We start from the raw sequence: 57,671 nt of genomic DNA, 5'->3' as shown, positions 1-57,671 counted from the left end.
GAAATACAGACAGCATGAAGTACATGGCAATGCCTATCGTCATCCGCAAAAATATAAGCTGCTCGTTTCGGAGAGGATTGAAGAGCCTTTCATCCGAAAGGATTATAGAAGGTAGTGACACGAAGGGAGAGTTTATTCAGAGCAGCCCGGTGTCCATGTTCGTGTGATCAATGGGCGCCGTCTGAATGATGACGAGATGATCCCTCATTACGTAAAGATAGCCTAAGGACTGGGTGGCAAAGCCACCGCCCGCTATAGGAACGGGATTTGCTTTGTTGTAAATGACGGTGAGATCTATGATGGGTGTCGCACAGATATTTACCGCCTTTCATACATTGTATTGGAAATATCAATAACAGAAAGGAGAATGATTGTGGGTTATTATTGGTATCCATATTTAGGCTATCAGGAAGAATGTCAACAGGTTCCCATTCAGTTTCCGCCGCAGAGTCAGCTCGTACAGCCGGGTCTGGAAACCCTGATGGAACCGAAACCTGTCTTTGACCGGCCGAGCTACATCGGGACTGGCAAGCTTAAGGACAAGGTGGCATTGATTACCGGAGGGGACAGCGGGATCGGAAGAGCTACTGCAGTTGCGTTTGCCAAAGAAGGTGCAGATATCTGCATCGCTTACTACAATGAGCATGAAGATGCACAAATCACAAAGTCCTGTATCGAAGCACAGGGGAGAAGATGCCTTTTAATGGCAGGGGATATCCGGGATGAAATGTTTTGCCGGGAAGCGGTAGCCTGTACGGTTTCCACTTTTGGAGGTCCTGACATTCTGGTGAACAATGCCGGAGTACAGTTTCCACAGGCAAGTATTGAGGATATTCCCGTAAATCAGATGATACTTACTTTTGAAGTGAATTTTTTTGGCCTGTTCATTATGACGAAGACAGCTTTGCCTTATCTGAAATGCGGCAGCTCCATCATTAACACGACATCCATCACCGCTTATCTCGGGGATGATCAGTTGATTGATTATTCCAGCACCAAAGGTGCCATTGTCAGCTTTACCCGTGCCATGGCCCGTTCCCTCGTATCAAAAGGCATTCGGGTCAATGCAGTCGCACCGGGTCCGATCTGGACCCCGCTTCAGCCTGCCAGCTGGCCTGCCTGTGTCATGCCGACATTTGGTTCGGACACCCCGATGAAAAGAGCGGGACAGCCGGTGGAACTGGCGCCGACCTATGTATACCTGGCAAGTGAAGACTCTTCTTACGTTACAGGTCAGGTTCTTCATGTGGATGCCGGACAATCCATGCAGTCCTGAAAAATGTGATAAATGGAGAATAACGTTTGCAAGGGAATGAAAATTTCAATGGATTAGAAACGATAAAGCATTCTGCATTTCACACAGGATGCTTTTTTGTACCTGTTCATTTTCCTTGGTTTTTGATAAGATGGTGGGTAGATTTATTACAGGTTCCTACCTCGCATGGAATTGAAGGAGTATGAAGATTAGGATAGAAAAAGTTTTCTTTTGAAAGGTGATAGGTTTGGCGAAAAGAGACAATCCGGAACATCGGATTAAAAAAGTTGATCCAAATTCGATCGCGGAGGAAATGGGCATAGAAGCGGGAGATGTTCTGCTGACCATAAACAGTGAAGCGATAGAGGATGTATTTGATTATCGATATCTGATCAAAGATGAATACATTGAAGTGGTAATAAGAAAGCAGAACGGCGAAGAATGGCTGCTGGAGATTGAAAAAGATTACGATGATGATCTGGGAATCGAATTTGACAACAGTCTGATGAGTGAGTACCGTTCCTGCCGCAATCAATGCATATTTTGCTTCATTGATCAGATGCCTCCTGGTATGAGGAAGACACTTTATTTCAAGGACGATGATTCCAGGCTGTCCTTTTTGCAGGGAAACTATATCACTTTGACGAATATGCAGGACAAAGACATCGAAAGGATTATCCGGATGCATCTTGCTCCGATCAATATATCGGTACAGACCACCAATCCGGAATTACGCTGTAAAATGCTTCATAATCGGTTTGCAGGAGAAAAGCTCCGGTATCTGGATGAACTTTATGAGGCTCATATTGAGATGAATGGACAAATTGTGTTGTGCAGGAATATCAATGATGGCGGAGAGCTGGACAGAACAATAGATGATCTTTCCAAATATCTTCCCTTTATGCGGAGTGTTTCTGTGGTTCCGGCAGGGATTACAAAGTATCGACAGAATTTATATCCGCTTGAAATGTATAATATACAGGAGTCAGCAGCGGTGATTGATCAGATCGAAAGCAGACAAAAGGAATTTTATGAACAATATGGACTCCATTTTATTCATGCCAGTGACGAATGGTATATTGCCGCAGAAAAGGATTTTCCGGAAGAAGAGCGATATGACGGTTATATCCAACTGGAAAACGGTGTCGGTATGATGAGGCTTTTTATAAATGAATTTCATGAAGCACTGAAACAGGCTCAGGAAGATCGGGAGGAAGGGAAGATACCGGATAATCTTTTCAGGGCTCTCACCATTGCCACGGGAAAGCTTGCCTATCCGACCATACAAGGTTTTGCGGATCAGATCATGAGACTTTTCCCGGGGATAACCATTCATGTGTGCTGTATCCGGAATAAGTTTTTTGGGGAGACCATCACGGTGTCTGGCCTGATTACCGGACAGGATCTCATCGGGCAGTTGCGGGAAAGGAAGGAAAGCGGGGAATCTCTCGGAAAGGTATTGCTGATCCCCTCCAATATGCTGAGGACAGGGGAGCAGACATTTCTGGACGATCTTACAGTCAGTAATGTGGAAAAAGAGCTGGGAATGAAGGTAATTGCATTGGCACCCGAGGGAAAGGAGTTTGTGGATGCAATTCTGAATGGGAAGTATCCGGCGCATGGGGATAACGGCAATGAAGATTCAGCTTATATTCAGGCATACCGGAAAGGTAAAAAATAGCCATAAGGCATGACAAGCAGCGTGGAGAAAAATCCCAATTAATGTATCTTCAGCAGTGGAGTGCTGCCGTCTGTTCTGGATAAGTAAAATAAAATAAGTTTTATATAAATTATCTTGTAAAACGAGTAAAAATATCATAGAATATTTATAGATATAAAACAGAGCAGGAGGGCATAAGATGGTCGGAATAAAGGATGTGGCAAGGCGGGCGGGAGTGTCTGCCTCCACCGTTTCAAATGTATTGAATCATAAAAAGAATGTAGGGAAGGAAACCAGAGAAAAGGTTTTGAAGATCTGCGAAGAACTGTCTTATCACCCAAATGCAGCAGGAAAGGGATTAAAATCCGGTAAATCAAACACAATTCTCTTTGATTTCAGTGATTTTGACAGAAGCTTTTATCTTAAAATCATTCACGGAATCAGTGATTATGCCAATGCAAATGATTTTGATCTTATCATCTGTACGGAAAAAGCCTGTGATAAGTTCATGAACAAATCATTAACCGGTGGCAGCATCATTTTAAACAGAAAAATGCGAAACGAAGATCTGCTCCATTTCGCCAATGCGGATTATCCTATTGTGGTATTGGATCGCATTATAGATTATCCCTATATCAAAAGTGTAGTAGTAAACAATTATGAACCCATGTATGAGTTGATTCAAGAGGTTGTTGACAGAGGCTATCGTAGTTTTGGATACATCGGTGGGCCGGAGGATACAGCAGACAATAAGGAGAGATATCAGGCCTTTTCGGATGTACTTTGTGCAAATCATATATTGTTTCAGCAAAAAAGCTATTTTCATGGTGATTATCGTGAAAAGAGCGGTTACAATGCGGCCAGAATCCTGATGTTCAGCAGGGAACTTCCGGATTGCCTGGTTTGTGCCAATGACAATATGGCGATTGGGGCAATGAAAGCATTTCGGGAAAATGGGATCCATGTCCCGGAGGATATTGCCATAACAGGTTTTGATAACTGTGATTTGGCAGAAGCAATGGATTTGACCACTGTATCCATACCCAATTATGAACGGGGGTATCTGGCTGCACGATATCTGATTGAAAACATTAGAGAACAGCGCGATACAAAACCTGTTAAAATTCCGGCAAATATTATACTTCGCGGAAGTATCCGCACTGCAAGAGACGAGTAAAAAGGTTAGCAATTTAATCAAAGAAAATATTGACAAGTTGAGCAATACATACTATTATGTAGGTGTAACGTTACATATAATTTTATTTTGGGAGGGTGCCTCATGAAATTGAAGGTAAAAAAAATTAGGACTTTACTGGTTCTTGCTCTGATGCTCAGTATGATCCTGACGGGCTGTGGATCTTCCGGCGGACAATCCAGGGCTAACAATAATTCAAGAAACAGTTCTTCAGAGACTATCCCGGAAGCAACAAAAAAATCAAATGAAACCGATAAAGACTTGAAGGCGGCCAAAAAAATCGTCGTATTCCAGTCAAAGGTGGAAATAACGGATCAACTGGAAGCTATGGCAAAGGATTACGAGTCAGAGACGGGTGTTCAGGCCGAGGTATGGGGGACAACAGGTGATGATTATCTGCAGCAGCTGAAGATAAAACTGGGCAATAAACAGGGACCTACTGTGTTTTCTCTTGCTCCGGGAGCAGAATCAGAAGAATTAAAAGCGTATTTGACGGATTTGAGTGATTTATCCTTTATTGAGAAAATTACAGAAAACATGGCAGATGAAAAAGACGGTAAGGTAGTAGGTATTCCCTACACAATGGAAGGTTTCGGTATGGTTTATAACAAATCTCTTGTGGACGCTTCCAAAGTTACAGATTACAATACGTTTGTGGAAATGCTACAGGAACAAAAGAAGGCTGGAATCAATGGCTTTAGTTTATCCCAGGAAAGTTATTTTTTGATAGGACATATCCTGAATACTCCTTTTGCTTTACAGAAAGATCCTAAAGCATATATCGATGAACTGGTCGCAGGAAAAGTCCGGATGAAGGATACTCCTGAGTTTGTGGAATTTGCTGAATTCATGGAGGCGATACGGGAATATACCAGGAATCCTCTGGAAGTGAATTACGATCAGGAAACCGGTGACTTTGCGACCGGAAAGGCTGCATCCATTCATCAGGGGAACTGGTGCTATAACATGTTCAAGGATTATAATCCGGATTTTGAGATGGGTATTATGCCACTTCCAATAGCCGGAAATGATAAGATTGCGGTCAGCGTGCCCACTTGTTGGTATGTGAATTCACAGGCATCTCCGGAAGAAATACAAGCGGGAAAAGATCTTTTAAATTGGCTGTATACAAGTAAAACAGGTGAGAAATATCTGATGGAGGAATTCGGATTTATTCCTGTGGTAACCGGTATGGAAAATCCGCATCTGGACCCTCTGTCTCAGTCCGTATCCGACTATGCTGATTCCGGGGAAATTCTTTCCTGGCCTATGAATCACTGGCCTGCCGGTATTGTTGACGTATATCTGGTACCAGCAACACAGAAGTTTTTTACTACGAAAATGACAGGGGAAGAGTTCCTTGAGGCACTGACCGATGCGTTTGTGCAGGCAGGTAAATAGATAATTTCAGAAAACACACTGGAGTTTAAAAAATTGTACAGAAATTCAGCATTTTGTATGATGGATAAATCAATGCTGAATTTCTGCGGCTTTTCCCGCTTTATGGATGAATGTACCTTGCCAAAACGAATTGTAATAAGCCTGAAGAGGAAACATGCTATAGGAGGTGAAAAGTGGCAACTCCTTCCCGTTTGCGCTTGCAGAAGTTGGAGTCTTCCTGCCACAATAAAAATGAAAAGGAAAAGCGACAAGGCATGGTATGCCTTGTTTGTACTGCCTTTGGTATTTGTATTTACAACAGTGGTTATCATACCCTTTCTGATTGGCATCGGCTATTCTTTTATATCCTGGGATGGGATGCCATTAAATGAAAAAACATTTGTGGGCTTTGAAAATTTTATGAACCTGTTTTCTGATAAGAGATTTATGGAATCCGCCCGACATACATTGACTTTTTCCTTGATCTCGGTACTCCTTATTAATGTGATCGGCCTTGCTTTTGCCTTGTCGGTCACGGGAAAGCTCAGGGTGAAAAATGCGGCGAGATCCATGCTGTTTACTCCCTATCTGATTGGTGGATTAATTCTCGGATATATATGGAAGTTCATTTTCACCGATGTCTTTCAGTCCATTGGCAATCTGACCGGTTTGAATCACTTTTTCTTCAGCTGGCTGCTTCACCCGAAATATGCCCTTGCAGCCATGATTGTTGTAGCGACCTGGCAAATGGCCGGATATATTATGATCATCTATATAAACGGAATTCAATCCTTGCCGGAGGATGTGATTGAAGCTGCAAAAGTAGACGGAGCAGGTTATTGGCAGGCATTGTTTCATATCAAGTTTCCCTTGCTGATGCCTTCCTTCACTATTTGTCTGTTTATGACGCTGTCGAATTGCTTTAAAATATTTGATATTAACTTTTCCCTGACTGGCGGCGGGCCCAACAATGCAACAGAGATGATGGCGATGAATATCTATAATGAGATTTTTTCTCTCAATCATTTTGGTTATGGGCAGGCGAAAGCTATTGTGTTCTTTATCTCAGTTGCCATTATTACCTTGATGCAAGTCTCCTTTACCAAGAAAAGAGAGGTGGAGATGTAAATGAAAAAAGCTATTGGAATGATCGGCGAAATACTTGCCATTGCTTTTTGCTGTATCTGGCTTTTTCCACTTTATATCGTTATCGTGAATTCATTTAAAAACCGTCAGCAGCTTTATGAAAATATGTTGGCGCCTGCACGGAGTTTTTCTTTTGAATACTTTGCAACTGCCATGAGAAAGATGAACCTGTCAGTAGCCTTTGGCAATTCATTGATGGTTACTGTGATTTCTATTGGAATCATAATTATTTTGGCATCAATGACCGCCTGGATGTTGGTCAGGAACAACAACAGATTGAGTAAAACCATGTTTATCATATTTGTCGCTACGATGATCATACCATTTCAGACCATTATGATGCCATTAATGCAAGTGATGGGTTGGATAAGGGATACACTGCATTTGCCAATGTTGAATTCGTTGGGCGGTCTCATTTATATGAATGTAGGATTTGGTGCCAGTATGGCAGTTTTCCTATATCATGGATTCATAAAATCCGTTCCGGTTTCCCTGGAGGAGGCGGCTACTATTGACGGTTGTAATAAATTTAAGGTGTTTTGGCTGATCGTGTTCCCAATTCTAAAGCCTACCACAGTAACAATTGCAATCCTGGATGTGATATGGATTTGGAATGATTATCTACTGCCGTCTTTGGTACTTTCCAATAAAGGACTGCGCACGATTCCATTGTCAACGGCTTCCTTCTTTGGTCAGTTTACCATTGAATGGAACCTGGCAATGGCTGGTTTACTGTTAACGATAATCCCGGTAATCTTGTTCTACCTGGCTGCACAGAAGTACATTATAAAGGGTGTCGCCGCAGGTGCTATAAAATTGTGATGAAAGGAACAGGCGCCTGTTTTTTTATGACAGACGCCCGTTTCAGCATTTTGGTGATATGCTTTTCGCCTTCCTTACAAAAGATTCCTATTTGAGAAGGAGATCCTTCTTTTCAAGAATCGCTTTAGCAGCGGAACAAGCCGGACAATCACAATATTTCGCTCCGGCAGACCGTATCTCCTTTGCGTGATCTGCCATATTCCTGGCGGTGTCCGCTCCAAAGACCTAACTGTATCTTCCAATACTTTTTGATCCACGATTGAGATTCCTTTCTTGGAACCGGGTGGAAAGGAATTTCTGGATGCGATTTTAAATGGTAAGTATTCGGCGCATGGGGAATTCTCATATCTTACTATTCGACACAAAAGCCCATTTTAATACATTAAAATACAATATATATAAAATATATACAGTAAAGAAAAACAATACATAACTAGGAATATATGTTGACTTATAAATTTACTGATGCTAATATATATAACAATATATGCATAAATAAAACAGCAATCCCTATATCCGCAGAAATCTGCAATAAAGGATAATCGCCAAATAAGAGGGGGAGGGGGACGCATCAACAACTGGCGGATGTCTTTTAAATAAAAATAGGAGTGATAGAAAGATGGTTCTCAAAAGAAAGGCACGAAAAGCAATTGCAGTCGGATTGTTTCTGCTGATGCTGATCAGTTCCTTCCCCGCTTTTGCGGCAGGCAGTGTCCGGTCTGCGCCGTTGTCCACAGCGAAGGACCAGCTCCGTAAGGAATCTGCCAAAAAGATGGATCGGAACTGGGTGGATTCCCTTCCGGATGGGGAGTATGGAGAGGCGATTGTTTATTTGAAAAGTCAGACAAACGGGGAAGAGGCGGCCAGGGAAGCCAGGACCAAACTCTCTTCGGCACTGACTCCGAATAAAGCGAAAACCGAAGTAAGAAAAGCAGTCATCAATGCGCTGAAGGATAATGCGGAAGATACGCAGCGCAATCTGGTGAAGTATCTGTCACAGCAGAAAGGCAAAGGAAAAGTAAAGGAGTATAAAGCGTACTATATTGTCAATGTGGTTTATGTAAAGGCAGCGAAGGATGTCCTGGAAGATATTTCGTATTTCAGTGAAGTGGAAAAGATATACGAAAATAAAATCGTCAAGCTGGACAAGCCTGAGATCAACAAATCCAAAATTCAGGCAAATGCAAACGGGGTAGAATGGAATATAGAAAGAATCAAGGCGGATGCGGCATGGGATCTTGGAGTGGATGGAACAGGAGTTGTAGTGGGTACCATCGATTCCGGTGCGACATGGCAGCATCCGGCTCTTCAGGGGAAAATGGAGGGGATATCTTCCGGATGATCCCGGCAGTCCGAATCCGGACGGGAACTGGTTTGACGCGGTTAACGGATCTGCTCTGCCCAATGACGATGCAAGCAGTCCTCATGGGACCCATGTTTTGGGGACCATCCTTGGCCAGGAGCCGGATGGGAGCAATAAGGTGGGAGCAGCGCCGGGAGCAAAGTGGATCGCTGCAAAGGCTTTCTCGCCAATCGGCGGTTATGACGATGATATTTTGGAAGCGGCAGAATGGATGATGGCGCCAGGCGGGGACCCCGAAGCGGCGCCGGATATTATCAACAATTCCTGGGGCGGCGGACCGGGCATGGACGAATGGTTCCGCTCTGTTGTTGTAAACTGGAGAGCCGCCGGAATCCTGCCGGTCTTTTCAGCCGGGAATGAAGAACCGGGAAAGCAGGCACCTCCGGCTTCCGTGAGTTCGCCGGCAAACTATCCGGAAAGCTTTGCCGCAGGAGCTTTGGACAACAACAATAAAAAGGCAGATTTTTCACAAAGAGGGCCGGGGCCTTATGACAATCTGAAACCGGAAGTTTCTGCTCCCGGGGTGAATATCCGTTCCTCCGTACCGGGAGGGTATGAAAGTGGATGGAGCGGAACAAGCATGTCCGCACCGGCAGTTACGGGAACAGCAGCATTGGTCTTGTCCGCCAACCATTCCCTTTCCGTGGAAGACGTGGAAGACCTGTTGAAGGATACGGCAACTCCTCTGGAAGATGCCAACGATTCCGGCCATCCGAACAACGGATATGGTTATGGCCTGGTCGATGCATTTGAAGCAGTATCCAGTGTGGCAGGCGGGGCCGGAACAATAGAAGGAAAGGTATTGGCGGAAGGGCAGGATCTGGAGAATCCCGTTATCGTCCATGAGCAGGAGGTATTTGATGCTTATTTGGGTTCTGATATCGAAATCCAGGCAGAAATTTCCGACGATGTTTCGATTGTGGATACGGAGCTGCTGGTAAAGGGAACCGAAAAATTCTATTGGATCACATTACCGATGACGAGAACAGCAGGAGATCATAAGTCGGGAACCTATACCGGTACGGTTCCTGCTGATGTCATCGAACAGCCCGGGTTTACCTATAAAATCAAGGCAAGGGATTATGACGGCAATGTGGTGGCTACGGAAGGATATCAGGTAAAAGTGAAATTCGGTGTCGTCCCGGATCAGTATGAGACGGATTTTGAAGTTTATCCGACAGGATGGGTGATGGATGGAGACTGGCAATGGGGAGAACCTGCGGAAAGCGTGGGACCGGCCCCGCTGAGCGGAACGAAGCTGATCGGCACCAATCTTGGCGGAAATTATTCCAACAGCGGAGACAGTGTTTTGCTGTCGGTACCACTGGATTTGAGAAATCCTGATTTGACCTTTGCACAATTTCGGGTGAGTCAGTGGTACGACATGGAAAATAATTTTGACAAAGGATTTGTCTATGTAACAAATGACTACGGTGAGACGTGGACCCAGGCAGGGCCAGTCTATACCGGCACCCAGACCGAATGGAAGGAAATCCTGATTGATCTGAATCCCTATATCGGATCAAAGGACCCAGTATTCCTGGCATTTCGGATGACTACGGATGCCAGCGATCAAAGAGCAGGTTGGTATCTGGACGATGCGAAACTGATCGCGACGGACAACATATCGCCCGCCACACCGGCAAACGTGAACGGCAAATTCCGCCTGAACGGGGTAACCCTGAACTGGGATGCGGTATTGGATGCCGATGTTCAGAACTATCGGGTTTACCGCTCCGATGCGGAAGCCGGCGATTATGACCTGTTGGGAGAAACAGACGGCACCTCCTATGGGGATCGGGATGTTGCTCCGGAAACGGCTTATTATTACAAAGTCTCGGCCTGCGACTTTGCGGGGAACGAAAGCGAATTGTCATCTTCGTTGGCAGTAGAAGTGCCGGCCTTTGGAGACCATATCTTCCTGGCCGATTTTAAGGAGGATAACGGAGACTTCACGACAGGCGGCGAGAATAACACCTGGGAATGGGGCGTTCCCACATCCGGTCCGGAAGCCGGATTTTATGGGGAAAAAGTCTGGGCCACCGGCCTTTCCGGCAATTATGTCGGCAACAGCAATTGCTGGATAAAGTCTCCGGAAATCCAACTGCCGGAAGAAAACTGCTTTTTAGCCATTGGGCAGTGGTATGAACTGGAGAATCGATATGATAAGGGTTACATCCAGATCGCCCAACAGGATGGAGAGAACTGGTCGGAGTGGGCAGACATCGCCCCCGGGGACTACCTGACAGGAGACGGAAAGGCATGGGCAGACCTGGAAATTCCGTTGGATTCCTCTTATGCAGGGAAAACAGTGAAAGTCCGGTTCCTGCTGACCAGTGACAGCTCCGTATCCAAAGCCGGCTGGTATCTCGATTATGTTCTGATTGATGCATCGGGAGAGGCGGGAAAGGCAGCCAAAACAGACAAACCAAAAGGAAAGATCAGGGCCGGACTGAATGCGGATTCAATTTCTGCGAAAAAAGAATCCGAAGTGAAGCCATTCCAGCTTGATCTGAAGGCAATGCAAAAGACAAAAGCAGACAAATATAAAACCATACCGGATCAGAAGGTATCCTCCCCTTCTTCCGTAACAGCGGGATTGCCTGTGGACGCTTCCGTGACGGTCCTGGAGACGGGAAGAAGCGTAAAAACGAATCCGGCAGACGGAAGATTTCAGATGAAACATGCCGCCGGCAAGGGAAATGAGAGCTGGACCCTGAAGGCGGAGGCTTATGGATTTTATCCGGCGGAAACAAAGATTCATTTAAACGAAAACCAGACGGTTAAAACAAACTTTGTCCTGGAGGCAATTCCGAAAGGAACCATAACCGGAAGGGTTGTGGACCGATATTCCGGCGATCCCGCAGCAAATGCGACCGTACGGGTGCTGGAGGATCCCAGAGTACCGGTTGCCACTGCGGATGAAAACGGAGAGTTTACCATCCCGGATATTTATGAAGGGGAATATACGCTCAAGGCGGTGGCAGATGGTTTTGAACCCGGAGAGATTCATGTTGCCGTGGTGGGGAAGGAAACCGTCGAAACGGAAATACCTCTGAAGCGGTTTATAGGCTATGAAGAAGAAATCGCGTATGATGACGGAACAGGGGAAAACGCACTGGTATTGAATGCAGCCGGAAACGGACTGGCCATTCGGGTTACCCCGGCACAATTTGGCCTGGTAAAGGGAGCCAATATTTTCTTCTGGGGAAATGACTGGCCGACTCCGGGCGGTTCAAAGATCGGTATCACCCTGTACGATTCGGATGCGGACGGAAACCCCGTTAAGCTGGATGTCCAACCGAAGATCGTGGATGTTGTACGGGGCGAATGGAATAATATCGATTTGTCGGAATTTGGATTTTCAACGGACCGGGATTTCTTCATTGCGACCTGTCAGACGGATGTGGGGACTCTCTCTCCGGGGACGGGTATCGATGAATCCAGCCCATACGCGGAAAGATCCTATCTGTATTCCGGTGACACCTTTACCCCCATCAAAGAGGAAGATGTAACCGGAGGTCTGATGATACGGGCAAGAATGGAATACTCGGTTGGAACTCCTGAAATCAGCAACCTTGAGGATACCAGCTATACCAATGAGGATTCCGTTGTGGTGGAAGGAACCGTAACAGCAGACAGCAAGGTAAACATCTATGGCAATGGGGCCCGGATCGGAGAAGTGAATTCCGAAGGAAAGAAGTTTCATAAAGAAGTTGTCCTGCCGGAAGACGAAACATTGATCACGGCAACCGCCGAATTAAGCGGAAAGGAAACAGAGCCCTCTGCCGGCAAGACCGTCATAAAGGATAAGATCGCTCCGGAGCTTATGGTTATCAGCCCAAAAGATGGCCTGGTTACAAAGGATAGAGTGGTCGATGTTACCGGAACGGTTTCGGATGACCATTTCGGAAAACTGGAAATAAATGACGAGGCCGTTGAAGTTACGAATGGAGCCTTTCATGCGGAAAAAATCGTTCAGCAAGGCGAAAATCTGTTTCATATCCGGGCGTATGATCTGGCAGGAAATCAGACGGAATCCACGGTCCGTGTTGTTGTGAAAAAGGATGCGCCGGTGATAACCGATCTGGAGCCTTCAGAAGATATGTATCTGCCTGGAGGAGGGGAATTGACGGTAAGCTTTCACAGTGAGCCGGGCGGACAGGGAAGATTTCGTATTTTGATTCCCGGCAGTGCTGCCACGCAGTCAAATCGTTCGCTTGCCATGGAAGAAGTGGAAGCCGGGTACTATGTCGGAAAATGGACCGCACCGGATGCCCGCATTAGCGGTCTGGTCGTGGAAGCAGAGTTTATGGACGTGGCCGGAAATACCGTAACCGCTGAGGCAGCAGGAAAGATACAGGTTGGTGTGGACGAAAATGCGATACGGGATCTGAAGCCTTCTGAGGATGTTACCCTGAAGGGAGGAGAACAGCTTACCGTGAGCTTCCGCAGCGGGAAAGGCGGTTCCGCATCTTTTCGGATGGTATTCCCGGGACTCAGCGCGTTGAAACCTGCCGCATCCAACATGAGAGAAGTCACTCCGGGGTATTATGAAGGAGCATGGACAGCCCCGCAGAATACAAAAGCCAATGGGCTGATGGTTGAAGTGACTTATACCGATGCGGATGGAAAGAAGGCAACCGCCACAGCGCCGGGCAGGATCCATGTGGTGGAATCCGGCAAGGAAAAGCTGAATCCGCTCAAGCCCAAAAAACCTGGAAAGTGATAAAAAGCCAACGCAATTTCAAAAAAATATAACAATCCAATGAAATAACCTAATGATACAGATACATGTCATCCCGTCCCTGCAGTTCACAGAGGCGGGATTTTTTTCAGGCGTTTCTAATTTTCGGATCCCTCAAACTGGCTGTTGTACATATTGGCGTAAAAGCCGTTTTTCCTGAGGAGTTCCTCATGTTTTCCCTGCTCAATGATGCGTCCGTGATTCATGACCAGGATCACATCCGCTTCCCGGATGGTGGACAGTCGGTGGGCAACAATGAAACTGGTCCGATCGTGCATCATATAGGCAAAGGCAGACTGAATTTTCATTTCCGTCCGTGTATCGATGCTGCTTGTCGCTTCATCGAGAATCAGCATGGGAGGAAGGCAGAGCAGGACTCTGGCGATACAAAGCAATTGTTTCTGTCCCTGACTGATGCTGGCACCATCTTCTGAAATCACGGTATCATATCTGTCCGGAAGCCGTTGAATGAAGCTGTGGGCATAGGCTGTTTTGGCTGCCTCCACAATTTCCTCCTCCGTCGCATCCGGTTTTCCGTAGGCTATATTTTCTTTTATGGTTCCGGTTTTCAGCCAGGTATCCTGCAGAACCATACCATAGCTGTTTCGCAGGGAAGCTCTCGTAACCTCCTGGATATTCTTTCCGGAAACGATGATGCGGCCGGTATCCACATCATAAAAACGCATCAGAAGATTGATCAGGGTCGTTTTCCCGCTTCCTGTCGGACCGACAATGGCAATGCGCTGCCCTGGCTGTACGTCCAGAGTGAAGTCCCGGATCAGTTCCTGATCGGGTTGGTAGCGGAAGGAGACATTTTCTGCCGTGACATGGCCGTCACTTTTCAGCGCTGCTGCATGCCGGACTTCCGGAATCTGGTCTTTTTCATCAAGGAATTCGAAAACACGGGCTGCGCAGGCAAGCGCATTTTGCAGTTCGGTGACCACCCCGGATATCTCATTGAATGGTTTGGTATACTGATTGGCATAGTTCAGGAAGATGCTCAGCTGTCCGATGGATAAACCTCCGTGGATTGCAGACAGCGCGCCAATCAATCCAACCCCGGCGTAAACGATATTATTGACAAAACGGGTGGCGGGATTGGTGATACTACTGTAAAATACGGACTTCAAAGTAACCTTCTGCAGCTTCTTATTGATGTTGTCAAAGCTTTTCTGACTTCTGTCTTCATAGCCAAAGGCCTGCACCACCTTCTGGCCTTCCACCATTTCATTGATCAATGCAGTCTGCTTTCCCCTCATCCGACTCTGACCCTGAAAATACCGATGGCTGTGTTTGGCAATGAATGCTGCGACAATCAGACTGAGCGGAGTTAAAAGTATCACAACAAGCGTAATGGTTACCTGGATGGACAGCATAAAACCGATGATCCCCAGGATGGTAAGGACTCCTGTGAACAATTGCGTAAACAACATCAGGATGCCATCGGAAAATGTTTCGATGTCTGCAATCATGCGGCTCAGCAAATCCCCGGTGGAATGGGAGTCCAGATAGGAAAGCGGCAGCGACTGGATTTTTGCCATCACCTGGTTTCTCAGGTCCCGGGACAGGCAGTATGTAATATGATTGTTGCAAATGCTGAGGATCCATTGGGAGACGGCGGATACGAAAGCGGTAACAGCAATCTGTAACAGAATGGGAACGATCGCATCAAAATCGACATGATCCGGTCCCAGCATGAAATCAATTGTCCGGCCAGTGAGAATAGGGATATAAAGCTGGGTAGCAACGCTCCCCATCGCAAAAAGGATGCTGAGAATCACAAATCCATTGTAGGGAGAGAGCAAATTGCGGATTTGTTTCAATGGACTCAAGGTATTTTCACTGTCCTCTGCATTTCTGCTCTTTCCGGCTTTTCTTTTATCTTTTATGGGTCTTAACGGCATTCCTGCTTCCCGCCTTTTTTGTATTGACTTTCGTATATTTCCTGGTAAACCCTGCAGGACCGCAGCAACTTCTCATGGGTCCCGATGCCCGCCAGGGAACCATCTTCCAGGACCAGAATCTGATCGGCATACCGGACACTGGAAGCCCTCTGACTCACGATAAAAGTGGTCATTTCCACAGGCAGATTGCGAAGGGCCCTGCGTAAAGCGGCATCGGTCGTATAATCCAGTGCACTGGTGCTGTCGTCAAGAATGAGAATTTTCGGATTTTTCACAAGGGCACGGGCTATGGTGAGACGCTGCTTTTGTCCTCCGGATAAGTTGCGCCCGCCCTGTTCCACAGGTTCGTCCAGTCCTTTGCTTTTTTCCCTGACAAATTCCTCCGCCTGTGCCACATGCAGTGCCTGCCACAGCTCCTCCTCTGTTGCATTTTCCTTTCCCCACAGGAGATTGGATCGGATGGTTCCCTGAAACAGTATGGACTTCTGCAGGGCAATGCCTGTCAGCCGGCGCAATTCTTCTTTTGAATAGTTTCTTACGGATCTGCCAAAGAGCAGGACATCCCCGGATGTCGCGTCATAAAATCTGGGAATCAGATGCACCAGACTGGATTTCCCGCTTCCTGTCCCGCCAATGATGCCGATTGTTTGTCCGCTCTTTGCGCAGAAGCTGATATCCTTCAGACTTTTTCCGGCTGCCAGAGGATAGGTGAGGGATACCTGTTCAAAGCGTACCGCGTTATTCCATCTTTCCTTATCCGTTGGTATACTTTTCTGATCTGACGCATCTGCAGCGCTATTTTTTTGATTTGCCGCATTTGCCGGATGGGCAGTATCCTTTGCTTTTCGCTCCATATGTCCGGACTTTCCCGCAACAGCAAATTCCATGCCGGGCTTTGTATGCAGCACAGAAGAAACCCTTCCTGCACAGGCAGCTGCTTTTGTCATCTGAATAATCAGATCGGCCAGTTTTATGAGTTCAATGAGAATCTGCCCCATATAACTGACCAGGGCGATGACATCTCCCTGCCTGAGGTCGCCGATGCCCACATGAACGGCGCCGGTGTGCAGTACGGCAAGAATCGCCAGGTTAATGATCACATAGGTGATGGGATTCATGAATCCGGAAATGCGGCCGACCTTCTTTTGCAGGGCGGTCAGGATGGAATTTGCCGTTTCAAAGCGGTTAACTTCACTTTGCTCTTTGGTAAAGGCTCGTATGACCCGGACTCCCGTCAGATTTTCCCGTGTGATTCCCAGGACCTGATCCAGCTGTTCCTGGACTTTTTTATAAAGGGGTATGGTAACCAGCATGATGCCAAAAACGGCAACCGCCAGCAGGGGAATGGCCACGACGAATATCATGGCAGCGTCCCGGTTGATCCGGAATGCCATGACCAGGCTGCCAAACACGATAAACGGGCTGCGCAGGAACAGGCGCAGAAAGAGGTTGAGACCGTTCTGCATCTGATTGACGTCGCTGGTCATGCGGGTAATCAGCGTATTTGTGCCAAGACAATCCATTTCCGAAAATCCAAGGGTCTGTATGTGATGAAAAAGAGAGTGGCGTAAGGCAGCGGCATATCCAACTGCAGCTTTGGAAGCAAAATATTGTGCGGTAATGCTACTGATCAGCCCTACGATTCCCAGTAGGACCAATACGGCGCATCGCCGCAGAATAAAATCGGTATCCTGATTGGAAATGCCGATATTGATGATGGAGGCCATGACAAACGGCACCAGCAAATCAAAGAAAGCCTCCAGCATCTTGAACAAAGGCGCCAATATGCTTTCCTTTGCATAACCTTTGAAGTATGACAGCATCTGATGTAACAAAAAAATCCCCCTTTGGAATGTTCCTTCCTTTCATTGATTCCTGTAATCAATGATTCCTGCAATCAATGAGAAATCATTCTTTCCTATCAACTCAACATTTTACGATAAGTCAAGGAATATACAAAGGATAGGGAAGCATTTATTCTGATTTTTTCAGCAAACCTTTTTTCTCCAAGAATTCATGAGCGACAATATTGGCCTTTTTGCCTTCCACATCCACTTCGTAGTTCATCTCTGCCATTTCTTTTGTGGTGATGGCATGCTCCAATTTCTTAAGGACCGGACGAACTTCCGGATATCTGCTGTATAAATCTTTTCTTGTCAGATTGATGGCTTCGTAAGGCGGGAAGAAACCAAGATCGTCTTTCAGCGGCACCAGTTTTACCTTTACCGTCATGGCGTCGGTGGAATAGGCATCGGTTACATCGACTTTGTCAGAATTGATTGCCTGATAACGGATGTTTCCCTCCAGGCCCAGAACATCCTTGAAACGGATTCCAAATTGTTTTTCCATTTTCGGCAGACAGTCTTCCCGTTGGGAAAAGGCAGTGGTACAGCCAAAACGCAGCTGAGGCGCCTGTTCGACCAAATCCGACAGCTTCTCCAGATGATAGGTTTCCGCTGACTTCGGACTGGCACTGATGACATATTCGTTGCTGAATCCCAACGGCTTCGAGACCAGGACATTGTATTTGCTTTTCATCTGTGTTGTTACGTCCTGATATACCTTTTTCGTGTCCGTTTCCAGCGGCAGCTTCAACAGTATCGTGGAAGCAATGCCCGTATAATCCGTAAACATATCAATGTCTCCGCGCTTCAATGCAGCAAAAGCCAGGGGAGAGCCGTTCAGATTGAACCGTTCTTCGACTTTGATACCCGTGTCCGTTTCAATCAGATCCTTATATAAATATCCGAGAATGATGGCTTCCGTAAAATTTTCACTGCCGACGACAATGGTACGATTCTCTTGCTGTACCACAGCAGAAACCCCGGAATAAATGGGGATCACCAGCAAAAGGGCGCATAGTCCGAAAGCGACAATCTTCTTTGTCAGAATTTTTTTTGGTGTCTGCAGAACAATCTGATCGGAAGGCTTTAATCCTTCCGGCGTAACAACTTCTTCCATTTTGGACAGGATGTAATCTACCAGCAGGGCCAGGAGGGAAGCGGGGATCGCACCCAGCAGCACCAGATTGGGATCGTTGGCATTCAGTCCCAGGTTGATGAACCAGCCCAGTCCGCCTGCTCCGGCAAAAGCAGCAATGGTGACCGTACCAACGGCGGTAACGGCAGAAATCCGGATGCCGGCCATAATAAAGGGAGCCGCCATGGGAAGCTGAACCTGGAACAACCGCTGCATGGGAGAAAGTCCGATGCCGTTTGCCACCTCCACTTTTTCGGGATCGATTTCCGTAATCCCGGTATAGGTGTTTTTAATGATCGGAAGCAGGGAATACAGGACAACCATAATAATCGCCGGCTTCTGGCCGATTCCCACAAAGGGGACCATAAAGGCAAGCAATGCGATGCTGGGTATGGATTGAAGAAGATTGGCAATTCCGATGACAATGGCAGCCAGAGGCTTGTTCTTTGTAATAATCAGTGCAAGGGGAATTCCAATGGCCAGGGAAATCAAAACGGCTATGGTAGTCATATTCAGATGGTCGATAAAGAGGTTCAGCAATTCTTCCTTTCGTTCCAGAAACATTGAAAAAAAAGCATTCATATGATTCCACTCCTTGAATTTGAGACACTTGTTGTTTCATACTGTTTACTGAGAGAAGACAAGAGGATGCTTTTGGTAAGATATCCCACCAACTGTTTTTTATGATTGATTACAGGAATTATGCCCGAGATATTATAGTCAATCGTGTTGACGATTTTTTTCAGGGTAGTATCCTCGTATACCGAAACAAAATCGGTGGAGATAAAATCCTTCAGGGAAGAAGTATATTGCTTGAAATTCTGAAGGTCGCTCAGCCATACGATTCCTGCAATCTCGTGTTTATCGGTGACCAGCAGGCTGTCCACGGCATAATGGTTCATGACCTGCAGGGCCTGCAACACCGTACGGTCCCCTGAAATACGGCAGGGATCCGTTTTCATGATATCCCGTGCTTCAATGAACTCCGGATTGCTCCACAACCGGCGGGGACCGACAAAATCTGCCACCTCACTGTTGGCGGGATGCTTCAGTATATTTTCCGGGGTGTCACATTGGGCAATATGCCCGTTCTGAATAATACAGATGCGGTCCGCCAGCAGGATGGCTTCATCCATGTCATGCGTGACAAACAGGATGGTTTTGTTGAGCTTTTTCTGCAGCCGAACGATCTCATCCTGCAGCTCCGCACGTACAACGGGGTCCAGTGCGGAAAAAGGCTCATCCATCAGAATAATGCCGGGATCCGCTGCAAAGGCACGTGCGACTCCAACCCTGTGCTGCTGTCCGCCGGACAACTGGCTGGGATATAAATTCCGGTAATCCGGATCCAGATCCACCATCTCCAACAATTCATTAATACGTGCTTCCTGCTTTTTTTTCGGCACGTTCAGTACCTTCAATATAATGCTGATGTTCTCGGCGACCGTCATATGGGGAAATAAGCCGCCGTCCTGTACCACATAGCCGATTTTCCGCCGCATTTTTGTATCGTTCATTTTGGTGACGGAAACGTCGTCCAGAAGAATGTCTCCCTGATCAATGGTATTGAGCTTATTGATCATTTTCAGCAATGTTGTCTTTCCGCAGCCGCTGGCACCGATCAATACCATAAACTCACCGGTCCGGACTGTCAGGCTGATATTCTGCAATACGGACTTATTTTTGTAGGACTTATATACATTCTCAAACTGAATCAAGATCAAACAACTCCTCTTTGCTTCCGCAATTATTTGTTACGATATTTTCAGGAATCCGTACAGTTCTTCCTTATATAAGCTACCCATATAAGCTACACCTTATTATTTAAGAAATCAAGCAGTTTCCCCCATTTTTATCACAAAAATATATCTGAATTCCCATGTTGGCCGGGAGGAATCGTTGACAGAATATTCCCCCCATGCCATAATACAAGGGAAGGCATACGGATCTTTGAGCCGTGCTATGCATTTTTATCAATAATATGCAAAACTGTACAACAGATACACTATGAATCTATCAATGAGGAGTGTGGATTTCCATGGAGTTACGAAAAGATTTTACCTATTCCCTTGTAGTACCGACGAGTATGGGAGTTCGGATTACCCCTGCCGGGGGACAGCCGGTGCACTGCAGCGACACGTTTACCATGCAGGCGACCAGTGCCGAGACCAATGTGGCCAGCATTTCGTCTTATCTGGGGCTTCCCGTAAAGGTCCTGACGACTTTTGTAAAGGATAGTCCCATTGCTGCGTTCATCAAAAACAATCTTGCAGGCAGACATATGTCCTACGAAGGAATCGATGTTCCGCAGGGCGGGCCATGGGGTTACCGGCATCAGTTCAATATTGCGGACAGCGGCTTTGGATCCCGCGGCCCCAGGGTTCACAACGATCGTGCCGGGGAAGTCGGACTGACGCTGAACAGCAAGGACTTTGACCTGGATCGTCTTTTTGGTCAGGAAGGAGTTCAAATTCTGCATTTGTCCGGTTTGATTGCTGCTCTGTCCCATGAAACCAGTATTTTCTGTCTGGATCTTGCCAAAGCAGCCAAGAAGTATGGCACGCGGATTTCTTTTGATCTCAACTACCGTGCTTCTTTCTGGAAGGACAGGGAAAAGGAGCTGAGGGATATCTTTATGGAGATTGCCGGTCTTTCCGATATTCTGGTAGGCAACGAGGAAGACTTTCAGCTGTGTTTCGGAATGAAAGGACCGGAAGCAGGCGGCAGGAACGTTGCGGCAGAGACAGACAGCTTCAGGGCTATGATTGGCAGCGTCCGGAAGATGTTCCCCAACGCTTCGGTATTTGCCACCACACTGCGTCAGGTGATCAGCACCAACTATCATATGTGGGGTGCCATCATGCTGGAAGGGGAGAACTGGCATGCAGCGGAACCCCGCAAGATTACCGTACTGGACCGGATCGGCGGGGGAGACGCTTTTGTCGGCGGTCTGCTGTATGGAATCCTGAAGGGCTGGGAGCCGGAAAAATGGCTTCAGTTCGGTTGGGCCACCGGTGCCATGGCCACCACCTTCCTGACGGATTATGCACAGCCTGCGGATGAGGAGCAGGTCTGGAGCATTTGGGAAGGAAATGCGAGAGTAAAGAGGTAAAAGCAGGCAGAACGACGGAGCAAAGAGCAGGGATCAAAACAGCACCTCCCGATGATGGGGAAGGTGCTGTTTTGCTTTTCTCCCAAAATGTCATTATATATAGGTCTATCTTGTGGAAGCCCTGACAGGGTGGCATTCGGGAGCCGTTTGTATTTTTGACCTCCGGGGAACCGGATAGCAGTATCTTTCGCCTTTGTAGTTCTCAAGCAGGACCTCGCGGTCATCCTTGCGGAGAACATAGTTATAATTGATGGGAATTTTTCCGCCGCCGTGGGGGGCATCAATTACATATTTCGGTACGGCAAAGCCGGAAATATAGCCGGTGAGCTGATGCATGATGTTGATTCCGGTATCCACATCGGTCCGGAAGTGGGAGATACCCCTGGACAGGTCACACTGATACAGATAATAGGGGCGCACCCGCATATGGACCAGTTTCAGCAGGAGATCCTTCATTACCTCCGCGTTGTCATTGATTCCCCGCAGCAGTACACTCTGGTTACCAAGGGGGATGCCGGCATCTACTATGGCAGTGCACGCCCGTTCCGCATCCGGGGTGATTTCCCGGGGATGATTGAAATGCGTGTTGATCCAGATCGGCTGATATTTTTTCAGCATGGCAAGGAGTTCTTCGGTGATCCGCATGGGCAGAACCACAGGAACCCGCGTGCCGATGCGGATAATATCCACATGAGGGATCGCACGAAGTCCGGCAATAATGGATTCCAGCTTTTTTGTATTCATTGTCAGAGGATCGCCTCCGGAGATCAGGACATCCCGGATTTCCTCATGAGACCGGATGTAGTCCAAAGCCATTTCCAATTCGCTCTCTGTGATCATTCCGTCTTCCTCCCCGACAACTCTGCGGCGGGTGCAATGGCGGCAATACATGGAACAGACATAGGTTGCCAGGAGCAGCACGCGGTCCGGATAGCGGTGAACAATATTGGGAACCGGGCTGCTTTCCACTTCATTCAGGGGATCGTCCAGGTCATCGCTGCAGTAAAACGTTTCCTGAATCGATGGGACACTCTGCATACGGATGGGATCGTTTCTGTCCTCCGGATGTATCAAAGATGCATAGTAGGGGGTGATCGCCATTCGGAACTGTTTCAGGCATGTGGTGATATCTGTTTTTTCCTGTTCGGACAAGTTAAGTACTTCCGACAGCATTTCAGTATTTGTAATCCTGTGGGCAAGCTGCCATTTCCAATTATTCCAGGATTGTACCGGAATGGAATCCTTCCAACTGGTCATGCAATCTCACCCCGTCTCTTGGTTTCCTGTCTTTTCAGAGCAGCTTCCAGGATTCCGTTGATCAGATCAGAATAGGAGACACCGCAGAATTCGGCAAGCATTGGGTAGTCACTGTAACCGGGAGCCAGTCCGGGAAGGGGATTAACCTCAATGAAATGGATTCTCCCGTCGGGCGACATCCGGAAATCCACCCGGGCAAGATCCATACAGCCAAGGACATCGTAGACTTTCCTTGCCATCCCCGTCATTTCCTTTTCCTGGCCTTTTGTCAGATCGGCAGGGCATTGGTATTCCAGATATTCCGTAAAGCTTTGTTTCAGTTTATAATTATAGACATGATAGTTTTCCTGGGTGGGTTTCCGGTATCGGATCTCCATAGGCGGGAACACTCTGGCGTCCCGGCCGTTTCCAAGGATTCCAACCGTAAACTCCCGTCCATCGATGTACTCTTCAGCCAGCATATCCTGTTGGTAAAGGTGGATATTTCTGCCTGCCAGCTCCTGAAGTTCCTTTTTATTTTTTACGATACTGACATCCGAGATTCCTTTGCTGGATCCTTCTGCATTGGGCTTGATGATGACCGGATAATGAAGGGAACCGGTGGAAAGCGATGTTTTGGCGGATAAAACGATACTTTTGGGTGTCCGAACCTTGTAGGAGGATACGATCCGCTTTGTCAGCGCCTTGTCCAGTGCAATGCACAACGTCGTTTCGTCCGATCCGGTAAACGGTATTCCAAAAAAATGAAGCATAGCCGGAACCTGCGCCTCGCGGCCTCTTCCATACAGGCCTTCGGCAATATTGAAAGCAATATCCATTTGCTCATGACGCAGTTTTTCCGGCAATGCTTCATCTGCCTCCAGCAATACCGTTCTGTGACCCTTTTCTTCCAGAGCGGACCGGATCGCATATACCGTATCGATTCTGTCATATTCCGCTTCAGCATCCGGGGTATCCCTCTTCAATCCCTTTTTCAGGTTGTACACGATACCCACTGTTAGGGTACGTCTGGGGAGGGGAACTTCGGAATCCATTTGTTCCATGTTCAATTACCAACCTTTCCTGAAAGATAAGTATTTTGTTCAGCTTAAGTATAGCCAAAAAGAAGAGAATGTCAATATATTTTTGTACGTTGAAAGGTTTCTTTTTATGATGTAGAATATACCTGTCCTGCAATTGATTTTTAAAAAGAGAAAAGAAGTAATGTAGGAAATACTGTTACTGGAGGAAAAGAATATGCCAATCATTGAGTTGCTGAAAGCAGTACTCCTGGGAATTGTGGAAGGAATTACGGAGTGGCTGCCGATCAGCAGTACCGGACATATGATTTTACTGGACGAATTCATTCAATTAAAGACATCCCCTGCATTTAAGGAGATGTTTCTGGTTGTCATCCAGTTGGGAGCCATATTGGCTGTCGTTTTGCTTTATTTCAACAAGCTGAATCCTTTTTCCCGGAGGAAAACCAGTCGTCAGAAGAAGGATACCCTGGCAATCTGGGGCAAGGTAATCGTCGGTGTTTTACCGGCAGCGGTTCTCGGCGTTCTTTTCGATGACTGGCTGGATGAACACCTGTATAACTACATAACGGTTGCCGTTACCCTGATTCTATACGGTATTTTGTTTATCCTTGTGGAAAACCGGAATAAAACCCGGAGACCAACGATGCAGTCCTTTCACAATTTGTCGTATCAGACTGCTTTTCAAATCGGGCTGTTTCAGGTTCTGTCCCTGATCCCGGGAACATCCCGGTCCGGAGCAACCATTCTCGGCGGAATTCTGCTTGGCACTTCCCGTCCATTGGCAGCGGAATATTCCTTCTTTCTCTCCATTCCCGTTATGTTTGGAGCCAGTGCCCTGAAGCTGGTCAAATTCGGACTCCATTTTACCGGCATGGAAGCTGCCCTTCTGATTACCGGCATGATCGTTGCCTTTGTCGTTTCCATTGCAGCCATTAAGTTTCTGCTGAGTTATATCAAGAACAATGATTTCAAGGCTTTTGGATGGTATCGGATTGTGCTGGGGATTCTGGTGATCGGTTACTTTCTCCTGTTCCGCTGAACGGCGCAGGACACTGGTGGGGAGAGAATAATCCCCCCGCAAGAAGGCCGGTGCAAAGACCTTTGATCAGCGGGGAAAGAGGAGGATCAAAAGAAAACCCGCACCTGAAATCTGGTCTGGCAGCGAGGACATCTTACCGTGTTTTTTCCCCGTTTGCGGGGAAGGCGAAGCACCGCTTTGCAATGAGGGCATTTGCGGAAACGATGGGTCCGGATTTCACGTATCCTGCGGAAAAACAGAGAAAACTCCGATTGGATGGGGTTCCAGAATTTCAGGAATATCTCATTTTCCCTTTGTCTTTTGTAAATGTTGCGTGAAAAGGTCCGGAAGATCAGCCAGACCAGAATTGCCCACATCAGGACATCAACAATCCAGGAACGGGTGAACATATTGATGACCAATACTACAAAATAAAGTACAAACAAAGCAATATACAGCTGATCTGCACCATATCTTCCGTACATGAAACGCGATAATTTGTCAGTAAATTTTCCCAATTTTATAGCTCCTTATCCTCATGATTAGCATGGCCCGATATAAATGGGACAACACATTCTTGCCAGGCAAAGCCCGCAACATATCTGGTTGATGGTGCCTTCCGGCATGCCAAACCCCCGGCTTTGCTGCTGATAAACCCTTCCGCCATGCTCGATTTGATTCAGAAGTCTCCGGTATTCCCTGTTGTCCGGATCCATCCGGACAGCGGTTCTTGCATGATCAAGGGCTGTGATGCGATTGCCTGTACCGGAATTTGCAAGCGCACTATAATAATACCATTCCGCAGTCCTGTCTGACATTCCTGCCAGTACATTCAATGCTTCCTCATAATAACCCGCGTTCAGATAACTGATGACCGGATCAAATGCAGATTGCTGTCTGCGCTGCCTGTTTCTGTTATAGGATCCGCCTTCCCCAAACGGACCGAATCCGCCAAACGGACCGAATCCGCCGAACGGATCAAATCCTCCAAATGGGTCGAACCCGCCGAATGGATCCTGCTGGCTTCCGGAAGGATTGGATCCGTTGTTGCCATATGAGCTCTGTCCTCCATAGCTGCTGTTGCCGGATTTTTTCATTTCCTTGATTTGTTCGTAGGCAGCATTGACCTCACTCATTTTTTGGGCAGCTTCCTTGTCCCCCTGATTTAAATCCGGATGGTACTTTTTTGCCAATTTACGATAGGCTTTTGTAATTTCTTCATCCGAAGCATTTGGCGAAACACCAAGCACCTTGTAAGGATCGGATATCATGTTTTCAATCTCTCATTTCTCTTCTTGTTTTTGAATACCAGTCTTGTCCACACTCCGGAATAAAGGATATTTTCAATTAGATTTTGATCCCGGTCCAGGGGAAGACTTTTGTATCGTTCCGTACAGTCTGCCATCATCAGATTGAGAACGGACGAAAAATCCTCTGAAGAATGCATTGTCATGGGATTATAGCGTTCTTTCCGGATATCGGATTCCAGATCCAGACAGGCATCCATAATATAAATAAACCTGCCGAGAGATTTTCCGAATGCCCGTAGTTTTTCAGAGAATTCATCCTGCTTCGGGACAAATACTTCTCCCATTATATCACCAAAACAATTTGCAGGGAGATCCGGATTGATTTCTCCGGAAATTTCCATGTCGGAAAGTTTCCTGAGGTTTTCCTGGATCACTGCGGATTTATCCGGATACCGGGATACCGTCTTTTGAAATTCCTGTTCCAGCAGTCCGGACTCCAGCAGGGACAATACTTTCTTATCGTCCTTCCAGTCATCGAGAAGATCGTAATAGGATAAAACGATGTTCATATCGGCTGCATAGGCTGCCACATCGTTTTGCCAATATTCATGCGGCTTCAGGGGATGTATCATGCATCTTTCGGTTTTCACGGTGGTCTTCGGCTCATACAGGGAGGACAAAAACAGAACCAGAAAGGTCATATCATAATTCAGGGTCATGCGGCTGATCAAACCATGCCGATCTCCCAATGCCTTGCACAAACCACAGTAACAACCGCGATATCGTTTTTTTTCCTCCGGAGTCAGTTTGTCAATATTGGCAACAATATAGCCGAACACGTTATCACCCACTCCATCATTTTTCTATATTGTTCCCATCCTGGCTCAGGGATCACTTTTCTTTCGTATCATGGGGGACTTTCTGCTCCATGGTCTCCAGAACGGAGGACAACTCCTGACAGGCAGCCAGGACCTGCGAATTATCCTTGCTCTTCATTGACTTTTGGGTACGCTTCACAGCATCTTTCAGCTGCGCCCGGTCATTTTTATCCAACTTTTTCATAATGGCAGACGCCCTGTAGATCAATTGCTCTGCTTCATTCAGGGCGTTGACTTCTTCTTTGTGCCTTGTATCTTCGGCGGCGTATTCCTGAGCATCGCGTACTGCCTGATCAATCTCCGCCTGGCTCAGGTTGGAAGAAGCGGTAATGGTAATATCCTGTGCCTTTCCGGTTCCCAGGTCCCTGGCAGATACATTTACAATCCCATTGGCATCAATGCTGAAGGTTACTTCAATCTGAGGCACCCCTCTTGGAGCACGACGGATTCCCTTCAGCTTGAACCGGCCCAGGGTCTTGTTATATTTTGCCATTTCCCTTTCGCCCTGCAAAACGTGGATGTCCACGGAGGTTTGAAAGTTGGCGGCAGTGGTGAAGACCTGACTTTTTTTGATCGGAAGAGTGGTGTTGCGGTCAATGATTTTTGTATAGACCCCGCCAAGTGTTTCAATCCCCAGGGAAAGTGGCGTGATGTCCAGAAGCAGCAGGCTCTTTACATCTCCTGCCAGAACACCGGCCTGCAATGCGGCACCCATTGCAACGCACTCATCCGGATTGATTCCCTTGAACGGCTCCTTCCCCGTGAAATTCCGCACTGCCTTCTGAACAGCGGGAATCCGGCTGGATCCGCCTACCAGCAGAACCTTGCTGACAGCATCCCTGGAAAGGCCCGAATCCTCCATGGCCTGACGGACCGGATTCATGGTCGCATCAACGAGATGGGAAGTTAATTCGTCAAACTTTGCCCGGGTCAGCGTCATGTTCATATGGAGCGGCTCCTTCCCCCTGGCAACGAGGAAGGGAAGGTTGATTGTTGTGGATGTCACGCCGCTTAATTCAATCTTGGCCTTTTCTGCCGCTTCCCGGACACGCTGCAGTGCGGTGGGATCCTTGGAAAGATTGAAACGGTGTTCCCTTTTGAACTCGTTGATCAGATAATCCACTATGCAATTGTCAAAATCATCTCCTCCCAGTTGGTTGTTTCCTGCTGTGGCGAGTACCTCAATTACCCCATTATTGATGTCCAGAATGGAGACATCGAAAGTTCCTCCGCCCAGGTCATAGACCATGACTTTCTGAGACGTTTCCTTGTCCACGCCATATGCCAGTGCGGCTGCCGTAGGCTCATTGATGATACGTTGCACGTTCAGACCTGCAATCTTTCCGGCATCCTTGGTGGCCTGCCGCTGTGCATCCGTAAAATAAGCAGGAACGGTAATGACGGCATCTGTTACTTTCTCGCCCAGATAACTTTCCGCATCGATTTTCAGCTTCTGCAGGATCATCGCGGAGATTTCCTGCGGGGAATATTTTTTGCCATCTATTGCAACATGGTAATCACTGCCCATTTTACGCTTGATTGAGCTGATGGTCCGTTCATGATTGATCACTGCCTGGCGTTTTGCAAGCTGTCCAACCAGTCGTTCGCCGGTTTTGGAAAATGCAACAACGGATGGAGTGGTACGCTCTCCTTCTGCATTTGGAAGGATAATGGATTCATTGCCCTCCATGGTTGCCACACAGGAATTTGTGGTACCCAGATCGATACCAATTAATTTTGCCATTTTGTATTCTCCTTGTTGGTTCTTTCGTTTCTATTCGTTAGTTTTCCTGTTTTTGTATATCATATGAGCCATATTATACTTTGCTATTGTGAACTGTATGTTAACGAAGTCCCGGAGATACGGCTGGGAAGCGGGATTCTTCATGAATTTTCTGTGAATAAAAGGTGAATAAAACATGAATGAAAATCCAAAATTCTGATATTTTTTCGTTGCCAGTCTGCGGATTATGCTTTATAATCAAGGCTGTAGGGATTATGTAGTATGGAGTGCAAAGTATATCAGATCCTGTAGTATGGAAGGATGGAGGAATAGTATGCCTGTCACAGAATTATTGTCCTTTAATGCCCGGAAATACGGGCAGGAAAAATGTCTTACGGAGATCAATATGGATCTTCAGGAGTATCATCATGTCCGCTGGATGGACTATGAACTGATTGAAAACAGCCCTGCGGGGGAATACCGGAGGGAAATGACCTGGAAGGTATTTGATGAGAAAGCGAACCGGTTTGCCAATCTCCTGCTTCAGAGAGGCATCCACAAGGAGGACAAGGCGGCGATTCTTCTGATGAACTGTCTGGAATGGCTTCCGATTTATTTTGGAATATTAAAGGCCGGAGCCGTTGCCGTGCCTTTGAATTTTCGTTATACGGCAGAGGAAATCAAATATTGTCTGGAGCGGTCCGATGCTTCGGTTTTGGTTTTTGGAAGCGAGTTTACCGATCGGATGGAAGCGATACAGGATCAGATCCCGCAGGTCCGCCTGCTGTTTTTTGCAGGGGAGGAGCGACCGCTTTTTGCCGAAAGCTATGATCGTCTGACTGCCAATTGCTGTTCGGAGGATCCCGGGATTCCCATTGCGGACGAAGAGGAAGCTGCCATCTATTTTTCATCCGGCACCACCGGTTTTCCCAAAGCGATTCTCCATACTCATGGAAATCTGCTGTCGGCTTGCTATACGGAACAAAAGCATCATGGGCAAACCCATGGGGATAACTTTTTATGCATTCCGCCACTGTATCACACCGGCGCCAAAATGCACTGGTTTGGAAGCCTGCTGACAGGGAGCAGGGCGGTATTGCTGCGCGGATTGAAACCGGAATGGATTCTGAGAACCATTTCAGAAGAAGCAGTCACGATAGTCTGGCTGCTGGTTCCCTGGGCACAGGATATTCTGGATGCCATAGAGCAGGGAGAAGTAAACCTTTCGGATTATGATCTTTCCCATTGGCGTTTGATGCATATCGGCGCGCAGCCGGTTCCTCCCAGCCTGATTCGCCGCTGGAAAAAATATTTCCCGAATCATCAGTATGATACCAATTATGGGCTGAGCGAATCCGTCGGACCCGGATGCATTCATCTCGGTGTGGAAAACATAAAAAAAGTCGGTGCCATCGGAAAACCGGGATACCGTTGGAATGCAAGGATTGTTGATGAAAATGGGGATTCCGCTGCAGACGGGGCAGTGGGGGAGCTGGAGGTGAAAGGGCCAGGCGTCATGAAATGCTATTATAAGGACCCGGAAGCAACTGCTGCGGTTCTCCGGGACGGATGGCTCCGGACAGGAGATATGGCCAGGAGGGATGAAGACGGGTTTATCTATCTGGTCGACCGCAAAAAAGATGTGATTATCAGCGGGGGAGAAAACCTGTATCCGATACAGATCGAAAATTTTCTCCGTTCCCACAGGGGAATCCGGGATGTGGCTGTCATCGGGCTGCCGGATTCCAGACTGGGGGAGATTGCTGCTGCCGTGATTGAGCGGAAGCCTTTCTGGCATGGCACGGAACGGGAGATCATGGAGTATTGCAGTTCCCTGCCCCGTTACAAACGGCCCAAAAAAATCATTTTTGACAAGGTTCCCCGTAATCCGACCGGAAAGATTGAGAAGATGCGCCTGCGGGCGAAATATGGTGCCACCTGCCTGGTGGCAGCACAGTCTGCAAGGTAGTTTTTTCTTGCTTTTTCCCCGGAGCGTGGTATTATATTTCTACGAGTGTTATGTAAAATTTGCATTCATGCCGGGGCAGGCAGGAATTTGATTGATATGGAAGGAGGGAGCCATTCATGAATATACTGGTTGCGTTGGACTCCAATTATATCCACCCGCTGAAGGTTATGCTGAAATCCCTGTTTTTGAACAATCCGGGAGAGCACTTTCGTATTTATCTGATGCAATCCGCAATACCGGAGCGGCAGTTGAAAAATCTCAGCCGCTTTGTTGTGGAAGACGGGCAGAAGCTTGAAATTGTGAAAATAGAGCAGGATTTGTTTCAGGATGCTCCTGTCATTCTGCACTATACCAGGGAAATGTATTATCGTTTGCTGGCCTATAAGATTCTGCCTGCCGATATTACCCGCATCCTGTATCTGGACCCGGATATTCTGGCTATCAATCCGGTCAGGGAGCTCTACGAAACGGATCTGGAAGGATATCTGTTTGCTGCTGCCTATCATGATGTCCTTCCCAATCGGGAGATCAATAAAATAAGGCTGAAATCCCCGGAAATGAAGGCTTACTATAATTCAGGCGTATTAATGATGAATCTGGAGCTGCAAAGAAAGGAAATCAGCGAACAGATGGTTTTTGATTTTGTGGAAAAGAATCGGGCTAAACTGATTATGCCGGACCAGGATATTATCAATGCCCTTTATGCAAGTAAAATAAAGACTCTGGATGAGAAACGCTACAATTACGATGCCAGATACTATTATTATTATAAAATAATGACAAATGGCATGTGTGACATGGATTATATCATAAGGAATACCGTTTTTTTGCATTTTTGCGGGAAAAAGAAACCGTGGAACAAGAATTACGGAGGGAAATTCCATTCCTTGTATAAACACTATGAGAAAATTGCCGACTGTCCGGCGAAATATGGGACAGGCCCTGAAAAGTTATGGAAACAGGAGAAATAGAATGTACATACAAGAGAAAAAAGTCAAAAAGCAGGCCGGATTCCTGCCTGTTGTCATGATGTTGTCCGCAGCGGTTCTTTGGAGCACCGGAGGGATGATGATCAAGCAGCTGAGCCTGAATCCCATGGTCATAGCAGGTTATCGAAGCCTGATCGCTGCAATCGTCGTGTCTTTGTTTCTTCAAAAACCGACGTTTCATTTTTCATGGAATAAGTTGTTGGGTGCGATATCCTATGCATCCATGATGATTTTCTGCGTTTCTGCAACGAAAAGGACGACAGCTGCCAGTGCCATACTGCTCCAGTATACGGCACCCATTTATATTGCTATTCTTGGTGGCCGGCTCCTGAAAGAAAAAGCGGAATCGAAGGATTGGTTCGTGATCCTGTTTGTTTTGGCGGGCATGGTTTTGCTGTTTCTGGATGACAGGAGCACCGGCAGCCTGAAGGGGAACCTGATGGGCGCTTTGAGCGGAGTGGCTATGGCAATGAATACCATATTCATGAGAAGGGAAAAGGACGCAGATCCGCTGGAAAATGTCTTCTGGGGATGTGTCCTGACCGTCCTCATCACGTTGCCTTCCATGGTCCGTTCCGTGCCAAATGAGAACAGCTGGATTGGACTAATCCTTCTGGGTATCTTTCAACTGGGCTTTTCCTATGTACTTTACGCAAGGGCAATCCGGAAGATATCCGCTTTGCAGTCCGCATTCATCTGCCTGATTGAACCATTGTTGAATCCTGTCTGGGTGTTCCTTACCGTTGGAGAATTTCCCGGAGCTCTTTCCGTCCTGGGTGGGCTGATCATACTGACCGCTGTGACCGTCGGCTGCATCAGACCGAAAAAACGGCTGGAGTCGGAAGCGTTTCAGCAACAAAACTCCTGATTGTATCTGTAATCAAGGAATGGCCCGCTTCATTGGGATGGATGCCATCCTCACAAAACAGGCTGGGATAGTTTCTTGCTTCCAGAAACGCCCGGCGGATATCGATGAGGGGGACCTGCTTTGCGGCTGCCAGTCCAACGACAGCAAGATTGTACATTTCCTGCCATCGATAGATATGTTCCACATCCCCCAGCCAATGAAGGATGTTTTCTGCATTCCGGTTCCTTGAAATCCAGGAAAAATATCGCTTTGCATCCAGGGGAGGCAGGGAAAGCATAACGGGTTGACTGCCGCTGTCGAAAACGCGCTCAATTACCTCAGAATACAAGGCCCTAAATTTTGCCAATGGGGTAAAGGGCACATGGGAACCCTTCGGATGCTCGGATATGGCAGCCCAGTCAAAATCGCAGTCGTTTCCCCCAAATTCCAATGCGGTAAATTGATAATGGGGAAGGTCTTTCCCGTGCTTTTCAACCATTTTCTTTCCTGTCTCAATGGTGCATCCGAATTTTGCATAGTTGTCCACCTTCATTTTTGTATTTTTGTTCAGAAGATTGACAAAGCTGTTTTTCAACAGAATGTACCTGCCACGTACGCTGTCCAGAATCACTCCTCTTCCTATGGAATCTCCGAACAGGCATGCGAAATCTGATTTTTTCCCACTTCCCATTTTGTGCCTCCCGTATCTCATCAAATATAGTATTGATTATTATATCTCACAATATTCAAAAAGTAAATCATAAGATCCGGCTGGATAATAACATTTGCGAAATTATATGGGAAATGATAAAGTAGTTCGTGATAAAGAGGAAGGAAGTGTTCCAGTGGAGGAACTGATACAGTTAAAAGAAAAGCTGGATGGAGAACGGCCGGTCAACTGGGCAGATTTTCCGGATATCGGCCTGTACAAGGATCAGGTTGTTTCCTACATGTACCGACAATTAATTCATTTTGAAGAGGAAGGCCGCCTTACCTCGGCAATGATCAACAACTATATCAAGGGCAGGTTGCTGCCCCGGGCGAAAGGAAAAAAGTACACCAGGGAGCATCTGGCCGGATTGACGGAGATCTGCATATTAAAGCAGATATTATCTGTCGAAAACACCGGATTCCTTCTTCATCAGGAGCTGCAGGGAGACAACCAGGAAGCTTTTTATGAAAAATTCTGCAACATTCTGGACCAGGCTCTGACAGAAACATCCACTCAGATTCATACGGATTGGGATGCCGGATCCCTGTCGGACATTGCACTGCGGCTGGCTGTTTCCAGCTATTGTCAGAAGCTGGTTTGTGAAAGGCTGCTTGAAATTATTCGAAACCGGAAGGAAGAAGACGGACCGGAAGGTTCGGGGGAAACGAATCCGAAAAGGGGAAAAAAGCAGGAGAAAGAGCAGGAAAAGAAACGGGATGACAATGAAATCAGGAAAAAGTGAGAAAAGAAAGGTCCGGGACCGGAAAAGAAATCATGTAATTGTGGCAGGAGGAGGGGCAGCCGGAATGATTGCTGCCATATCGGCAAAAAGAATGGGTGCAGAGGTAACGATCCTGGAGCGGAATGCCAGGGTGGGGAAAAAACTCCTGGCGACCGGAAATGGGCGTTGTAATTTCACCAATATAACTGCCGATGCCGACTGCTATTTGGGGAGCAATCCCAAATTTGTGCACCATGCCCTGTCCGCCTTTTCCCCGAAAGAGACCATACGATTTTTTGAGAAACTGGGAATTCAACACAAGGTGGAGGATAGGGGGAAAGTTTTTCCCATGTCTGATCAGGCTTCCAGCATGCTTGATGTTCTTTTGTATGAATTGAATGCATCGGGGGTCCGCATTCAATGCGATTCTTATGTACAGGATCTGGAAAAAAGAAAGGGCGGATTTCTGATCCGTACAAAAGATGGGAAAATCTATGAGGCGGATAAGGTAATCCTTGCAGCAGGGGGAAAAGCCATGCCTTCCAGCGGATCGGATGGAAATGGCCTGGATCTGGCGAGGAAGCTGGATCACAATGTTACGGATCTGTTTCCTGCCCTGGTCCAGCTGATGCTGGATGGGCCCTGGTTCAAGCGGCTGAACGGAGTAAAATTCGTTGGAACTGCCGGGATACTGGACAGAGGAAAATCCGTTGCCGGAGACAGGGGAGATATTCTGTTCACCAACTACGGAGTATCCGGACCGCCGATTCTTCAGATCAGCAGAAAGGCGGGGGAATTGCTGCAGCAGGGAAAGCAGCCGGTTTTAAGGATCCGCATTCTGGATCGGATGGACAAAGGAGAAATCAGGAATCTCATCGACAGGAGAATTCAGTCGGGTCCCGAAAAGACCGCTGAATTCAACTTCGTGGGACTGATCAACAAACGTTTGATTCCCGTCGTTCTTCTTGAGGCTGGTCTGGATGACAGAAACCGTCCTGCTTCCAGTCTTTCTGCCGCAGAACGGGAAAAAATTGCGGAAATCCTGACGGACTGGAGATTCCGGATCCGCGGTGCAAGAAGCTGGCCCAGTGCACAGGTTACGGCAGGAGGCGTCGATACCAGGGAGATCAACCCGGAAACCATGGAGTCCAGAAAAGTGAAGGGTTTGTATTTTGCAGGCGAGATCATGGATGTGGACGGACGGTGCGGTGGATTCAATCTTCAGTGGGCCTGGTCCTCAGGGTTTCTTGCGGGCCGGTATGCGGCGCTCTGAGACCGGGCCGGAAGGAGAAGCCTCCCGGGCGGCCTTACGCTCCCGCACCGAGACATAGGGATTCCCGTCGATATAGAACCGATAGGGGTAAAGAACGGCTTCCTCTGCATAATCAATATGGATACGCGTCGTGGTCACCATGTTGAATGCCGGTTCCCGGTCCCCTTTCAGGAGGAAAATCCGGTTTCCGCATAGATTCTCCCCGCTGTCCCGGTCTGTGATGCCCATTGCCATACAAAGCTTGCCGGGACCGTTGGTGAGGTCAAGACGATCCTTTTTGGCGCAATCCGACAGACTTTTTCCATATCGTGCCTCTGCCATTTCTTCCAGTCCCTTTACCGGCTCCAGTGCCCGGATCAGGACCGCCTGAGGGCTTTCCCTTTCCGATGCAACGACATTCATACAGGAGTACATGCCATATATCCGATAGACATATGCATAGCCGGGAGGGCCAAACATGACTTCGGTCCGCTTCGTTCTCCGGTTATTGCAGGAGTGGGCAGCCTTGTCCTCCGGCCCCATATAGGCTTCCGTCTCCACAATTTTCCCCAGGCGTTCCTGTCCGTTGATCCGATGCAGCAGATATTTTCCCAAAAGATTTTTTGCCACCTCTATGGCACCAGAACTGTAAAATTTTCTCTCCAGCTTTTCCATGAATCTTCCTCCTCCAAAGAATGATTTCAGTATCCAATACATAAAAATATTTTATAGGATTCGATGTTGGTTTTCAAGGCTTTTCATTTCCTTTAAAAGGAAAATAATGAACGCTAAAAATAACTGAGTAACGTGAAAAAATATTTGACAGACTCTGTTTTTTCGTATAAACTTAAGAAAATTCATATATGACCTCACTTCTTGCAGGTGAGGTAGAGGCGCGGTATTTATTAGTCCCCGGCGGAGCGTAAGCCGAGCAGGGAAGCCGTGGAGAAGGAAATATCGCCGAAGCTGCAATATTGGCTGACTATTGCATGCTGGGACTGCAGTTAAGAGCTGCAGGACTGCCTCAGTGAACTTCCCGGTTTACTAAGGTGTGCTATCTCATTTGGGAAAGAGGAGGGATCAAGGAAGTAATGCATTAACTGCCTGAGTTCATCTCAGGCTTTTTATTTTATGGAATAATAAAGGGGGATTGTTGAATGTATAAGAAAATATCCATTTTAGTGGTACTGTCCATGGCAGCCCTGTTCTGTATGCCGGGCTGTACGGAAAAAAATGCAGGGAGCGCCGGTACTTCGGGAGAAAATGCTGTTTTCCGGGTTGGTATGGAATGTGATTATCCTCCCTTCAACTGGACGCAGCTGGATTCGTCCGGAGGCGGCGTGAAAATTGACGGCAATGCCGAATATGCCGGAGGATATGATGTGGAGATTGCAAAAAGGATTGCAGAAGGTCTGGGCCGGAAGCTGGTAATTGTCAAAACCAAGTGGGAAGGCCTGGAGCCCGCTCTGAGTTCAGGCAAGATTGATGCCATTATTGCCGGCATGTCGCCTACGGCTGAGCGCAAGAAAAATATTGATTTCACGGACAATTATTATCACTCGGACCTGGTGATGGTGGTGAAAAAGGGAGGCCCTTATGAAAACGCAACGTCCATTCAGGATTTCAAGGGAGCAAAGATAACCGCCCAGTTGAGCACATTCCATTATTCCGTCATTGATCAAATCAAGGGGGCACAGAAGCAGACCGCCATGGAAAAATTTACAACCATGCGTGTGGCCCTGGAGTCCGGCATCGTGGACGGATATGTTTCCGAGCGTCCGGAAGGAATCAGTGCGCAATCGGCGGATCCCAACCTGAAGATGGTCGAATTCAAGGATGGGTTTGTCACATCGGAGGATGATACGGCAATCGCAGCGGGCCTTGTTAAAAACAGTCCATTGAAGAAAGAGATCGATAAGATCCTGGAGAACCTGTCCGAAGAGGAACGCAAGGAAATAATGGGTGACGCAATCAAAAATCAACCGTCTGCGGAATAAGCGGGAAAAGGAAAACACTGTTTCCTGTTGAAGGAGGTTCGCAAATAGAATGGGACAAATTATGAAAATCATTATAGAATACTGGCCGATGTATCTCCGGGGTGCCGGTGTCACACTTTATCTGTCCATTCTGGGTACCATATTTGGATTTATGATCGGGCTGCTGGCTGGAATCATACGCACCATACCTGTCCCGGAAGGCGGATGGAAGCGCATCCTTCTGAGGGCGGCCAACGCCATTCTGTCGGTTTATATCGAAATTTTCCGTGGCACCCCCATGATTGTACAGGCTATGGTGATCTATTACGGATCAGCCCAGGCAGGATTTGAAATGGACCGGATGGCTGCCGGAATTCTGATTGTTTCCATCAATACAGGCGCCTATATGGCGGAAATTATACGGGGTGGCATTGTATCCATTGACACAGGGCAGTTTGAAGCAGCTCAGGCATTGGGAATGAATCCTGTTCAGACTATGGCCAAAGTGGTGCTGCCTCAGGCGATCCGCAATATCCTGCCGGCCATCGGAAACGAGTTTGTCATTAATATCAAGGACACCTCGGTGCTGAATGTCATTTCCATATCGGAGCTTTATTTTCAGACCAGTACCGTGGCAGGCATTCATTTCAGCTTTTTTGGGCCTTTTTTTATCGCCTGTATCCTGTATTTTATTATGACATTTACGGTGACCCGAATTCTCCGGATGACTGAGAAAAGATTGGATGGGCCGAAGAATTACACCCTGGCGAATGAGGTGCGGAAAGGAAAGGAGGTGCAGTATGGAGAAGGTAATTGAAGTGCGGCACTTAAGCAAATCCTTTGGAACCCATGACGTGCTGAAGGACATTGACTTTACCATAAACAGGGGGGAAGTGGTATGTGTCATCGGTGCATCCGGTTCCGGAAAGTCCACCTTGCTGCGGTGTATCAATCTGCTGGAGAAGCCCAGCGGAGGAGAGATTCTTTATGATGGCAGAAACATCCTGGATAAACGAAATAATATCTATTCCTACCGCGCCAAACTGGGGATGGTGTTTCAGCAGTTTAACCTGTTTCATAATCTGAACGTGTTGACCAATTGTATTGTTGCCCAGCGGCAGGTATTGAAGCGGTCCCTGGAAGAGGCAAGGAAGATCGCCATGAAATACCTGAAGGTGGTGGGAATGGAACAGTATATTGATGCCAGACCCATGCAGCTCTCGGGGGGCCAGCAGCAGCGTGTTGCCATTGCCAGGGCATTGTCCATGGAACCGGATGTCCTGCTGTTTGACGAGCCAACTTCTGCCCTGGATCCGGAGATGGTCGGGGAAGTGCTGAACGTGATGAAAGGCCTGGCTGAGGCAGGGCTTACCATGCTGGTCGTAACGCATGAAATGGGGTTTGCAAAGGATGTGGCGGACCGCGTGGTATTCATGGATCAGGGAGTTATCACAGAAGAAGGAAGCCCGGAGCAAGTACTGATCCATCCACAAAAGAACCGGACCAGGGAGTTCCTGAAGCGGACACTCCAGCCATAGAAAGGCCGGAGCCGGGAATACGGCTGCAATACGAAAGTGCATTCAAAAGCAGTGAGGTTAGCGTTTGACACGACGGAAAAGATCTGTCACAATGGTAGCAGAAAGAAGGAGGCAACAACATTGAAGGCTTATGAAAGATTGATTCGGTATGCCGGCTTCGGGACGGCTTCCGACAGCAACAATCCGGCTTGTCCCAGTACTCCGGAACAGCTGGAGTTCGGCAAGGCCCTGGTGGAGGAAATGAAGAGGATTGGCATCCGGGATGCGAATATGGATGTAAACGGCTATGTCTTTGGTACCATTCCGTCCAATACAGCGGAATGGAAGGGGACGGTAATTGGCTTTATCTCCCATATGGATGTGGTAAGGGATGTGCCGTATCAGAATGTGAAACCCAGGGTGGTACGGAATTATGACGGTGCCCCGATTCTTTTGAATCAGGAAAAAGGCATTTTTCTCCGCCCGGAAGAGTTTGATTCCCTGAACCGGTATAAAGGCTGTGACCTGGTTGTCACCGATGGAACCACTTTGCTGGGCGCGGATGACAAGGCGGGGATAGCGGAAATCATGACGATGGCAGAAACGCTCTGCAATCATCCGGATATCCGGCATGGTACCATCAAAATCGGTTTTACGCCGGATGAAGAGATTGGCAGGGGAGCGGATTTATTTGATGTGAAACGATTCGGTGCCCATTTTGCCTATACTGTGGATGGCGGTGCCTTTGGCGAAGTGGAATATGAAACCTTTAATGCGGCATCTGCGGATATCCACATAACAGGCAAGAATATTCATCCGGGCACGGCCAGGGGAAGAATGAAAAACGCCATGCTCATTGCCATGGAATTCAATGCCCTGCTGCCGGAAGGGGAAGTTCCGGAGAAGACGGAGAAATACCAGGGCTTTCATCATCTGACTCATATGAAGGGTACGGTGGAAGAATCCGAACTGCATTATATCCTTCGTGATCACGATGCAGCCAAACTGGAGCGGAAAAAGGAAGAAGTCCGGGAAGCGGCGGAAAAGCTGAACAGGATTCATGGGGCCGGTACCGTTTGTGTTACGATCCGGGATGAATACCGGAATATGACGGAGCAGATCAAGCCACATCGTCATCTGATTGAAACGGCCTGCGAAGCAGTAAGGGACGCCGGGGGAGATCCGGTCAGTGAACCGGTTCGCGGAGGAACGGACGGTTCCAGGCTGTCCTTTATGGGTTTGCCATGTCCGAATCTGGGGACCGGCAGCCATAATCATCATGGAAAAATGGAATATGCCTGCGTGCAGGACATGGATCGCTGTGTTTCGACCTTGATCCGGATAACAGAAAAATACTGTGATTTCGAAAAGAATTAGGCTATCTTCAGGAAATCACTCATTGTGATGCAGAATTGAATTTCCCCGGTAAGTTCTTTTTCTTTCCGGAAGCCGGCATTTTGAAAGACACGGATGGACCGCCGGTTTGCTGTATGGATGATGGCTACCACTTTATCCGCCCTCCATTCAAAAAAAGCATGCCGGAGACCCTGAAAAACAGCAGCCGCACCAAAGCCCCGTCCCCATTTGTGCCGGTCACCGATGACAATGATCATCTCCGTCTCACTCCATCTGGGAACCAGTTTCAGGTAGCCGACTGGTTCCTGCTTTTCTGCATCGACCATAAAAAAGCTTCCATCTTGATTGAAGAGATGTGTTACGACCGGGACCGGAACTCTTTCCAGTACTTCCAGGATGCCCTCGGACACGTTCTGATATTCATTCAGAAACTGTGTGACTTCCCTGCTTTCCAGCCATTGTGCAATTTTCCTGGCATCGTCACGATACACTTCCTGCCGCAAAACAACTTCGCCGGTTTTCCGGACCGGTTCTTTTTTCTTCATGGATGAGATTCTCCTTTCCAGTTCCATTCCAATTTTAGCACAGGCATCTATTTCCGTAAAATTGCAGGATACGCTTCAGGCAAGAATAGCATGGGAATTCTATGCTTTCTTCTGTTTTGCTTGAAAATGGGCATCACGTCGTTATATAATAAAATAATGGATAAAATACAAAAATTTCAGCAGGCACTTTTGAATTGGTATGAAGGCAATGCCCGGATCCTGCCGTGGAGGGACGATCCGTCCCCTTACCGGGTATGGATTTCGGAAATTATGCTGCAGCAAACCAGAGTGGAGGCTGTCAAGCCATATTTTGAACGGTTTCTGCAGGAAGTTCCGGCAATCCTGGACCTGGCGGCTTTGCCGGAAGACCGGCTGATGAAGCTGTGGGAAGGACTGGGGTACTACAGCCGGGCAAGGAATCTGAAAAAAGCTGCCTGCATGGTAATGGGGCAATATCATGGCCGGCTGCCTTCTGACAGAAAATCCTTACAAACGCTGCCCGGCATTGGGCCGTATACTTCCGGAGCAATTGCGTCCATTGCATTCGGTGCAAAAGAGCCTGCCGTGGACGGCAACGTGCTCCGGGTTCTGGCGAGATTATCCGGGAACCGGGGGGATCTGAAGGACAAAACTGTCCGAAAGGATCTGAACGCCCTGGCAGCAAGACTTTTGTTCCGGCAAGAACCGGGAAACTTCAATCAGGCAATGATGGAGCTGGGCGCTCTTCTCTGTATTCCCAACGGAAGGCCCAAATGCGGGGAATGTCCGGTGCAGTCCTTTTGCGAGGCCTGTCATCAGGATGCTGTGGACCAGATTCCGCGGAAAACCAGAAAAGCAAAACGGAAAATGGAGAACCGCACCGTTTTTGTAATCCGCTTTCAGGACAGGATCGCTCTTCGAAAGAGGCAGGAACAGGGGTTATTGTCCGGCCTCTGGGAATTTCCCAATCGGTATGGGCATTTATCCCCGGAGGAAATCGGGAAGGTGCTGACGGAATGGGGAATCTGTCCCGAAACCATTACACCCCTGCCGGATGCGAAGCATGTCTTTTCCCATCTGGAATGGCATATGAAAGGGTATGCTGTCCGGGTAAGGGAAAGGAAGGAAACCTGCAGCTTTGTATGGGCAAGGCAGGAGGAGATCCATCATTCTTACTCCGTTCCTTCCGCCTTTCATGCCTATCTGAAAGCATTGGGAAAAGTCTGATTCAATCCATATCCTTGAATTGCCTGGCGCTTGTGTGATATCACTGCGGTACCCTTTATACGATTAACGGGGATCCGGGACGCCGGATTGCCCGGCGGGAACCGGTGACACTGTGGGAAGAGGATTTGTCTTCCTTTGTGTTATAATAAAAAGAGAGGTGATTTCATGGGAAAAATATCTGCATTTTACACGATGCCCCATCCACCGGTTATTGTGCCGGAGGTAGGAAGGGGAGAGGAATCAGCCATAAAGGAAACATCGGATGCATTGGACAGGGTCGCTGGGGAAATCAAACACACAGGTCCGGATGTGATTATTATGATAACACCTCACGGGCCGATGTTCCGGGATGCGGTTGCGTTATCCTGTGAAAGGGAGATTCGGGGAGACTTCGGCCGGTATGGAGTGCCGGAGGCCGCTTTTCGTGCGGAGATTGATGTACCCCTGACGGAGGGCATTATCCGCCAGGCGGATCGGGAGGGGATCCCGACTGTTAAAATAACCGGAAAGACTGCCGGACGCTACGATATCCCCTGCGAGCTGGACCAGGGAGTCATGGTCCCGATGAATTTTATCAATAAAAGATATACGGATTACCGCCTGGTTCATATCACCTACGGTCTTCTGCCAAAGCTGCAGCTCTATCGCTTTGGTATGTGCATTGCCAAAGCGGTGGAGGAAAGCAATGAAAACGCCGTCTTTATCGCCAGCGGGGATTTGTCCCACAGATTAAAAGAAGGCGGTCCGTATGAATACAGTCCGTATGGCGCAAAGTTTGACCGGGAGATTATTTCCCTTTTGCGGGAGGGAAATGTTCCGGGCGTTTTCCATATGGATCCGGTTACCGTGGAAGAAGCCGGAGAATGCGGCCTTCGCTCCTATTACATTCTGCTGGGTGCCATGAATGAATATGATTTCACCGGAGATCTTCTGTCCTATCAGGGAAATCTGGGAGTGGGGTATATGGTTATGGGCTTTGTGCTTCGCAGGGGAAATGGAGGAAAGAACCTGAAGCGGCTGATCCGGCAGGAAAAAGAGCGGTTGCCCGGTGCCGGGCCGTCCGATTCCGGACAGGAAGATGCTTATGTCCGACTTGCCCGGGAAAGTCTGACGCATTATGTTCTTTATGGAAAGTATATGAAGATACCTGATTATGCAACCAATGAAATGAGAAAAGACGAATGCGGCGTCTTTGTGTCCATTCATGAAAACGGAGAGCTGCGGGGTTGCATCGGCACCATTGCACCAGTTACGGACTGCATTGCACAGGAAATTATCCGGAATGCCGTGGAAGCCGGCACTTCGGATCCCCGGTTCCCGCCCGTAACGGACGGGGAGCTGAAAAAGCTGGACTTTTCCGTTGATGTCCTGGATAAACCGGAAAGGACCAACCAGGCCGGGCTGGACCCGAAAAGATATGGTGTGATTGTAAGAAGCGGATGTCGGACCGGGCTGCTGCTGCCGGATCTGGAAGGCGTGGACACCCCGGAGGAGCAGATCCGTATTGCACTTCGGAAGGCGGGTATTGCTCCCGGCAGCTCCTATACATTGGAGCGGTTTGAGGTATATCGGCATAGCGGGAGCCCATCATGATCCGGGATGCGCTGCTCTGGAAAACGGAAGGCAATCGGATCCGATGCTGTCTGTGTCCGCATCATTGCCGGATCGGAAGCGGGGAATATGGATTGTGTTCCGTTCGGATCAATCAGAAAGGCAAACTAAAAACAATAAATTATGGGGAAGTCACATCCATGGCGATGGACCCCGTTGAAAAGAAACCATTGTATCATTTTATGCCGGGAAAGCGGATCCTGTCGGTGGGGAGCTTTGGCTGCAATTTTACCTGTGAATTTTGCCAGAATGCTTCCATTGCCCAGTCCAGAGGGCACAGCGAGTACCTTTCTCCGGAACGGCTGGTGGCATACAGTATGATTCCGACAGACAATATCGGTATCGCTTTCACCTATAACGAACCGACTGTCTGGTTTGAATATGTTTACGATACGATAAGGAAGCTGAAGGAATCCCATCCGGACCGGAAAGCCGTCCTGGTGACCAATGGGTATATGGAACCGGAAGCTCTTGTGAAACTTTTGCCTTATGTGGATGCCATGAATATTGATCTGAAATCCTTCTGCGATGAGTATTACCGGAAAGTATGCGGGGGAGACGTCGGATCGGTTCAGCGAACCATAGAGGAAGCCTGTGGAAAATGTCATGTGGAAATCACCGTATTGCTGGTGACCGGGCTCAATGATTCCGCAGGGGAAGTGGAAAAGACTGCTGCCTGGCTGGCCGCTCTGGATCGGAATATTCCGCTGCATTTGTCCCGGTATTTTCCGGCTAACCGGATGACCCGCCCGCCAACGGAGGAAAGCGTCATGATCCAGGCAAAGAGGACGGCAAAAAAGCACCTGAACTATGTTTATCTTGGGAATATGGAGGATCCGGACAGCTCGACCCGCTGTCCCCAATGCGGCAGGCTGCTGATCGAAAGACAGGGATACCGGGCAGGAGTGCGGATGGACCAGCCGGTCTGCCCGGGCTGCGGTGCTCCTGTTTCCGTGGTGTTGTGACTATCCGCATCCAACTCATCAGTAATTGTTGTGATTTGGTTGTGGAGCCCTGCTTCCATGGCGCTGTTGGATGGCGGTGTCTTTTGTATTTTGGATGAGTCAAGAAAATGGTTTATTAACAGTTTGTTTACATTCTGCTAATAAGGAGTTCATAATTCCTTTCTAGAATATTGTTTGTAGGTCAAAGGAAAAAGTCTTTTTTTCATTTGCCTCCTTAAAATATTTCCCCTATGTACGAGCCTTGGCCATTATGGCCAAGGCCTTACTTTTTTATAACCCTGCTTTTCGACATTTCAGGACAGAGAATGAAAAATGTACTTTCTGACAAAGGACTGGATAAGAATTCAAAAAGGTTGACAAGCAGCCAAAAAAGAATGATATAATGGACATGAACTCATTCTGGGAGGTTAAAACAGCATGCATGCAACCAAAGTAGCAAAAGACACTTATCAGCTTTCAGTCAATATGGAAAACATTTTATTTGAAGGTATCTGGGAAATTCCAAACGGAGTTTCCATGAACTCATATATCATAAAAGGACAAAAGACGGCGATTGTGGACGGAGTCTGCGGATGGGACGGCGTTCCCCGGCATCTGTATGATCTGTTGGATGAACTGGATGTGGACCCCCGGTCCATTGATTACCTGATCATCAACCATATGGAGCCGGATCATACCGGATGGATTGAGGATTTTCAGAAGATCCGGCCGGATTTCAAAGTGATATGCAGCAAAAAGGCAGCAGGAGTGCTGGAGCATTTTTACGGGCATACGGAATCGGTGACCTGCGTCGGAGATGACAGTACTCTTGATCTGGGTGGCGGTCATGTTCTTCAGTTCCGGGAGATTCCCAACGTGCATTGGCCGGAAACCATGGCCACTTTTGATACCCTGACCGGTACCTTGTTTCCCTGCGACGCCTTTGGATCCTTTGGAACAGTTGGAGAATCCAATTATGATGATATGCTCAGCGAAGAGAAACTGGCATTTTATGAAAAGGAAGCTCTTCGGTATTATTCCAATATCGTTGCAGCATTTTCCGGATCGGTACAAAAGGCAATTGAAAAGTGTACACCACTTCCCATAAAGATTATTGCACCGGGTCACGGCATTGTCTGGAGGAAAGATCCATCCAGAATAATCCGGGACTATGCCCGGTATGCATCCTGGCAAAAGGGACCGGCCAAAGAGGAAATTACGATCCTCTGGGGTTCCATGTACGGCATGACGGAGAAAGCGGTTCATCGGGCTGTGAAAGCGCTGGAGGAGGAAAACATTTCTTATCATATCCACCGTGTACCAGATACATCATGGGGAACCATACTGACATCCGTCTGGACCTCTGCCGGGATTGTACTGGCCATGCCGACTTATGAATATAAGATGTTTCCGCCGATGGCAGCCATTCTGGATGAAATGGGAAAGAAAAAAGTACAGAATCGGAAAGCATTCCGCATGGGATCCTATGGCTGGTCGGGAGGAGCTCAGAGAGAGCTGGATGAAATCGTGTCAAAAAATCATATGAACTGGGACTTTCTGGAGCCTGTGGAGTTTCGGGGAAATGCATCGGAGGAGGAGCTGAAACAAATTGAAAACCGGGTCCATGAGCTTGCAAGGGAAGTCCGGGCTCAGGTTTGAAAGGTAAAAAATAGAAAAACCCAAAATAAAAACAATCGGAGGCTGGACAGATGGGACAAAAAACGGCTGTATTTATGACGCATGGCGGTAAAGAAGCCATCAACAGGGCTTATGACAAGGAAACCAGGAATACCCTGAAAGAGCGCCTTTCTTTCCTGAAAGGCGTATATGACAGGGATCAGCTGAAAACACGCAGGGCCGATTTACGGAAAGTGGATTATATCTTTTCGACATGGGGAATGTTTCCGCTGGAGGAGGATCAGATACGCGACTGTTTTCCCGGGCTGAAGGCCGTTTTTTATGCAGCAGGCTCTGTTCAGGGCTTTGCAAAGCCTTATCTGGCCTGTGGAGTGCATGTTTTCAGCGCATTTGCCGCCAATGCGGTTCCGGTGGCGGAGTATGTCACTGCACAGATTTTGCTTGCAGGGAAGGGGTTTTACCTGGCGCAGAGATTGTATCGGACAAAGGGTTATCCGGCAGCCAGAGAGTACATGCGGAAGATGCCCGGAAACTATGGGGGAAAGGTTGGAATTATCGGAGTGGGGACGATAGGAAAGCTGGTCATTTCCCATCTGAAAAATTATAAATATCATATTCTGGTATTCGATCCCTTTCTTCCGCAGGAGGAAGCAGACCGGCTGGGTGTGGAGAAGTGCGATCTGAATACGATTTTTGAAGAATGCCTGGTGATTTCCAACCATCTCGCCAACAATGAACAGACCAGGGGAATGATGACCTATGAACAGTTCAGCCGTATGCGGCCCAATGCGGTCTTTCTCAATACCGGACGGGGAGCGCAGCTGGTGGAGGGCGATCTGGCCCGTGCCCTGTCCGAAGTTCCTACCCGCACAGCTGTTCTGGATGTTACCTATCCGGAGCCGGTAAAGCCGGGTCATCCTTTCCTCACTCTGGAAAATGTTTTTCTGACGCCGCATATTGCAGGCAGCATAGGAGAAGAAGTCTCCCGCATGGGGCAGTATATGGCAGAGGAATATGAAGCATTTACATCCGGAGCCCCCTGCCGGTATGAGATAACGGAAGAAATGCTGAAGACGATGGCATAATGAAACAATAGGTTCATCTTAAGATTCATCTTACGGATGAAATTCTCACCCGATTCCGCTCAGGTCAAACTCCGGCGTATATTCTTCCTTTGCTGAGGAACGTTCCTGAACATATCCATTTTCCAACCCGATTTCAAAGAAGTAGTCGAGGATTTCTTCGTACTCCCGTTTTGTGATTCGCCGATTCAGTTCCCTGCAGGATTTTGCACGGAAAAGGGGAGTGTATTGTGCCATCAGGCTGACCGGTACTTCAACAGGAAGCTTTTCCCTGATCCATCGCAGGACCTTTTTCGAGTCTTCCTGCAGTCCCGGCAGCAGCAGATGACGGATGATCATTCCCTTTTGGATCATCCCGTTTGCGTCATAGGAAGGATTTCCTGTCTGCCGGTACATTTCCAGAATGGCACGGGTTGCATGGTAAAAATAATCCGGCGCATTGGAGTACCTAAGGGAATATTTATTGTCTGCATATTTCAGATCCGGAAGGTAAACATCGACCAGCCCGTCAAGCAGCCTTAACGCTTCTATGCATTCATAGGCATTGGAATTATAGACGACGGGAAGGGTGAGTCCATTTGCCCTGGCGAAACGAATGGCTTCTGCCGTCTGCGGAATATACTGGGTGGCAGAAACCAGATTGATATTGTTCGCTCCCTGTTCCTGCAGATGCACAAAAATCCTTCCCAGATCCGTGATGGTTATGTCTTTTCCGAAGCCTTCCTGGCTGATTTTATAATTCTGACAGAAAAGGCATGAGAGATTGCATCGGGAAAAGAATACCGCTCCGGAGCCCCTGCTGCCGCTGATGCAGGGCTCTTCCCAGTAATGCAGGGCAGCCCGGGCAGCTCTGGGCTGTAAGCCGGCACCGCAATATCCTTTTTTCCCGTTTTCTCTGTCTGCACCACATCTGCGGGGGCACAGCATACATTTTTTCAGATAACTTTCCATTTGATACATATTCTTATCACCCAAATCAGTATAACACGCGCATGCATTTCTTTCAAAATCCTTCTTTACTTTAGTAAGTTAATGTGGTATTATATTGAATCAATAAACAGGAAGAGCAAAAATATGTGGAATTGGGGGATTATCACATGAATTCAATTGGACGAAAACAGGCTGTATGGATTCTGACAGTATGGCTGATTCTTCTTCTGGGGGGATGCGCTTCCAAAAAAGCGGAGACGGTTGTTCCAGGCAAATTTACTGTAGGATTTGACCAGGAATTTCCACCCATGGGCTTTATGGGAGAGGACGGTGAGTTTACCGGATTTGACCTGGACCTGGCAGCGGAAGTCGCCCGCCGCCTTGATCTGGAACTTCAGCTGCAGCCGATTAAATGGGATTCCAAGGACATGGAGCTTTCCGCCGGAAATATTGACTGCATCTGGAACGGTTTTACCATCAATGGCCTGGAAAATAAGTATACATGGACGGACCCTTATATGTCCAATCAGCAGGTGTTTCTGGTAAATTCCGATTCCGGGATCGAATCCCTGGCGGATCTTGAGGGGAAAACAGTGGCAGTACAGGTGGATTCCAGTGCGGAAACCGCATTGAAAGACAATCCGGAACTGACGGATTCCTTTCAGGATGTCATTACGGCTTCCGATTACAACAGCGCTCTGATGGATCTGAAGGCCGGAGGTGTGGATGCCGTCGCCATGGACGAAATTGTGGCAGATTACCGGATGAAAAAAGAAAAGAATCAGTTTACTGTTTTGAAGGAAAAGCTGACAAAGGAGGAGTATGGTGTCGGATTCCGGCTGGGCAATACAGCATTGCGGGACAAGGTACAGAACGCCTTGGAAGATATGGCGAAAGACGGTTCCATGAAAACGATATCGAAGAAATGGTTTGGCAAGGATATTACGGTCATAGAAAAATAGGGAACAGAATATGAGACAGAAGAATTCGTTGAAAAAGGATGGGTGTAATCTGAAATGGGATGGACCATGATTTTAACAAAATTGGGGGAAGGGATGCTGGTGTCCATTGAGATTTTTGCATGGACGCTTGTATCTTCCCTGCCGCTTGGGCTGCTTGTTGCTTTCGGACGTATGTCCAGGAACGTTTTTTTGCGTGGCTTTGTCAAGTTTTATATTTCCGTTATGCGCGGCACTCCGCTGATGCTTCAGTTAATGGTTTTTTACTATGGCCCATTTCTGCTCTTTCATGTGAGCTTGCCGGGAGGGTATCGGTTCATCGCGGTTCTGATTGGCTTCATATTCAATTATGCGGCATACTTTGCGGAAATTGATCGAAGCGGGATGGAATCCATACCGGCGGGACAATACGAAGCGGCGGCCATTTTGGGCTACAGCAAAGCCCAGGCATTTCGAAAAATTATTCTGCCTCAGATGATCCGGCGGACGTTGCCTGCAGTGACCAACGAAATGATTACCCTGGTAAAGGATACTTCCCTGGCGCAGGTTATATCCGTATCGGAGATGTTTCTTGCCGCCAGCGCCATCGCAGCGAAAGAAGCATCCATCCTGCCCCTTTTTGCAGCGGGAATTTTTTACTACCTGTTTAATTATCTTGTTGCCCTGTCCATGGAATGGGCAGAACGGAAACTGAGTTATTACCGGTAAGACAGCGGGACAGACGGATCAGGTCGAATGTCGAATAAGGAAGCGGAATGGAACAGATGGATCGAATCAAAACATGATGAGGGGGTCAAAGAAAAAATGATGGTGATGGAAATTCAGCATATGCAGAAAAGTTTTGGGAATCGGAAAGTGATCCGCGATCTTTCCTTGAAAGTGGAGGAAGGACAGATAACGGCCGTAATCGGCCCTTCCGGGTCCGGTAAATCCACTTTGCTGAGATGCGCAACCCTGCTGGATCCCATGGATTCCGGAGAACTGCTTTATCTTGGTCAGCATGCGGCTGTGACGGATGCAGATGGGAAAGTGGTTTATGCGCGTAGGAAAAAGATGAAGGAAATACGCAGCTTTTTTGGGCTGGTGTTTCAAAGTTTCAATCTTTTCCCTCATTATTCTGTCATCCGGAACATTGTCGATGCACCCATGACGGTACAGAAAAAGAGCAGGGAGGAAGCTTATGAAACAGGCAGAAAACTTTTATCCCGGATGGGCCTGTCGGACAGGGAAGATTCTTATCCCTATCAGCTGTCAGGTGGTCAGCAGCAGCGGGTATCCATTGCCAGGGCTCTGGCTTTGAATCCCAAGATCCTGTTATTTGATGAACCGACATCTGCATTGGATCCGGAACTGACGGGAGAGATACTGGAAATTATCCGGGATCTGGCGGCAGAACATCGCACCATGGTTCTGGTTACCCATGAAATAGAGTTTGCCGGAGATGTGGCGGATCAGATTGTTTTTATGGACGATGGAGTCATTGTGGAACAGGAGAGACCCAATGAGATCCTGAATCATCCAAGGCAGGAGCGGACCAAAACTTTTCTGAACAGCCTGAAAAGGCGCCGGGAAAGGCACTTTTGCTATTGACAGCGTGTATTGATATATAGTAATATTAAATTTAATAATTTTTCGGGGCGAAGGAGTATACATTATGAAAAAGGCAATCACTTTCCTGGCTGTTGCGATCCTCGCGATGACAATTTTTGGAAGCTGCTCTCAAACCACATCAAAGGATTCCAATACCATTCGGATCGGTTTGAATTACGAGCTTTCCGGCGCAGCTGCGACCTATGGACAGAGCTCCGTGGAAGGAATTGAGCTGGCTATTGAGGAAATCAACAAAGCCGGTGGTTTGAACGGGAAAAAGATTCAGACCATAAAATATGACAACAAATCAGAGGAAGCAGAAGCTACGACTCTGTCAACCCGGCTGATGACGCAGGATAAGGTACTTGCCGTTCTTGGCCCTGCCACGTCCGGAGCCTTCAAGGCCACAATACCGGTGTCGGAGCAGAACAAAATTCCCGTACTGTCGGGATCCGCCACAGCGGATGATGTGACGGTGGATAAAAGAGGGGTAAAGGAATACGCTTTCCGTATTTGCTTCATGGATTCTGCCCAGGGAAAAGCCATGGCCAGATATGCCACTGAGAATCTCGGCAAACAAAAAGCCGTTATTATCCGGGACAGCTCCAATGATTATGCCAAAGGTCTGGCAGAGAGCTTCGCCAAAACATTCAAGGGAGCCGGCGGTACCATCGTCAAACAGGAGGCCTACGTAAAGGGGGATACGGATTTCAACGCCATCCTGACCAGTGTCCGGAATCAGGACTTTGATGTGATCTTTATTCCTGGATATTATGAGGAAGCCGGGCTGATTATCAAGCAGGCAAGGGCTCAGGGAATCGATGTTCCCATTTTGGGCGCGGATGGGTTTGATTCCCCGAAACTTGCGGAATTGGCTGGTGCAGATGCCCTTTCCAATGTCTATTTTTCCAATCATTACTCTTCCCTGGACGATAATCCCACCGTTCAGGAGTTTCTCAGGGCTTTTCAGGCAAAATACAAAAAAGAGCCCGATGCTTTCAACGCATTGGGGTATGATCTTGCCAAACTCACGGAGCAGGCCATCGGTCATGCAGAAAAGCAGGACGGAGAATCCATCAAGTCTGCTCTGGCAGAGACCAAAAATTTTGAAGGAGTTACCGGAAATATTCGTGTAGATAAAAATCACAATGCTGTAAAGGACACGGTTGTCATCAAACTGGAAAACGGAAAGCAGGTTTCCAGCGAGAGAATCCGTCCGGAAGAATGATGCCGGCAGAATATCGGAAATGACCGGAAAATTGTACGTCTGTATACTTTGTTCAAATGAATATTGTTCGATGGCAATGGAAAGAAGGGATGCGGATTGGAACAATTTCTACAACAGGTGATCAATGGGTTGTCCCTGGGCAGTATCTATGCGTTAATCGCTCTGGGATATACCATGATCTATGGTATCATCAAACTGATCAATTTTGCACATGGCGACATCTATATGCTGGGGGCCTATATTGGCTATTTCTGTATGACAATCCTGAAGCTTGGCTTTCTGCCATCCCTGTTGATTGCCATGGCCGGCTGCACGGTGCTAGGTTTTGCAATTGAAAAAATTGCCTACAAACCCCTGCGGAATGCTCCCCGGATCGCGGTATTGATTACAGCCATTGGCGTTTCACTTTTTTTGGAATACGGCACCATGTTTTTTGTAAAGGCCAATGTCCGGACTTATCCTGCCATGACTGGTCTTCTGGCGGAGAGATATCAGTTTGGCGGCGTAGTTGTTACCATGCAGCAAATTCTGATCCTTGTCATCACAATACTTCTCATGGTGGTACTCCAGTTCATTGTGAAACGGACCAAGATCGGAAAAGCCATGCGCGCCGCATCCCTGGACAACGATGCGGCCCAGTTGATGGGCATCAATGTGGATACGACCATATCCTTTACGTTTGTTCTGGGGTCTGCCCTGGCAGGTGCCGCCGGTGTTCTGGTCGGAGTGTACTATAATTCCATCAATCCACTGATGGGAATGATGCCCGGGCTGAAGGCATTCGTTGCCGCTGTCCTGGGAGGCATCGGCCTGATCCCGGGGGCCTTGATCGGCGGGTATCTCATCGGGATCGTTGAGGTGTTTGTTTCCGGATACGGCAGTTCCATGTATCGGGATGCTGTGGTGTTTGCCATTCTGATTCTGATCCTGATCGTGAAACCAACGGGTATTTTGGGAAAAAGCTCCGGAGAGAAGGTGTAGTAGAGTTGAAAAAATTCATCGGTATCGTGCTCCCTTTTGTGGTGGTTCAGATCCTGATATCCACCAATATCATCAATTCCTATCTGCAGGCTACCCTGGCAACGATATGCATCAATATCATTCTGGCGGTCAGCCTGAATCTGATCACCGGTTTTACGGGACAGTTCTCTCTGGGTCATGCAGGCTTTATGTCCATCGGAGCGTATATCTGTGCATTGATTCTGCTTCGGTTTCCCACTCTTCCGGGCTTTCTCGCAGGGTTGCTGGCTGGAGCCGTTCTGGCTGCCCTGGTCGGAATTCTGGTGGGCCTGCCGACCCTCCGTCTGAAGGGAGACTACCTGGCGATTGCCACCCTGGGAATGTCCGAGATTATACGGGTCATCCTTACAAACCTTGAGATTACCAACGGAGCGGCAGGCCTCAGCGGTATTCCACAATTTGTAAACTGGTTCTGGCTCTATTTGTTTTCCGCCGGGACGGTCCTGCTTCTTGTAAACTTTTTGAATTCCTCTCACGGGCGTGCCTGCATTTCCATCCGGGAGGATGAAATTGCCGCAGAGTCCGTAGGCATACCGGTTACCAGATACAAAGTGATTGCCTTTACAGTGGGAGCTTTTTGTGCAGGAATTGCCGGGGGCCTGTATGCTTCCTACTTCTATTTCCTGAAGCCTGGAACCTTTGGCTTCCTGAAATCCATAGATGTATTGGTGATTGTTGTACTGGGAGGAATGGGCAGTATGTCCGGATCCATCCTGGCAGCTGTTCTTCTGGCCCTGATCTCCACTTTTTTGCAGTCGTTTCCGGAGCTTCGGATGATTCTTTATTCTTTGCTCCTGATTGTGATCATGATTTTCCGTCCCCAGGGACTGATGGGATCCAAAGAAATTTCCCTTTCCATCTTCGGCAAATTAGGGAAATTCCTGTCTCCCGGGAAAGGAAGGGAATAATATGGCACTGTTATATGTAAAAAAACTGACAAAATCCTTTGGCGGATTGATGGCTGTTTCCAATGTCAGCATGAAACTGGAACAGGGAGAGCTGATTGGTCTCATCGGGCCCAATGGTGCGGGTAAAACCACGGTGTTTAACCTGCTGGCCGGCGTATATGCGCCGGATAAGGGGACCATAACCCTTACAACAGCCGGCAGGGAAATTTCCCTGGAAGGACAAAAGCCCTACAACATCTGCAAGGCAGGCGTTGCGCGGACCTTTCAGAATATCCGGCTGTTCCGGGATCTTACGGTATTTGACAATGTCCGGATTGCCATGCATCAGAACGTAAATTACGGGCTTCTGTCCGGCTTTTTGCATCTGCCCTCCTATCAAAGGGAAGAAAAGAAGCTGAAGGAGGAAAGCCTGGAATTTCTGCGAATCATGAAGCTGGATGACAAAAAGGATGAGCTGGCAAAGAATCTGCCATACGGAGAACAACGTCATTTGGAAATTGCCCGCGCCCTTGCCACAAAGCCAGCCCTTTTGCTGCTGGATGAGCCTGCCGCCGGCATGAATCCGGCGGAAACAGCGGCGTTGACAGAACTGATTCAGTGGATCCGGAAACAGTTCCAACTGACGATCCTGCTGATTGAGCATGATATGTCCCTGGTCATGAAAATATGCGAGCGAATTTATGTGCTGGATTATGGCATGTTGATTGCCAACGGGACTCCGGACGAAATCCGTTCCAATCCGCGTGTCATCAAAGCATATCTGGGAGAGGAGGTTCATGATGCTTGATGTTCAAAACCTGGATGTCTATTTTGGCGTGATTCATGCTCTGAAAAATGTATCTCTGATGGTCCGGGAAGGGGAAATCGTAACCTTGATCGGAGCCAACGGTGCGGGAAAAACCACCATTCTGCGAACCATCTCTGGCTTGAAGAAGCCTGCCGATGGGAAAATTCTGCTTTACGGGCAGGATATTACCCATACCCCGTCGCAGGGCCGGGTCCGGGCGGGAATCTCGCAGTCACCGGAAGGGCGCCGGGTTTTCTCTTCCATGTCCGTTCTGGAAAACCTGGAGCTGGGCGCCTATCTAAGAAAAGATAAAGAAGCGATCGCGGCGGATCTGAGGAAGGTTTATGATCTCTTTCCCATTTTATCCGATCGCAAGAAACAGGCGGCAGGGACTTTATCCGGCGGAGAGCAGCAGATGCTGGCCATTGGACGGGCACTGATGAGCCGGCCAAGAATTCTTCTGCTGGATGAGCCTTCCATGGGTCTGGCCCCCTTGTTGGTTCAGGAGATATTTGGTATTATTAAAGATATCAACAGCACAGGCACCACCATTCTGCTGGTGGAGCAAAATGCCAGCATGGCGCTGCAGATAGCAGACCGGGCTTATGTCCTGGAAACAGGATCCATTGCCCTTTCCGGGACCGGTACGGATTTGATTCAAAGTGATGAGATCCGAAAAGCGTATTTAGGAGGTTAGCGTATGTTTGTCAAAACAAAGATGACGACCCATCCATTTACCATTTCTCCAGAACAGACCATTCCCGATGCTCATGAAATCATGACCCGGTACGATGTCAAACGCCTGCCGGTTCTGAAAAACGGAAAGCTGGTGGGAGTCGTCTCCAAAGAGGATATTGACCGATATTCCCCGTCCAGGGCAACAACGCTGAGCATGGGGGAAATTACTTACTTGCTTGCCAAGACAAAAATCAAGCAGATCATGAGCAAACATCTTGTTACCATTTCACCGGATGCCCTGCTGGAAGAAGCCGCTACCCTGATGAGAGACAACAAAGTCAGTTTTCTGCCGGTGATGGATCATGACAGGCTGGCAGGAATTATCACAGAAAGTGATATATTGGATTCCTTTATTGAACTGCTCGGATTTCGGGAACCGGGGACCCGTTTGACCGTGGAGGCAGATGATGAGCCGGGTATTATGTCCAATCTGACCAGCATCATTGGACAGTTTGGCGCAAACATCACCCGTGTAGCCGTTTACCGCGGAGAAAACGGGAAAAGCGCCGTCGTGGTCGGGATCAGCTCCCTGAATACAGAGGAGATTGAAAACTCCATCCGAAAGAAAGGATTCAATATCCTGTATAAGCTGCAGAATGGATTTTAACAGAAAGCTTGTGTAAGCATGAAATCAGAGGAAAACACCATGCGGAAATGCAAAGTACCAGGGTTCATGGGCAACTGAAATATATTCCCCTGTACCGGGTGAAACTGGGATGACTTCTCATTGAAAATCCCTTGTCAGTTTCTCAAAAGCCGGCAGGGAGTTTTCGATTGTTTTCCTGCTTACACTGTAGGAAAGCCGGAAATATCCGGGGCAGCCGAACCCCGTACCAGGGACAAGAAGGACATTGTATTTGGCCGCATGCTCCACAAATGCGATGTCGTCGTCAATCAACGCCCTGGGGAACAGATAAAAGGCCCCCTGCGGTTTCCTGCAGGTATAACCCAGTTGGATCAGATGGTTGTAAATCAGATCCCTGCGTTCCCTGTAAATATCGGTGTCCACGCTTTCCTCCAGAGACTCGGCTATAACCTTTTGAAACATGGAGGGCGCATTGACAAAACCAAGGGCCCGGTTGGAATAAGCAAATCCGTTGATCAGGGAATCCACATTCTTCATGAAAGGATGAGCGGCTATATAACCAATCCGTTCTCCGGGCAAGGCCAGTGATTTACTGTAGGAATTGACGACGACGGAGTTTGGAAAGATGCGCAGCACGGAAGGTACGGTACAGCCGTCATAAACCAATCTGGTATAAGGTTCATCGGAGAGAATCAGGATTTGGGTATGGAATTCCCTTTCCTTTGCTTCAATCAGCTCTGCCATTTTTCCAAGAATGGCAGAAGAATAAACGACACCGGTAGGATTGTTGGGGGAATTCAGGATCAGAGCCTTAGTGGATGGGGTGATTTTTCTTTCCAGATCGGAAAGATCCGGTTCAAACGACCCGGTACTGCAGGGAGACAGGACAACTTTTCCCCTGTGGTTCTCGATATAGCCCAGATATTCCGCAAAATACGGGGCAAGCACAATGACCTCTTCCCCGGGATTCAGAATGGTATGGAGCACGACATTGAGGCCGCCTGCCGCTCCGCATGTCATGATGATATGTTTTCCGGAGAGGGGAAGACCGGTTTCCCTTTGAATCTGCGCGGATATTTTTGCCCGGACATCCGGAAATCCGGCGTTGTTCATATATTTATGAAGATCCGGTTCCTCCGATCCGGCCAGCCGGATAAGAGCTTTCTTTACCCCTATGGGAGGTTCCAGGTCCGGGTTGCCGAGGGAGAAATCATACACCTTATCTGCACCGTATTTTTCCCGAAGCATTGCTCCCTTTTCAAACATAGCGCGGATCCAGGAGGATCCGGACATTTTCTCTGCTATGGATTTCGCCACCATGACAATTCCTCCAGTCGTTCGTTGCTTTCTTTTCCCTGTCCGTTATGGACTTTTTTCTGATGCGGTCTGCTGCAGCACTGATCACTGTCTCTCAAAATATTCGATATTATTTACGGTTGTCCTCTTTTCCTTTCTTTTTTTCCCCCTTGTTTTCATTGATATAGTATGCTAGAATAATTTTATCTCTAAAAGGGAGTAGCTACGGTATGGCCGTAAATAAAATCAACATACTGGAGAAATCCTGGTTTTATTTGCTTTAAGAGACTTAAAGAAGCGAGACTTTTAGATTAATCTGCTAAGATATTAGCTCTTAATCTGAAACGTTTCGCTTTCTTTATATATTTTGAAAACGACAATAAAGGCGGAGGTAATGATGACAAAAGAATTCATTCAGGCTTTTTCACTTGTTTTTCTGGCAGAAATGGGGGATAAAAGCCAGTTGCTGGCAATCACCTTTGCCACCCGGTATCCTTTGAAAAAAGTACTCATGGGAATGCTGGCGGGGGCCCTGCTGAATGATGGTCTTGCG

At 47.8% G+C, this 57,671-nt stretch carries 50 protein-coding genes, 1 pseudogene and 1 riboswitch (2 of these 52 running past the window's edge); of the genes and pseudogenes, 35 read left to right on the top strand and 16 right to left on the bottom strand.

Annotated features, from left to right (window positions below; genetic code table 11):
• From QBE55_12120 to QBE55_12090, 7 genes are all read left to right on the top strand, one after another.
• Positions 1 to 115, top strand: the 3' portion of a protein-coding gene (locus QBE55_12120; GenBank protein ID WZL78251.1) for a carbon-nitrogen hydrolase family protein. The gene continues 764 nt to the left of window position 1, outside the view; only the last 115 of its 879 coding nucleotides appear in the window; the start codon falls outside the window, past its left edge; its stop codon occupies positions 113 to 115.
• Between the two features lie 258 nt (positions 116 to 373).
• The gene (locus tag QBE55_12115; protein WZL78250.1) at positions 374 to 1,276 is read left to right on the top strand and encodes an SDR family oxidoreductase; all 903 of its coding nucleotides are present in this window, start codon (positions 374 to 376) and stop codon (positions 1,274 to 1,276) included.
• Positions 1,277 to 1,568: 292 nt separating this feature from the next.
• Positions 1,569 to 2,936, top strand: coding sequence for a DUF512 domain-containing protein (locus tag QBE55_12110; GenBank protein ID WZL79939.1), 1,368 nt, complete (start codon positions 1,569 to 1,571; stop codon positions 2,934 to 2,936).
• Between the two features lie 178 nt (positions 2,937 to 3,114).
• Positions 3,115 to 4,092 carry a LacI family DNA-binding transcriptional regulator gene (locus QBE55_12105; protein ID WZL78249.1) on the top strand — a complete coding sequence of 326 codons (978 nt, stop codon included), beginning with the start codon at positions 3,115 to 3,117 and terminating at the stop codon, positions 4,090 to 4,092.
• A 102-nt stretch (positions 4,093 to 4,194) separates the two neighbouring features.
• On the top strand, positions 4,195 to 5,511 hold the full coding sequence (locus tag QBE55_12100; GenBank protein ID WZL78248.1) for an ABC transporter substrate-binding protein: 1,317 nt from the start codon (positions 4,195 to 4,197) through the stop codon (positions 5,509 to 5,511).
• A gap of 231 nt (positions 5,512 to 5,742) precedes the next feature.
• Entirely contained in the window at positions 5,743 to 6,618 is an 876-nt protein-coding gene (locus QBE55_12095) for a sugar ABC transporter permease (GenBank protein WZL78247.1), read from the top strand.
• On the top strand, positions 6,619 to 7,458 hold the full coding sequence (locus QBE55_12090; protein WZL78246.1) for a carbohydrate ABC transporter permease: 840 nt from the start codon (positions 6,619 to 6,621) through the stop codon (positions 7,456 to 7,458).
• A gap of 87 nt (positions 7,459 to 7,545) precedes the next feature.
• On the opposite strand, the pseudogene QBE55_12085 reads toward QBE55_12090, so the two are convergent.
• Positions 7,546 to 7,683, bottom strand: a pseudogene (locus QBE55_12085) (molecular chaperone Hsp90).
• 394 nt (positions 7,684 to 8,077) lie between these two features.
• On the opposite strand from QBE55_12085, the gene QBE55_12080 reads away from it, so the two are divergent.
• Together QBE55_12080 and QBE55_12075 are read left to right on the top strand one after the other, a co-directional pair.
• On the top strand, positions 8,078 to 8,800 hold the full coding sequence (locus QBE55_12080) for a protease inhibitor I9 family protein (GenBank protein WZL78245.1): 723 nt from the start codon (positions 8,078 to 8,080) through the stop codon (positions 8,798 to 8,800).
• A complete protein-coding gene (locus QBE55_12075) occupies positions 8,742 to 13,550 on the top strand; it encodes a S8 family serine peptidase (GenBank protein WZL78244.1) in 4,809 nt (1,602 codons plus the stop codon). The genes QBE55_12080 and QBE55_12075 overlap by 59 nt, the downstream gene beginning before the upstream one ends.
• 116 nt (positions 13,551 to 13,666) lie before the next feature.
• On the opposite strand, the gene QBE55_12070 is transcribed toward QBE55_12075, so the two are convergent.
• The 4 genes from QBE55_12070 to QBE55_12055 form a co-directional block, all read right to left on the bottom strand.
• Positions 13,667 to 15,472 carry an ABC transporter ATP-binding protein gene (locus QBE55_12070; GenBank protein WZL78243.1) on the bottom strand — a complete coding sequence of 602 codons (1,806 nt, stop codon included), beginning with the start codon at positions 15,470 to 15,472 and terminating at the stop codon, positions 13,667 to 13,669.
• The gene (locus QBE55_12065; GenBank protein ID WZL79938.1) at positions 15,463 to 17,295 is read right to left on the bottom strand and encodes an ABC transporter ATP-binding protein; all 1,833 of its coding nucleotides are present in this window, start codon (positions 17,293 to 17,295) and stop codon (positions 15,463 to 15,465) included. Before QBE55_12065 ends, QBE55_12070 begins: the two co-directional genes overlap by 10 nt.
• A gap of 151 nt (positions 17,296 to 17,446) precedes the next feature.
• Positions 17,447 to 19,033, bottom strand: a complete 1,587-nt coding sequence (locus tag QBE55_12060; GenBank protein WZL78242.1) for an ABC transporter permease/substrate-binding protein — start codon at positions 19,031 to 19,033, stop codon at positions 17,447 to 17,449.
• Complete coding sequence (locus tag QBE55_12055; protein ID WZL78241.1) at positions 19,030 to 20,169, bottom strand: ABC transporter ATP-binding protein; 1,140 nt, start codon at positions 20,167 to 20,169, stop codon at positions 19,030 to 19,032. The genes QBE55_12060 and QBE55_12055 overlap by 4 nt, the downstream gene beginning before the upstream one ends.
• Before the next feature lie 320 nt (positions 20,170 to 20,489).
• Here QBE55_12055 and QBE55_12050 point away from each other — a divergent pair, with 320 nt between their 5' ends.
• The gene (locus QBE55_12050; protein WZL78240.1) at positions 20,490 to 21,563 is read left to right on the top strand and encodes a sugar kinase; all 1,074 of its coding nucleotides are present in this window, start codon (positions 20,490 to 20,492) and stop codon (positions 21,561 to 21,563) included.
• 105 nt (positions 21,564 to 21,668) lie between these two features.
• On the opposite strand, the gene QBE55_12045 is transcribed toward QBE55_12050, so the two are convergent.
• Positions 21,669 to 22,820 (bottom strand): KamA family radical SAM protein, encoded by a 1,152-nt coding sequence (locus QBE55_12045; GenBank protein WZL78239.1) that lies wholly within the window; start codon positions 22,818 to 22,820, stop codon positions 21,669 to 21,671.
• Positions 22,817 to 23,863, bottom strand: a complete 1,047-nt coding sequence (locus QBE55_12040; protein ID WZL79937.1) for an ATP-grasp domain-containing protein — start codon at positions 23,861 to 23,863, stop codon at positions 22,817 to 22,819. Before QBE55_12040 ends, QBE55_12045 begins: the two co-directional genes overlap by 4 nt.
• Before the next feature lie 193 nt (positions 23,864 to 24,056).
• On the opposite strand from QBE55_12040, the gene QBE55_12035 reads away from it, so the two are divergent.
• Entirely contained in the window at positions 24,057 to 24,881 is an 825-nt protein-coding gene (locus QBE55_12035; GenBank protein WZL78238.1) for an undecaprenyl-diphosphate phosphatase, read from the top strand.
• Positions 24,882 to 24,967: 86 nt separating this feature from the next.
• Here the strand turns inward: QBE55_12035 and QBE55_12030 are convergent, their stop codons facing one another.
• From QBE55_12030 to dnaK, 4 genes are read right to left on the bottom strand one after another with little or no spacing between them, the layout of a single operon-like run.
• Positions 24,968 to 25,378, bottom strand: coding sequence for a hypothetical protein (locus QBE55_12030; protein WZL78237.1), 411 nt, complete (start codon positions 25,376 to 25,378; stop codon positions 24,968 to 24,970).
• A gap of 24 nt (positions 25,379 to 25,402) precedes the next feature.
• Positions 25,403 to 26,131 carry a J domain-containing protein gene (locus tag QBE55_12025; protein WZL78236.1) on the bottom strand — a complete coding sequence of 243 codons (729 nt, stop codon included), beginning with the start codon at positions 26,129 to 26,131 and terminating at the stop codon, positions 25,403 to 25,405.
• The gene (locus QBE55_12020) at positions 26,128 to 26,961 is read right to left on the bottom strand and encodes a DUF5685 family protein (GenBank protein ID WZL78235.1); all 834 of its coding nucleotides are present in this window, start codon (positions 26,959 to 26,961) and stop codon (positions 26,128 to 26,130) included. The genes QBE55_12025 and QBE55_12020 overlap by 4 nt, the downstream gene beginning before the upstream one ends.
• A gap of 40 nt (positions 26,962 to 27,001) precedes the next feature.
• A complete protein-coding gene (gene dnaK, locus QBE55_12015; GenBank protein WZL78234.1) occupies positions 27,002 to 28,732 on the bottom strand; it encodes a molecular chaperone DnaK in 1,731 nt (576 codons plus the stop codon).
• Positions 28,733 to 29,045: 313 nt separating this feature from the next.
• On the opposite strand from dnaK, the gene QBE55_12010 reads away from it, so the two are divergent.
• The 3 genes from QBE55_12010 (at position 29,046) to QBE55_12000 (ending at position 32,537) form a co-directional block, all read left to right on the top strand.
• Positions 29,046 to 30,680 (top strand): class I adenylate-forming enzyme family protein, encoded by a 1,635-nt coding sequence (locus tag QBE55_12010; GenBank protein WZL78233.1) that lies wholly within the window; start codon positions 29,046 to 29,048, stop codon positions 30,678 to 30,680.
• Positions 30,681 to 30,796: 116 nt separating this feature from the next.
• Positions 30,797 to 31,651, top strand: a complete 855-nt coding sequence (locus QBE55_12005; protein ID WZL78232.1) for a glycosyltransferase family 8 protein — start codon at positions 30,797 to 30,799, stop codon at positions 31,649 to 31,651.
• Position 31,652: 1 nt separating this feature from the next.
• A complete protein-coding gene (locus QBE55_12000) occupies positions 31,653 to 32,537 on the top strand; it encodes a DMT family transporter (protein WZL78231.1) in 885 nt (294 codons plus the stop codon).
• Here QBE55_12000 and QBE55_11995 read toward each other — a convergent pair.
• Complete coding sequence (locus QBE55_11995) at positions 32,485 to 33,207, bottom strand: SGNH/GDSL hydrolase family protein (protein ID WZL78230.1); 723 nt, start codon at positions 33,205 to 33,207, stop codon at positions 32,485 to 32,487. The two genes, QBE55_12000 and QBE55_11995, sit on opposite strands and share 53 nt — an antisense overlap.
• Positions 33,208 to 33,361: 154 nt before the next feature.
• On the opposite strand from QBE55_11995, the gene QBE55_11990 reads away from it, so the two are divergent.
• On the top strand, positions 33,362 to 33,970 hold the full coding sequence (locus tag QBE55_11990; GenBank protein WZL78229.1) for a DUF1836 domain-containing protein: 609 nt from the start codon (positions 33,362 to 33,364) through the stop codon (positions 33,968 to 33,970).
• A complete protein-coding gene (locus tag QBE55_11985; protein WZL78228.1) occupies positions 33,945 to 35,222 on the top strand; it encodes an NAD(P)/FAD-dependent oxidoreductase in 1,278 nt (425 codons plus the stop codon). The genes QBE55_11990 and QBE55_11985 overlap by 26 nt, the downstream gene beginning before the upstream one ends.
• Here QBE55_11985 and QBE55_11980 read toward each other — a convergent pair.
• Complete coding sequence (locus QBE55_11980) at positions 35,187 to 35,876, bottom strand: DNA-3-methyladenine glycosylase (GenBank protein ID WZL78227.1); 690 nt, start codon at positions 35,874 to 35,876, stop codon at positions 35,187 to 35,189. The two genes, QBE55_11985 and QBE55_11980, sit on opposite strands and share 36 nt — an antisense overlap.
• Positions 35,877 to 36,081: 205 nt before the next feature.
• A riboswitch (Lysine riboswitch) is annotated at positions 36,082 to 36,266 on the top strand.
• A 92-nt stretch (positions 36,267 to 36,358) separates the two neighbouring features.
• Between QBE55_11980 and QBE55_11975 the strand changes: the two genes are divergently transcribed.
• From QBE55_11975 to pepT, 4 genes are all read left to right on the top strand, one after another.
• Positions 36,359 to 37,198 carry a transporter substrate-binding domain-containing protein gene (locus tag QBE55_11975; protein ID WZL78226.1) on the top strand — a complete coding sequence of 280 codons (840 nt, stop codon included), beginning with the start codon at positions 36,359 to 36,361 and terminating at the stop codon, positions 37,196 to 37,198.
• 49 nt (positions 37,199 to 37,247) lie between these two features.
• Positions 37,248 to 37,994: an amino acid ABC transporter permease gene (locus QBE55_11970; protein ID WZL78225.1), complete on the top strand. Its 747-nt coding sequence runs from the start codon at positions 37,248 to 37,250 to the stop codon at positions 37,992 to 37,994.
• Entirely contained in the window at positions 37,978 to 38,715 is a 738-nt protein-coding gene (locus QBE55_11965; protein ID WZL78224.1) for an amino acid ABC transporter ATP-binding protein, read from the top strand. The genes QBE55_11970 and QBE55_11965 overlap by 17 nt, the downstream gene beginning before the upstream one ends.
• Before the next feature lie 120 nt (positions 38,716 to 38,835).
• A complete protein-coding gene (gene pepT, locus QBE55_11960) occupies positions 38,836 to 40,071 on the top strand; it encodes a peptidase T (GenBank protein WZL78223.1) in 1,236 nt (411 codons plus the stop codon).
• Here the strand turns inward: pepT and QBE55_11955 are convergent.
• Positions 40,068 to 40,595, bottom strand: a complete 528-nt coding sequence (locus QBE55_11955; GenBank protein ID WZL78222.1) for a GNAT family protein — start codon at positions 40,593 to 40,595, stop codon at positions 40,068 to 40,070. The two genes, pepT and QBE55_11955, sit on opposite strands and share 4 nt — an antisense overlap.
• Before the next feature lie 189 nt (positions 40,596 to 40,784).
• Here QBE55_11955 and mutY point away from each other — a divergent pair, with 189 nt between their 5' ends.
• The 5 genes from mutY to QBE55_11930 all read left to right on the top strand — a co-directional run bounded on the left by mutY (position 40,785) and on the right by QBE55_11930 (position 47,079).
• The gene (gene mutY, locus QBE55_11950) at positions 40,785 to 41,801 is read left to right on the top strand and encodes an A/G-specific adenine glycosylase (GenBank protein ID WZL78221.1); all 1,017 of its coding nucleotides are present in this window, start codon (positions 40,785 to 40,787) and stop codon (positions 41,799 to 41,801) included.
• A gap of 165 nt (positions 41,802 to 41,966) precedes the next feature.
• The gene (amrA, locus tag QBE55_11945) at positions 41,967 to 43,394 is read left to right on the top strand and encodes an AmmeMemoRadiSam system protein A (GenBank protein ID WZL78220.1); all 1,428 of its coding nucleotides are present in this window, start codon (positions 41,967 to 41,969) and stop codon (positions 43,392 to 43,394) included.
• Positions 43,391 to 44,377 (top strand): AmmeMemoRadiSam system radical SAM enzyme, encoded by a 987-nt coding sequence (gene amrS / locus QBE55_11940; protein WZL78219.1) that lies wholly within the window; start codon positions 43,391 to 43,393, stop codon positions 44,375 to 44,377. The genes amrA and amrS overlap by 4 nt, the downstream gene beginning before the upstream one ends.
• Before the next feature lie 417 nt (positions 44,378 to 44,794).
• Positions 44,795 to 46,015: an FprA family A-type flavoprotein gene (locus QBE55_11935; protein WZL78218.1), complete on the top strand. Its 1,221-nt coding sequence runs from the start codon at positions 44,795 to 44,797 to the stop codon at positions 46,013 to 46,015.
• A gap of 50 nt (positions 46,016 to 46,065) precedes the next feature.
• On the top strand, positions 46,066 to 47,079 hold the full coding sequence (locus tag QBE55_11930) for an NAD(P)-dependent oxidoreductase (protein WZL78217.1): 1,014 nt from the start codon (positions 46,066 to 46,068) through the stop codon (positions 47,077 to 47,079).
• Positions 47,080 to 47,124: 45 nt separating this feature from the next.
• On the opposite strand, the gene QBE55_11925 is transcribed toward QBE55_11930, so the two are convergent.
• The gene (locus QBE55_11925) at positions 47,125 to 48,036 is read right to left on the bottom strand and encodes a radical SAM protein (protein WZL78216.1); all 912 of its coding nucleotides are present in this window, start codon (positions 48,034 to 48,036) and stop codon (positions 47,125 to 47,127) included.
• 137 nt (positions 48,037 to 48,173) lie between these two features.
• Here QBE55_11925 and QBE55_11920 point away from each other — a divergent pair, with 137 nt between their 5' ends.
• From QBE55_11920 to QBE55_11880, 9 genes are all read left to right on the top strand, one after another.
• Positions 48,174 to 48,968: an amino acid ABC transporter substrate-binding protein gene (locus QBE55_11920; protein WZL78215.1), complete on the top strand. Its 795-nt coding sequence runs from the start codon at positions 48,174 to 48,176 to the stop codon at positions 48,966 to 48,968.
• A gap of 54 nt (positions 48,969 to 49,022) precedes the next feature.
• Positions 49,023 to 49,673 carry an amino acid ABC transporter permease gene (locus tag QBE55_11915; protein ID WZL78214.1) on the top strand — a complete coding sequence of 217 codons (651 nt, stop codon included), beginning with the start codon at positions 49,023 to 49,025 and terminating at the stop codon, positions 49,671 to 49,673.
• Between the two features lie 96 nt (positions 49,674 to 49,769).
• On the top strand, positions 49,770 to 50,555 hold the full coding sequence (locus QBE55_11910; protein ID WZL78213.1) for an amino acid ABC transporter ATP-binding protein: 786 nt from the start codon (positions 49,770 to 49,772) through the stop codon (positions 50,553 to 50,555).
• 64 nt (positions 50,556 to 50,619) lie between these two features.
• The gene (locus QBE55_11905; GenBank protein ID WZL78212.1) at positions 50,620 to 51,783 is read left to right on the top strand and encodes an ABC transporter substrate-binding protein; all 1,164 of its coding nucleotides are present in this window, start codon (positions 50,620 to 50,622) and stop codon (positions 51,781 to 51,783) included.
• Between the two features lie 96 nt (positions 51,784 to 51,879).
• Positions 51,880 to 52,764 carry a branched-chain amino acid ABC transporter permease gene (locus QBE55_11900; GenBank protein WZL78211.1) on the top strand — a complete coding sequence of 295 codons (885 nt, stop codon included), beginning with the start codon at positions 51,880 to 51,882 and terminating at the stop codon, positions 52,762 to 52,764.
• A 5-nt stretch (positions 52,765 to 52,769) separates the two neighbouring features.
• Complete coding sequence (locus tag QBE55_11895; protein WZL78210.1) at positions 52,770 to 53,711, top strand: branched-chain amino acid ABC transporter permease; 942 nt, start codon at positions 52,770 to 52,772, stop codon at positions 53,709 to 53,711.
• A gap of 1 nt (position 53,712) precedes the next feature.
• Complete coding sequence (locus QBE55_11890; protein WZL78209.1) at positions 53,713 to 54,498, top strand: ABC transporter ATP-binding protein; 786 nt, start codon at positions 53,713 to 53,715, stop codon at positions 54,496 to 54,498.
• The gene (locus tag QBE55_11885) at positions 54,491 to 55,195 is read left to right on the top strand and encodes an ABC transporter ATP-binding protein (GenBank protein ID WZL79936.1); all 705 of its coding nucleotides are present in this window, start codon (positions 54,491 to 54,493) and stop codon (positions 55,193 to 55,195) included. The genes QBE55_11890 and QBE55_11885 overlap by 8 nt, the downstream gene beginning before the upstream one ends.
• 3 nt (positions 55,196 to 55,198) lie before the next feature.
• On the top strand, positions 55,199 to 55,843 hold the full coding sequence (locus QBE55_11880) for a CBS domain-containing protein (protein WZL78208.1): 645 nt from the start codon (positions 55,199 to 55,201) through the stop codon (positions 55,841 to 55,843).
• A 117-nt stretch (positions 55,844 to 55,960) separates the two neighbouring features.
• Here QBE55_11880 and QBE55_11875 read toward each other — a convergent pair whose 3' ends face one another.
• Positions 55,961 to 57,142 (bottom strand): pyridoxal phosphate-dependent aminotransferase, encoded by a 1,182-nt coding sequence (locus QBE55_11875; protein WZL78207.1) that lies wholly within the window; start codon positions 57,140 to 57,142, stop codon positions 55,961 to 55,963.
• Positions 57,143 to 57,512: 370 nt separating this feature from the next.
• Between QBE55_11875 and QBE55_11870 the strand changes: the two genes are divergently transcribed.
• Positions 57,513 to 57,671, top strand: the 5' portion of a protein-coding gene (locus tag QBE55_11870; GenBank protein ID WZL78206.1) for a TMEM165/GDT1 family protein. 981 nt of this gene lie beyond the right edge of the window; 159 of the gene's 1,140 nt are visible here — the first part of the coding sequence; its start codon is at positions 57,513 to 57,515; its stop codon lies off the right edge, out of view.

This window comes from Eubacteriales bacterium mix99 (genome assembly GCA_038396605.1).
Lineage (GTDB): Bacteria > Bacillota > Clostridia > Caldicoprobacterales > DTU083 > UBA4874.
The sequence above is the reverse complement of the archived record's forward strand: the minus strand, read 5'-3'. Positions and strand labels throughout refer to the sequence as shown.

Excerpts from the sequence above, each read along its gene's own strand:
- QBE55_12110 (WZL79939.1), top strand. The coding sequence starts at position 1,569 with ATGGGCATAGAAGCGGGAGATGTTCTGCTGACCATAAACAGTGAAGCG.
- QBE55_12105 (WZL78249.1), top strand. The coding sequence starts at position 3,115 with ATGGTCGGAATAAAGGATGTGGCAAGGCGGGCGGGAGTGTCTGCCTCC.
- QBE55_12100 (WZL78248.1), top strand. The coding sequence starts at position 4,195 with ATGAAATTGAAGGTAAAAAAAATTAGGACTTTACTGGTTCTTGCTCTG.
- QBE55_12095 (WZL78247.1), top strand. The coding sequence starts at position 5,743 with ATGAAAAGGAAAAGCGACAAGGCATGGTATGCCTTGTTTGTACTGCCT.
- QBE55_12090 (WZL78246.1), top strand. The coding sequence starts at position 6,619 with ATGAAAAAAGCTATTGGAATGATCGGCGAAATACTTGCCATTGCTTTT.
- QBE55_12080 (WZL78245.1), top strand. The coding sequence starts at position 8,078 with ATGGTTCTCAAAAGAAAGGCACGAAAAGCAATTGCAGTCGGATTGTTT.
- QBE55_12070 (WZL78243.1), bottom strand. The coding sequence starts at position 15,472 with ATGCCGTTAAGACCCATAAAAGATAAAAGAAAAGCCGGAAAGAGCAGA.
- QBE55_12065 (WZL79938.1), bottom strand. The coding sequence starts at position 17,295 with ATGCTGTCATACTTCAAAGGTTATGCAAAGGAAAGCATATTGGCGCCT.
- QBE55_12060 (WZL78242.1), bottom strand. The coding sequence starts at position 19,033 with ATGAATGCTTTTTTTTCAATGTTTCTGGAACGAAAGGAAGAATTGCTG.
- QBE55_12050 (WZL78240.1), top strand. The coding sequence starts at position 20,490 with ATGGAGTTACGAAAAGATTTTACCTATTCCCTTGTAGTACCGACGAGT.
- QBE55_12045 (WZL78239.1), bottom strand. The coding sequence starts at position 22,820 with ATGACCAGTTGGAAGGATTCCATTCCGGTACAATCCTGGAATAATTGG.
- QBE55_12040 (WZL79937.1), bottom strand. The coding sequence starts at position 23,863 with ATGGAACAAATGGATTCCGAAGTTCCCCTCCCCAGACGTACCCTAACA.
- QBE55_12035 (WZL78238.1), top strand. The coding sequence starts at position 24,057 with ATGCCAATCATTGAGTTGCTGAAAGCAGTACTCCTGGGAATTGTGGAA.
- QBE55_12025 (WZL78236.1), bottom strand. The coding sequence starts at position 26,131 with ATGATATCCGATCCTTACAAGGTGCTTGGTGTTTCGCCAAATGCTTCG.
- dnaK (WZL78234.1), bottom strand. The coding sequence starts at position 28,732 with ATGGCAAAATTAATTGGTATCGATCTGGGTACCACAAATTCCTGTGTG.
- QBE55_12010 (WZL78233.1), top strand. The coding sequence starts at position 29,046 with ATGCCTGTCACAGAATTATTGTCCTTTAATGCCCGGAAATACGGGCAG.
- QBE55_12005 (WZL78232.1), top strand. The coding sequence starts at position 30,797 with ATGAATATACTGGTTGCGTTGGACTCCAATTATATCCACCCGCTGAAG.
- QBE55_12000 (WZL78231.1), top strand. The coding sequence starts at position 31,653 with ATGTACATACAAGAGAAAAAAGTCAAAAAGCAGGCCGGATTCCTGCCT.
- QBE55_11995 (WZL78230.1), bottom strand. The coding sequence starts at position 33,207 with ATGGGAAGTGGGAAAAAATCAGATTTCGCATGCCTGTTCGGAGATTCC.
- QBE55_11985 (WZL78228.1), top strand. The coding sequence starts at position 33,945 with ATGACAATGAAATCAGGAAAAAGTGAGAAAAGAAAGGTCCGGGACCGG.
- QBE55_11980 (WZL78227.1), bottom strand. The coding sequence starts at position 35,876 with ATGGAAAAGCTGGAGAGAAAATTTTACAGTTCTGGTGCCATAGAGGTG.
- QBE55_11975 (WZL78226.1), top strand. The coding sequence starts at position 36,359 with ATGTATAAGAAAATATCCATTTTAGTGGTACTGTCCATGGCAGCCCTG.
- QBE55_11970 (WZL78225.1), top strand. The coding sequence starts at position 37,248 with ATGGGACAAATTATGAAAATCATTATAGAATACTGGCCGATGTATCTC.
- QBE55_11965 (WZL78224.1), top strand. The coding sequence starts at position 37,978 with ATGGAGAAGGTAATTGAAGTGCGGCACTTAAGCAAATCCTTTGGAACC.
- QBE55_11955 (WZL78222.1), bottom strand. The coding sequence starts at position 40,595 with ATGAAGAAAAAAGAACCGGTCCGGAAAACCGGCGAAGTTGTTTTGCGG.
- amrA (WZL78220.1), top strand. The coding sequence starts at position 41,967 with ATGGGAAAAATATCTGCATTTTACACGATGCCCCATCCACCGGTTATT.
- amrS (WZL78219.1), top strand. The coding sequence starts at position 43,391 with ATGATCCGGGATGCGCTGCTCTGGAAAACGGAAGGCAATCGGATCCGA.
- QBE55_11935 (WZL78218.1), top strand. The coding sequence starts at position 44,795 with ATGCATGCAACCAAAGTAGCAAAAGACACTTATCAGCTTTCAGTCAAT.
- QBE55_11930 (WZL78217.1), top strand. The coding sequence starts at position 46,066 with ATGGGACAAAAAACGGCTGTATTTATGACGCATGGCGGTAAAGAAGCC.
- QBE55_11925 (WZL78216.1), bottom strand. The coding sequence starts at position 48,036 with ATGTATCAAATGGAAAGTTATCTGAAAAAATGTATGCTGTGCCCCCGC.
- QBE55_11920 (WZL78215.1), top strand. The coding sequence starts at position 48,174 with ATGAATTCAATTGGACGAAAACAGGCTGTATGGATTCTGACAGTATGG.
- QBE55_11915 (WZL78214.1), top strand. The coding sequence starts at position 49,023 with ATGGGATGGACCATGATTTTAACAAAATTGGGGGAAGGGATGCTGGTG.
- QBE55_11910 (WZL78213.1), top strand. The coding sequence starts at position 49,770 with ATGATGGTGATGGAAATTCAGCATATGCAGAAAAGTTTTGGGAATCGG.
- QBE55_11905 (WZL78212.1), top strand. The coding sequence starts at position 50,620 with ATGAAAAAGGCAATCACTTTCCTGGCTGTTGCGATCCTCGCGATGACA.
- QBE55_11890 (WZL78209.1), top strand. The coding sequence starts at position 53,713 with ATGGCACTGTTATATGTAAAAAAACTGACAAAATCCTTTGGCGGATTG.
- QBE55_11885 (WZL79936.1), top strand. The coding sequence starts at position 54,491 with ATGCTTGATGTTCAAAACCTGGATGTCTATTTTGGCGTGATTCATGCT.
- QBE55_11880 (WZL78208.1), top strand. The coding sequence starts at position 55,199 with ATGTTTGTCAAAACAAAGATGACGACCCATCCATTTACCATTTCTCCA.
- QBE55_11875 (WZL78207.1), bottom strand. The coding sequence starts at position 57,142 with ATGGTGGCGAAATCCATAGCAGAGAAAATGTCCGGATCCTCCTGGATC.